The organism is Frankia sp. AvcI1 (genome assembly GCF_001420875.1).
GTDB lineage: Bacteria > Actinomycetota > Actinomycetes > Frankiales > Frankiaceae > Frankia > Frankia alni.
The window spans coordinates 1-56,961 of the sequence record NZ_LJFZ01000001.1; the positions used below are offsets into that span (position 1 = coordinate 1).

The 56,961-nt window shown below is 74.0% G+C and carries 31 protein-coding genes, 2 rRNA genes and 52 pseudogenes (1 of these 85 only partly in view); 50 read left to right on the forward strand and 35 right to left on the reverse strand.

Annotated features, from left to right (window positions below; translation table 11 throughout):
• A 23S ribosomal RNA gene (locus tag UK94_RS00005) occupies positions 1–159 on the forward strand; the annotation flags it as partial.
• Positions 160–234: 75 nt separating this feature from the next.
• A 5S ribosomal RNA gene (gene rrf / locus UK94_RS00010) occupies positions 235–351 on the forward strand.
• Between the two features lie 1,712 nt (positions 352–2,063).
• Here the strand turns inward: rrf and UK94_RS34285 are convergent.
• Positions 2,064–2,492 (reverse strand): hypothetical protein, encoded by a 429-nt coding sequence (locus UK94_RS34285; RefSeq protein WP_162246887.1) that lies wholly within the window; start codon positions 2,490–2,492, stop codon positions 2,064–2,066.
• Here UK94_RS34285 and UK94_RS00020 point away from each other — a divergent pair.
• Positions 2,481–3,392 (forward strand): tetratricopeptide repeat protein, encoded by a 912-nt coding sequence (locus UK94_RS00020; RefSeq protein WP_193790319.1) that lies wholly within the window; start codon positions 2,481–2,483, stop codon positions 3,390–3,392. The two genes, UK94_RS34285 and UK94_RS00020, sit on opposite strands and share 12 nt — an antisense overlap.
• A 188-nt stretch (positions 3,393–3,580) precedes the next feature.
• Here UK94_RS00020 and UK94_RS34900 read toward each other — a convergent pair.
• The 3 pseudogenes from UK94_RS34900 to UK94_RS34910 all read right to left on the reverse strand — a co-directional run.
• Positions 3,581–4,338 (reverse strand): annotated as a pseudogene (locus UK94_RS34900) (DUF1015 family protein); the annotation flags it as partial.
• A 1-nt stretch (position 4,339) separates the two neighbouring features.
• Positions 4,340–4,764 (reverse strand): annotated as a pseudogene (locus tag UK94_RS34905) (DUF1015 domain-containing protein); the annotation flags it as partial.
• A 1-nt stretch (position 4,765) separates the two neighbouring features.
• Positions 4,766–4,833, reverse strand: a pseudogene (locus UK94_RS34910) (hypothetical protein); the annotation flags it as partial.
• A gap of 499 nt (positions 4,834–5,332) precedes the next feature.
• Here UK94_RS34910 and UK94_RS34915 point away from each other — a divergent pair.
• The 3 genes and pseudogenes from UK94_RS34915 to UK94_RS00035 all read left to right on the forward strand — a co-directional run.
• Positions 5,333–5,503: pseudogene (locus UK94_RS34915) on the forward strand (hypothetical protein); the annotation flags it as partial.
• Between the two features lies 1 nt (position 5,504).
• Positions 5,505–5,776, forward strand: a pseudogene (locus tag UK94_RS34920) (hypothetical protein); the annotation flags it as partial.
• A 112-nt stretch (positions 5,777–5,888) separates the two neighbouring features.
• The gene (locus UK94_RS00035; protein WP_011606289.1) at positions 5,889–7,031 is read left to right on the forward strand and encodes an HAD-IIA family hydrolase; all 1,143 of its coding nucleotides are present in this window, start codon (positions 5,889–5,891) and stop codon (positions 7,029–7,031) included.
• Positions 7,032–7,070: 39 nt separating this feature from the next.
• Here the strand turns inward: UK94_RS00035 and UK94_RS34925 are convergent, their stop codons facing one another.
• The 5 genes and pseudogenes from UK94_RS34925 to UK94_RS34950 all read right to left on the reverse strand — a co-directional run.
• Positions 7,071–7,325 (reverse strand): FAD-dependent monooxygenase, encoded by a 255-nt coding sequence (locus UK94_RS34925; protein WP_268761167.1) that lies wholly within the window; start codon positions 7,323–7,325, stop codon positions 7,071–7,073.
• Between the two features lie 220 nt (positions 7,326–7,545).
• Positions 7,546–8,010, reverse strand: a pseudogene (locus tag UK94_RS34930) (FAD-dependent monooxygenase); the annotation flags it as partial.
• 44 nt (positions 8,011–8,054) lie between these two features.
• Positions 8,055–8,213 (reverse strand): annotated as a pseudogene (locus tag UK94_RS34940) (FAD-dependent monooxygenase); the annotation flags it as partial.
• 120 nt (positions 8,214–8,333) lie between these two features.
• A pseudogene (locus UK94_RS34945) lies at positions 8,334–8,544 on the reverse strand (SCP2 sterol-binding domain-containing protein); the annotation flags it as partial.
• 1 nt (position 8,545) lies between these two features.
• Positions 8,546–8,655 (reverse strand): annotated as a pseudogene (locus tag UK94_RS34950) (alkyl sulfatase); the annotation flags it as partial.
• Positions 8,656–8,888: 233 nt separating this feature from the next.
• On the opposite strand from UK94_RS34950, the gene UK94_RS00050 reads away from it, so the two are divergent.
• The 14 genes and pseudogenes from UK94_RS00050 to UK94_RS00080 all read left to right on the forward strand — a co-directional run bounded on the left by UK94_RS00050 (position 8,889) and on the right by UK94_RS00080 (position 16,828).
• Positions 8,889–9,104, forward strand: a complete 216-nt coding sequence (locus UK94_RS00050) for a hypothetical protein (protein WP_041939654.1) — start codon at positions 8,889–8,891, stop codon at positions 9,102–9,104.
• Between the two features lie 17 nt (positions 9,105–9,121).
• Positions 9,122–9,277, forward strand: a 156-nt coding sequence (locus UK94_RS34955; protein ID WP_268761168.1) for a S4 domain-containing protein, incomplete at its 3' end; no start/stop codon positions are given.
• A 1-nt stretch (position 9,278) separates the two neighbouring features.
• Positions 9,279–10,132 (forward strand): annotated as a pseudogene (locus UK94_RS00055) (SAM-dependent methyltransferase); the annotation flags it as partial.
• Positions 10,129–11,016, forward strand: a complete 888-nt coding sequence (locus tag UK94_RS00060) for an NAD kinase (protein ID WP_011606284.1) — start codon at positions 10,129–10,131, stop codon at positions 11,014–11,016. The pseudogene UK94_RS00055 and the gene UK94_RS00060, both read left to right, overlap by 4 nt.
• A gap of 182 nt (positions 11,017–11,198) precedes the next feature.
• Positions 11,199–11,835: AAA family ATPase (locus UK94_RS34960; protein WP_235485947.1), on the forward strand; the 637-nt coding region annotated here is incomplete at its 3' end.
• Position 11,836: 1 nt separating this feature from the next.
• Positions 11,837–12,953, forward strand: a pseudogene (locus UK94_RS34965) (DNA repair protein RecN); the annotation flags it as partial.
• Between the two features lie 101 nt (positions 12,954–13,054).
• Positions 13,055–14,008: an aldo/keto reductase gene (locus UK94_RS00070; protein WP_011606282.1), complete on the forward strand. Its 954-nt coding sequence runs from the start codon at positions 13,055–13,057 to the stop codon at positions 14,006–14,008.
• 325 nt (positions 14,009–14,333) lie between these two features.
• Positions 14,334–14,729: pseudogene (locus tag UK94_RS34970) on the forward strand (CTP synthase); the annotation flags it as partial.
• Between the two features lie 14 nt (positions 14,730–14,743).
• Positions 14,744–14,990 (forward strand): annotated as a pseudogene (locus UK94_RS34980) (CTP synthase); the annotation flags it as partial.
• A 1-nt stretch (position 14,991) separates the two neighbouring features.
• Positions 14,992–15,048 (forward strand): annotated as a pseudogene (locus UK94_RS34985) (hypothetical protein); the annotation flags it as partial.
• 1 nt (position 15,049) lies between these two features.
• Positions 15,050–15,294: pseudogene (locus UK94_RS34990) on the forward strand (CTP synthase); the annotation flags it as partial.
• 1 nt (position 15,295) lies between these two features.
• Positions 15,296–15,620 (forward strand): annotated as a pseudogene (locus UK94_RS34995) (CTP synthase); the annotation flags it as partial.
• 25 nt (positions 15,621–15,645) lie between these two features.
• Positions 15,646–16,208 (forward strand): annotated as a pseudogene (locus tag UK94_RS35005) (CTP synthase); the annotation flags it as partial.
• On the forward strand, positions 16,205–16,828 hold the full coding sequence (locus UK94_RS00080) for an NUDIX hydrolase (protein WP_055748207.1): 624 nt from the start codon (positions 16,205–16,207) through the stop codon (positions 16,826–16,828). The pseudogene UK94_RS35005 and the gene UK94_RS00080, both read left to right, overlap by 4 nt.
• Positions 16,829–16,843: 15 nt before the next feature.
• Here UK94_RS00080 and UK94_RS35010 read toward each other — a convergent pair.
• From UK94_RS35010 to UK94_RS00090, 4 genes and pseudogenes are all read right to left on the reverse strand, one after another.
• Positions 16,844–16,940: pseudogene (locus UK94_RS35010) on the reverse strand (PKD domain-containing protein); the annotation flags it as partial.
• A gap of 1 nt (position 16,941) precedes the next feature.
• Positions 16,942–17,054: pseudogene (locus UK94_RS35015) on the reverse strand (PKD domain-containing protein); the annotation flags it as partial.
• A 1-nt stretch (position 17,055) separates the two neighbouring features.
• A pseudogene (locus tag UK94_RS35020) lies at positions 17,056–17,351 on the reverse strand (PKD domain-containing protein); the annotation flags it as partial.
• A 523-nt stretch (positions 17,352–17,874) separates the two neighbouring features.
• Complete coding sequence (locus UK94_RS00090) at positions 17,875–18,597, reverse strand: hypothetical protein (protein ID WP_055748208.1); 723 nt, start codon at positions 18,595–18,597, stop codon at positions 17,875–17,877.
• Positions 18,598–18,753: 156 nt separating this feature from the next.
• Here UK94_RS00090 and UK94_RS00095 point away from each other — a divergent pair, with 156 nt between their 5' ends.
• Positions 18,754–19,860 (forward strand): site-specific tyrosine recombinase XerD, encoded by a 1,107-nt coding sequence (locus UK94_RS00095; RefSeq protein WP_235486131.1) that lies wholly within the window; start codon positions 18,754–18,756, stop codon positions 19,858–19,860.
• A 94-nt stretch (positions 19,861–19,954) separates the two neighbouring features.
• Here the strand turns inward: UK94_RS00095 and UK94_RS00100 are convergent, their stop codons facing one another.
• Positions 19,955–20,173, reverse strand: a complete 219-nt coding sequence (locus UK94_RS00100; protein ID WP_009742848.1) for a hypothetical protein — start codon at positions 20,171–20,173, stop codon at positions 19,955–19,957.
• Positions 20,174–20,626: 453 nt separating this feature from the next.
• Here UK94_RS00100 and npdG point away from each other — a divergent pair, with 453 nt between their 5' ends.
• From npdG to UK94_RS35030, 3 genes and pseudogenes are all read left to right on the forward strand, one after another.
• On the forward strand, positions 20,627–21,310 hold the full coding sequence (npdG, locus tag UK94_RS00105; RefSeq protein WP_011606276.1) for an NADPH-dependent F420 reductase: 684 nt from the start codon (positions 20,627–20,629) through the stop codon (positions 21,308–21,310).
• Positions 21,311–21,336: 26 nt separating this feature from the next.
• A partial coding sequence (locus tag UK94_RS00110; protein WP_235485949.1) for a helical backbone metal receptor occupies positions 21,337–22,094 on the forward strand: 758 nt, incomplete at its 3' end.
• 1 nt (position 22,095) lies between these two features.
• Positions 22,096–22,266, forward strand: a pseudogene (locus UK94_RS35030) (helical backbone metal receptor); the annotation flags it as partial.
• 129 nt (positions 22,267–22,395) lie between these two features.
• Here the strand turns inward: UK94_RS35030 and UK94_RS72455 are convergent.
• Positions 22,396–22,469 (reverse strand): hypothetical protein (locus UK94_RS72455; RefSeq protein ID WP_268761169.1); only part of this gene is annotated, 74 nt, incomplete at its 5' end.
• Between the two features lies 1 nt (position 22,470).
• A pseudogene (gene panB / locus UK94_RS00115) lies at positions 22,471–23,307 on the reverse strand (3-methyl-2-oxobutanoate hydroxymethyltransferase); the annotation flags it as partial.
• 327 nt (positions 23,308–23,634) lie between these two features.
• Between panB and UK94_RS35035 the strand changes: the two are divergent.
• The 15 genes and pseudogenes from UK94_RS35035 to UK94_RS35110 all read left to right on the forward strand — a co-directional run.
• Positions 23,635–24,268: TetR/AcrR family transcriptional regulator (locus UK94_RS35035; RefSeq protein WP_268761157.1), on the forward strand; the 634-nt coding region annotated here is incomplete at its 3' end.
• Between the two features lie 659 nt (positions 24,269–24,927).
• Positions 24,928–25,808: threonine--tRNA ligase (locus UK94_RS35040; RefSeq protein ID WP_313949430.1), on the forward strand; the 881-nt coding region annotated here is incomplete at its 3' end.
• Between the two features lies 1 nt (position 25,809).
• Positions 25,810–26,116, forward strand: a pseudogene (locus tag UK94_RS35045) (aminoacyl--tRNA ligase-related protein); the annotation flags it as partial.
• 1 nt (position 26,117) lies between these two features.
• Positions 26,118–26,334 (forward strand): annotated as a pseudogene (gene thrS, locus UK94_RS35050) (threonine--tRNA ligase); the annotation flags it as partial.
• A 1-nt stretch (position 26,335) separates the two neighbouring features.
• A pseudogene (locus tag UK94_RS35055) lies at positions 26,336–26,739 on the forward strand (aminoacyl--tRNA ligase-related protein); the annotation flags it as partial.
• Between the two features lies 1 nt (position 26,740).
• A pseudogene (locus tag UK94_RS35060) lies at positions 26,741–26,917 on the forward strand (His/Gly/Thr/Pro-type tRNA ligase C-terminal domain-containing protein); the annotation flags it as partial.
• Between the two features lie 1,059 nt (positions 26,918–27,976).
• Positions 27,977–28,277, forward strand: a 301-nt coding sequence (locus UK94_RS35065; protein WP_235485951.1) for a glutamine synthetase, incomplete at its 3' end; no start/stop codon positions are given.
• A 1-nt stretch (position 28,278) separates the two neighbouring features.
• Positions 28,279–28,417 (forward strand): annotated as a pseudogene (locus UK94_RS35070) (glutamine synthetase); the annotation flags it as partial.
• A 20-nt stretch (positions 28,418–28,437) separates the two neighbouring features.
• Positions 28,438–28,493: pseudogene (locus UK94_RS35080) on the forward strand (hypothetical protein); the annotation flags it as partial.
• A 1-nt stretch (position 28,494) separates the two neighbouring features.
• Positions 28,495–29,335: pseudogene (locus UK94_RS35085) on the forward strand (glutamine synthetase); the annotation flags it as partial.
• 10 nt (positions 29,336–29,345) lie between these two features.
• A pseudogene (locus tag UK94_RS35090) lies at positions 29,346–30,607 on the forward strand (bifunctional glutamine-synthetase adenylyltransferase/deadenyltransferase); the annotation flags it as partial.
• A gap of 1 nt (position 30,608) precedes the next feature.
• A pseudogene (locus UK94_RS35095) lies at positions 30,609–31,061 on the forward strand (putative nucleotidyltransferase substrate binding domain-containing protein); the annotation flags it as partial.
• A 1-nt stretch (position 31,062) separates the two neighbouring features.
• A pseudogene (locus UK94_RS35100) lies at positions 31,063–31,528 on the forward strand (bifunctional glutamine-synthetase adenylyltransferase/deadenyltransferase); the annotation flags it as partial.
• A gap of 1 nt (position 31,529) precedes the next feature.
• Positions 31,530–31,682: pseudogene (locus tag UK94_RS35105) on the forward strand (hypothetical protein); the annotation flags it as partial.
• Position 31,683: 1 nt separating this feature from the next.
• Positions 31,684–32,582 (forward strand): annotated as a pseudogene (locus tag UK94_RS35110) (bifunctional glutamine-synthetase adenylyltransferase/deadenyltransferase); the annotation flags it as partial.
• Positions 32,583–32,816: 234 nt separating this feature from the next.
• Here the strand turns inward: UK94_RS35110 and UK94_RS35115 are convergent.
• The 3 genes and pseudogenes from UK94_RS35115 to glnA form a co-directional block, all read right to left on the reverse strand.
• A pseudogene (locus tag UK94_RS35115) lies at positions 32,817–33,396 on the reverse strand (glutamine synthetase); the annotation flags it as partial.
• Between the two features lies 1 nt (position 33,397).
• A pseudogene (locus tag UK94_RS35120) lies at positions 33,398–33,890 on the reverse strand (glutamine synthetase beta-grasp domain-containing protein); the annotation flags it as partial.
• Positions 33,891–34,348: 458 nt separating this feature from the next.
• Entirely contained in the window at positions 34,349–35,773 is a 1,425-nt protein-coding gene (gene glnA, locus UK94_RS00150; protein WP_011606265.1) for a type I glutamate--ammonia ligase, read from the reverse strand.
• A gap of 304 nt (positions 35,774–36,077) precedes the next feature.
• Here glnA and UK94_RS35125 point away from each other — a divergent pair.
• From UK94_RS35125 to UK94_RS35135, 3 pseudogenes are all read left to right on the forward strand, one after another.
• Positions 36,078–36,218, forward strand: a pseudogene (locus tag UK94_RS35125) (RDD family protein); the annotation flags it as partial.
• 1 nt (position 36,219) lies between these two features.
• Positions 36,220–36,277, forward strand: a pseudogene (locus UK94_RS35130) (RDD family protein); the annotation flags it as partial.
• Position 36,278: 1 nt separating this feature from the next.
• A pseudogene (locus UK94_RS35135) lies at positions 36,279–36,435 on the forward strand (RDD family protein); the annotation flags it as partial.
• Between the two features lie 187 nt (positions 36,436–36,622).
• Here the strand turns inward: UK94_RS35135 and UK94_RS00160 are convergent.
• From UK94_RS00160 to UK94_RS35145, 7 genes and pseudogenes are all read right to left on the reverse strand, one after another.
• Positions 36,623–37,510, reverse strand: a complete 888-nt coding sequence (locus UK94_RS00160; protein WP_055748214.1) for a DUF4191 domain-containing protein — start codon at positions 37,508–37,510, stop codon at positions 36,623–36,625.
• Positions 37,511–37,671: 161 nt separating this feature from the next.
• Complete coding sequence (locus tag UK94_RS00165) at positions 37,672–38,034, reverse strand: hypothetical protein (protein ID WP_235485953.1); 363 nt, start codon at positions 38,032–38,034, stop codon at positions 37,672–37,674.
• 81 nt (positions 38,035–38,115) lie between these two features.
• A pseudogene (locus UK94_RS35140) lies at positions 38,116–38,301 on the reverse strand (lipoyl synthase); the annotation flags it as partial.
• Between the two features lies 1 nt (position 38,302).
• Positions 38,303–39,102 (reverse strand): annotated as a pseudogene (locus UK94_RS00170) (lipoyl synthase); the annotation flags it as partial.
• Positions 39,099–39,833: a lipoyl(octanoyl) transferase LipB gene (lipB, locus tag UK94_RS00175; protein WP_055748217.1), complete on the reverse strand. Its 735-nt coding sequence runs from the start codon at positions 39,831–39,833 to the stop codon at positions 39,099–39,101. The gene lipB and the pseudogene UK94_RS00170, both read right to left, overlap by 4 nt.
• A gap of 73 nt (positions 39,834–39,906) precedes the next feature.
• On the reverse strand, positions 39,907–40,392 hold a 486-nt coding region (locus tag UK94_RS00180; protein WP_235485955.1), incomplete at its 5' end, for a peptidase E.
• A gap of 1 nt (position 40,393) precedes the next feature.
• Positions 40,394–40,653: pseudogene (locus UK94_RS35145) on the reverse strand (peptidase E); the annotation flags it as partial.
• Between the two features lie 377 nt (positions 40,654–41,030).
• Here UK94_RS35145 and UK94_RS35150 point away from each other — a divergent pair.
• Positions 41,031–41,693, forward strand: a pseudogene (locus tag UK94_RS35150) (serine/threonine protein kinase); the annotation flags it as partial.
• A 1,397-nt stretch (positions 41,694–43,090) separates the two neighbouring features.
• On the opposite strand, the gene UK94_RS00190 reads toward UK94_RS35150, so the two are convergent.
• From UK94_RS00190 to UK94_RS35160, 6 genes and pseudogenes are all read right to left on the reverse strand, one after another.
• A partial coding sequence (locus UK94_RS00190; RefSeq protein ID WP_235485957.1) for a TIGR01777 family oxidoreductase occupies positions 43,091–43,921 on the reverse strand: 831 nt, incomplete at its 5' end.
• A gap of 1 nt (position 43,922) precedes the next feature.
• Positions 43,923–44,002, reverse strand: a pseudogene (locus tag UK94_RS35155) (NAD-dependent epimerase/dehydratase family protein); the annotation flags it as partial.
• 131 nt (positions 44,003–44,133) lie between these two features.
• A pseudogene (gene sucB / locus UK94_RS00195) lies at positions 44,134–45,576 on the reverse strand (2-oxoglutarate dehydrogenase, E2 component, dihydrolipoamide succinyltransferase); the annotation flags it as partial.
• Positions 45,577–45,722: 146 nt separating this feature from the next.
• On the reverse strand, positions 45,723–47,105 hold the full coding sequence (gene lpdA / locus UK94_RS00200; protein WP_011606255.1) for a dihydrolipoyl dehydrogenase: 1,383 nt from the start codon (positions 47,103–47,105) through the stop codon (positions 45,723–45,725).
• Positions 47,106–47,420: 315 nt separating this feature from the next.
• Positions 47,421–48,624, reverse strand: a 1,204-nt coding sequence (locus UK94_RS00205; RefSeq protein ID WP_235485959.1) for a leucyl aminopeptidase, incomplete at its 5' end; no start/stop codon positions are given.
• Between the two features lies 1 nt (position 48,625).
• A pseudogene (locus UK94_RS35160) lies at positions 48,626–48,995 on the reverse strand (M17 family peptidase N-terminal domain-containing protein); the annotation flags it as partial.
• 132 nt (positions 48,996–49,127) lie between these two features.
• Here UK94_RS35160 and UK94_RS35165 point away from each other — a divergent pair.
• From UK94_RS35165 to UK94_RS35180, 4 pseudogenes are all read left to right on the forward strand, one after another.
• Positions 49,128–49,301: pseudogene (locus UK94_RS35165) on the forward strand (glycine cleavage system protein T); the annotation flags it as partial.
• A 1-nt stretch (position 49,302) separates the two neighbouring features.
• Positions 49,303–49,684: pseudogene (locus UK94_RS35170) on the forward strand (glycine cleavage system protein T); the annotation flags it as partial.
• 1 nt (position 49,685) lies between these two features.
• A pseudogene (locus tag UK94_RS35175) lies at positions 49,686–50,002 on the forward strand (glycine cleavage system protein T); the annotation flags it as partial.
• 1 nt (position 50,003) lies between these two features.
• Positions 50,004–50,225, forward strand: a pseudogene (locus tag UK94_RS35180) (glycine cleavage T C-terminal barrel domain-containing protein); the annotation flags it as partial.
• Between the two features lie 33 nt (positions 50,226–50,258).
• Here the strand turns inward: UK94_RS35180 and UK94_RS00215 are convergent.
• On the reverse strand, positions 50,259–51,089 hold the full coding sequence (locus tag UK94_RS00215; protein ID WP_055748223.1) for an adenosylcobinamide-GDP ribazoletransferase: 831 nt from the start codon (positions 51,087–51,089) through the stop codon (positions 50,259–50,261).
• 78 nt (positions 51,090–51,167) lie between these two features.
• Positions 51,168–52,225 (reverse strand): annotated as a pseudogene (cobT, locus tag UK94_RS00220) (nicotinate-nucleotide--dimethylbenzimidazole phosphoribosyltransferase); the annotation flags it as partial.
• 293 nt (positions 52,226–52,518) lie between these two features.
• Here cobT and UK94_RS35185 point away from each other — a divergent pair.
• From UK94_RS35185 to UK94_RS35195, 3 genes and pseudogenes are all read left to right on the forward strand, one after another.
• Positions 52,519–54,005, forward strand: a 1,487-nt coding sequence (locus tag UK94_RS35185) for an NB-ARC domain-containing protein (RefSeq protein WP_235485961.1), incomplete at its 3' end; no start/stop codon positions are given.
• A gap of 124 nt (positions 54,006–54,129) precedes the next feature.
• Positions 54,130–55,908: WD40 repeat domain-containing protein (locus UK94_RS35190; protein WP_313949433.1), on the forward strand; the 1,779-nt coding region annotated here is incomplete at its 3' end.
• A gap of 21 nt (positions 55,909–55,929) precedes the next feature.
• A pseudogene (locus UK94_RS35195) lies at positions 55,930–56,546 on the forward strand (hypothetical protein); the annotation flags it as partial.
• A gap of 196 nt (positions 56,547–56,742) precedes the next feature.
• Here UK94_RS35195 and UK94_RS00230 read toward each other — a convergent pair.
• Positions 56,743–56,961, reverse strand: partial view of a bifunctional adenosylcobinamide kinase/adenosylcobinamide-phosphate guanylyltransferase gene (locus UK94_RS00230; RefSeq protein WP_055748225.1) — the 3' end only. Its footprint extends 1,215 nt past the window's final position; 219 of the gene's 1,434 nt are visible here — the last part of the coding sequence; its start codon lies beyond the right edge, outside the window — the gene reads right to left on this strand; its stop codon occupies positions 56,743–56,745.

The window sequence follows — 56,961 nt, forward strand, 5'->3', positions numbered from 1 at the left end:
CCGCTGAAAGCATCTAAGCGGGAAGCCTGCTTCGAGATGAGGTCTCCCACAGGGTAGCCTGGTAAGGCCCCCGACTAGATGATCGGGTTGATAGGCCGGAGGTGGAAGTGCGGTGACGCATGGAGCTGACCGGTACTAATAGGCCGAGGGCTTGTCTTCGAAGGTGCTACGCGTCCACTGTGCGGTTCCCAGCTGTATGGCCGGCTGGGTGCTGGTTGTATAGTTGAATAGTGTTTCGGTGGTTTTGGCGAAGGGGAAACGCCCGGTCTCATTCCGAACCCGGAAGCTAAGCTCTTCAGCGCCGATGGTACTGCATGGGGGACTGTGTGGGAGAGTAGGACGCCNCCGGACTTACACAAAGTGTGGGGTTGCCTTTCGAGGCAACCCCACACTTGTTTTTTGCGTGGGGATTCTCCCGGCGGTCGGCTGAGGCCCGATCGCTGTACTTCGATGGCCGCCGGGCGCCGCGCCGGTCGTGGTCCGGTCGGTAGGGAGTCGGCGCCGTCGCGGTGACGCGTCCGGCTGGAAGCTTCCGCGTGGGGCATACCCCGTACTGTGGACATCGCTGCGCCATCCCGCGGATCCGCGGCCGGATTCCCGTCGAGGTCTCCTCCGATGCCGCGGCTGGGCCGCGCCGGAGCAGATCGGCGGGGCCCATGCCCTGCAGGCACAGCACACATCAGATCCGCGGCCGCCGACCGCGGCGCAGGCGGGACGAAGGGGAACGGCCGGTCATGGCGAGGGAAGACACAGCGAACGAGCGTGGCGCATCGGTGCCGCACGCTTCCGACCGGCCCCAGCGGCGCGACCGGGAGCCTGGGCGGAGCGCCACCGCGTCGCGGTCGGGAGCGCCGCGTTCGGGCGCCGGCCGAGGGCAGGGCGCCGGCCGCGGCAGCTGGTCCGGCGATGCCGCCAGCGGCGCGGGCCGAGCCAGGTCCGGACAGGTCCGGCGGCTGACCGACGCCGCCCCCGGTCGAGGCGCGCGCCCGACCGGGTCAGACCGCCGTTGGGCCGACCGCGCGGAGGGCGACGGCGGTGGGCATGGTCGCCGGGACGCGCCGGCCTGGCGGCCGCGGGCTGCCGGCGACTCCGCGGGCGGTGCGGACCGAGGCGCCCGTTTCCCGCGTACCGACCGCCCGCGGGGTGACCGTCCGCAGGGTGGGCAGGATTCGGCTGGCGGCGACCGCTTCGCTCGGCGCGGGCCGGCCGAGGCGTCCTATGGTGCCGGCCGGCCCCGTGATGACCGGGCCGGCGGGGGCCGGCCGGGTGCCGGCTTTCGTGCAGGCGCGGGTAGTAACGGTGACGGACGTGCGGGCGGGGCGACGCGCGGGGGCGGCGCCGGCCGTGCGGGACAGGCCCCGGGACGGATGACGGCGGAGTCGGCATGGCGGACCCGTCGTGGCCGGCCGGGTGCCGACGACAGGACCGCCTCCGGCGGCCACCGCACCGGTGCCCCGGAGGCACGGCGCCGCCCGTTCCGGGATCCTTCGCAGGACCGCAACGACCGTCCTGACGACAGGTCCCGCGGTGGTGACGCCGCCCGTCGTGATGACGCCGGGCGCCGTGATGACACCGCCCGCAGGTACGGCGCGGCCGGTGCCTCCGGGCGCGGCCTCGACCGGCGCGGTCCGGATCAGACCCCGCCGGAGCGGGGTATGGCGCACGGGCGCGTGCAGGCCGAGCGGCCGTCGCGTTCCGAGGGCGCCGCCGGCCGCGGCGGGTGGCAGCGAAGCGAGTCCGGACAGGGACGCGGAGGGCCCGCGACCCGTTCGTGGACCGGCGGGCAGCGGCCGTCCACCGCGACCCGAACGCCGTTCGAACGGCCGCGGGTCGCCGGTGGCGAGCGGCCGCCCCGTCAGGGCCAGGACCAGCGCGATGGCCGGGAGCAGCGGCCGTGGGAGCGCGGCCGGGAGCGGATGGCACCGGACCGGGGTCCGTCGGGGCGTGACGGCCGACCCGACAGGTGGTCGGCCGGCCGGCCGGCGGGCGCGCGGCCCGCCGACGCCACTGCCGGTGACGATCGTCGTGACCCACCGACCGCGCCCCGATCAGCCGCGCCCCGATCAGCCGCGACGGACGGCGCCGAGCGACGCGAGTACCGCGAGCAGCGGCCGTGGCGCGCCGGGGCTGGCTCCGGCGCCCCCGATGCGGGTGCCCGAGGTGCAGGTGCGGGTGCAGGTGCTCGAGGCGCTGGGGCCGGCGCTCGCGGGGCGGGTGCTCGGGCCGCGGGCGGTCGTGGGGAACGCGACGGTGCGCCGGGCGCGCGGGGTACCGGTGCCCCCCGAGGCGCCGCGGCGCGCGGTGTGGGCCAGGGGCGCGGGGCCCCGCAGGGACGCGGCGGGCGACCGGGTGGACCTGGCCGTCCCGATGATCGGCGAGGGGACCGCCCGGATCGGTCGGCCCGGCCGGAGCGCACCGACGTCGGCAGCCGCCGGCCCCGGGTGCAGACCCCGCCGCTGCCCGACGAGGCCCGCGCGGACATGCTCGATCATGACGTCCGCCGCTCGCTGCGGGGTCTGCCGACGAATCTGGCGGACACCATCGCCCGGCATCTCGTCGCGACCGCGCTGCTGCTCGACGACGATCCGGCCGCGGCCCTCGCCCATGCACAGGCCGCCGCCGATCGGGTGCCCCGCCTTCCCGCCGTGCGTGAGGCGGTCGGCATCGCGGCCTACCACGCCGGCGAGTACGCCACGGCGCTCGTCGAGCTGCGGGCGGCCCGGCGGATGGACGGTTCGGGTCACAACCTGCCGTTGATGGCGGACAGTGAGCGCGGCCTCGGCCGGCCCGAGCGGGCCATCGCCTACCTGCGCGACCCGCAGGCCGACGAGCTGGACCCGGCGGCCCGCGCCGAGATGCTGATCGTGATCTCCGGAGCGCGACGCGACCTGGGCCAACCGGAGGCCGCCGTCGTCCTGCTGCGTGACCTCGCCACCGCGAAGGGTGCGCCCGCGCCGTGGGCTCCGCGGCTCTGGTACGCCTACGCCGAGGCGCTGCTGGCCGCCGGCCGTCCCGAGGAGGCGGCCCGGTGGTTCACCTCTGCCGCGGCCGTCGACGACGGTGAGACGGACGCGGCCGCTCGCGCCTACGAAATCGTCACCGGCCAGCCGATGCCCGAGGACGCGGACGCGGTCTCTGCGGAAGACGTCGACTCTGCGGAAGACGTCGACTCCGAGACGGTTGACGCCGTCGAACTGCTGGGAAGCGCGCCGACAGCCGCCGATCAGCAGGGCCTGGTGGGCCCTGTCGGTCCGGGCGACTCCTCCACCTCGGGCGCCACCGACACGGAGGAGGGAGACGCCGCCGCAGTGGTGGTGAATCCGGACGACTCTGTGGAAGCGGATTCGGCGGCGGCGGTGGAGCAGACACACGGCCCGTCACAAACCGGTTGACGCACAGACAGGTTTGACGCACAGGCCAGTTGACGCACAGGCCGGTTGGTTGCGGCGCGTTGAGCACGGTAGGGGCCCGCAGATCGTGCACAACGCACCGCAGTCGGCTTCCCAGGCCGGTTTGACGCCGGTCAGGCGTCCAACGGGCGCAGGACGAGGCCTGTGCGCGGCTTCGGGGTGAACAGCGNCGACTTGCGGGGCATGCGCTCCCCGGCCTCGGCGACCGCGGTCACGTCCGCGACGGGGGTCGGGTTGAGCAGCAGCGCGGTCCCGCCGGCGGCTGCGGCCGCGGCGATCGCGGCCGGCGCGTCGTGGTGGTAGTCGACGACGCCGACCGTGTCCGCGAGTCCCCAGACGTCCACGATGAGCCCCAGGTGGGCGACGGTGACGTCGAGCCGGCGGAAGGCGGCGGAGCGGCCGGCCGGCAGGCTGCGGGCCAGCAGGTCCGCGGCGGGCTCGGTGAGCAGGTAGGCGGAGGTGCCGTCGGTGACGACGAAGGCATGCCCGCTCTGTCCGGCCTGGGCCAGTTCGTCGAGCAGCTGATCCGGGTCGAGGCCACCCGGGCGCCCGGCGGCGGAGCCCGAGGCCGACCAGGCGGTGCCCGCCTGCTCGGTGCCTGCCTGCTCGGTGCCGGCTGGCCTGGTGTCGGCTGGCCTGGTGTCGGCTGATTCGGTGCCGGCTGGTTCGGCGGCCGCGACGTCCGGGCCGGCGAGCCGGCGGACGGTGAACGCGGCGGCGGCCCGGCGCACCGCGGCGGCGAGGTCCAGGCCGGTCACCGCCCGGTGGATGGCGTGTACCTGCGGGCCGGAGACGGTCGCGTCCACGAGGAAGGCGAGGCCGAAGTCCCACGGACCCGAACCGTCCCCGGCCGCGTGGCGCTCCGCCTGGTACTGCCGGTACGTGGCGTAGCGGTGGTGCCCGTCGGCGATGACGGCCCGCCGAGGCANCAGGTCGGCCGCCACGGCGGTGAGCACCGTCGGGTCGTCGATCGCCCAGAGCCGGTGGGTCACCCCGTCGTCGGTGGTGGTCTCGACCTGCGGGGGAGTCGCGACCAGTTCGCCGACGACCCGGCTGGTCTCGCCGCCGCCGGAGTACAGCAGGAAGATGGGCTCCAGGTTGGCGCGGGTCGCCCGGGTCAGCGCCAGCCGGTCCGAGACCGTCCCCGCCATGGTGTTCTCGTGCGGCAGGATGATCCCCGCCTCCGGGTCGGCCAGGGCGACGGCGCCGATCAGCCCCCGCTGGACGTGGCCGTCCTGTTCCTCCTCGCAGACGTAGACGGACGCCCTGTCGTCCCGGCGCAGCACCCCGCCGTCGAGCCATTCCCGCAGCGTGCGGGCGGCGCCGTCGTAGTCGTCGCCGGGCAGGATGAGCCNCACCACGTTGTGGGCGTCACGGGCCTGCAGCTGGGCGCGCTCGGCGTCGTCGATCACGTCGTAGGGCGNCGAGGTCAGCGCGGCGAGAGCCGGCCCCGAGGCGGGGAAGCGCGCCGCCCGGAACGGGACGAGCACGAGTCCCGCGGGAACGGGGACGGGATGATCGGCATGCGGCATGAGCCGCATCGTAGGACCCGCCCGGTGCCATCCGACCGATGCGGGGGGCCCGCCGGCCGGGTGGGGTGGCGCCGGCGGCCCGTAGGTGGGTGTCGCCGCGAACCGCCCGGCTCGGTCGCCGTGAGGCGCGGGGCGTGGTGTGTCCGGCCGGGACGGTGAGGTCGCGGGCCACCGGAAGTGATCATTATCCGATCCGGGGGCGTCCCGGCGGGCTTTGCGGCGACACTGGAGACNGGAGCATCACCATCCTCGCTGGTGGGAGGTGTGGTTACGAAGCGTGATTCCCGGGTCTCGGAATCACGGTTGGTGGACCTGCTGGGCGCGGCAGGGCCGACGCGGTGCGGGCGCCCGGCGGCAGCGTAGGTGTTCGTCCAGGTCGTGGAGGTGAAGATGGTCGACAAGACCGGCCGCCCGGAAGAGACTCCGGACGAGGGCGCCCCGACGGACAGCGTCCGCCCGGGGCCGGCAGGCGAGGTCTACGACTGGTACACCCGCGGGATGGCTCTGCTGGGCCACGGGGACGCCAACGCCGCGGTGCAGCTGCTCGCGCACGCCGTCGCGNCCGAGCCCGCCTCGCCGAGCGTCCGCGAGGCGCTGGGCCGCGCCCAGTTCAGCGCCGGGCAGTACGTCGCCGCCCGGGAGACCTTCGCCTGGATCGTCGACCGTCACCCTACCGACGACTACGCGCAGTTCGGCCTCGGTCTGTCCGCCCGCAAGATCGGCGACCTCCGCGCGGCCGTCGAGCACCTCGCGCTGGCGGTGGCGATGCGTCCGGACATCCGGCACTACGGGATCGCGCTGCGCGGTGCCCGCGCCGCCCTGGCCCGGGCATGACCGATCGNCTGCCGGCGACGGTCCGGCGCCACCGCCCCCCGCGGCCGGCAGGCCCGCGACCAGCGCAACCCCCGGAGAGTTCGCCGTGTCCCCAGATCTGACCGCCGGCCTGGTGGCCGAGCCCCGCGACGCGGCCGGGGCCGGCCCGCTGCGCGGCACGGACCGGCCGCTCGCCGACCTGTTCGACGTCGCCCTGATGGATCTCGACGGGGTGGTGAACCGCGGTGCGGCGGCGGTGCCGCACGCCGCGGAGGCGATCGCCGCCGCGGGCCGCCGCGGCCTGCGCACCGTCTACGTCACCAACAACGCCCTGCGCCCGCCGGCGGAGGTCGCCGATCGGCTGACCGGGTTCGGCGTGCCGGCGCGGGCCGCGGACGTGGTCACCTCCGCGCAGGCGGCGGCGCACGTCCTCGCCGAACGGCTGCCCGCCGGCGCCCGGGTGCTCCTGCTCGGCGGGCGTGGGCTGCGCCAGGCGCTCACCGAGGAGGGGCTGACCCCGGTCGACTCCGCCGAGGACGCCCCCGTGGCCGTCGTCCAGGGATTCGACCCCGACCTCACCTACGCCCGCCTGGCCGAGGCGTCCTACGCGATCCGGGCCGGAGCCTGGTGGGTCGCGAGCAACGCCGACCGGACGGTGCCGACCGAGCGTGGCATCGCCCCCGGCAACGGCGCCGTCGCCGCGTTCCTGCGCGCCGCGACCGACCAGGAGCCCCTGGTGACCGGCAAGCCGGAGGCGGCGATGCACCGCGAGTCGATGCGGCGCAGCGGCGCCCGCACCCCGGTGATCGTCGGAGACCGGCTCGACACCGACATCGAAGCCGGGACCCGGTCGTCCACGCCCACGCTGCTGGTCTTCACCGGGGTCACGACGCCGTCGGAGCTGCTCGCCGCGCCGCCGGAGCACCGCCCGACCTTCCTGGCCGCCGACCTGCGGGGCCTGCTGCGGCCCGCGCCGCCGGTGCGGGCGCTGCCGGCGGCCGGCAAGCACGCTGCCGCCTGCGGCGGATGGGTCGCCCGCGTCGAGGACGGCGAGCTGCGCTGGACGGCGGACGGTGTGGATGCGGGCGACCAGCGGGCCGAGAGGGTCGAGAAGGTCGAGAAGGACGAGAAGGACGAGGGGGACGGCCTCGACGCGCTGCGGGCCGCGTGCGCGGCGGTCTGGTCCGCCACCGACGTGGGCATCGCCGTCCACGCGATCGCGGCCGAACGGCCCCCGGGCTGCGCGGATCTGGTCGCACCCGCCGCCGCGTCCTGACCCCGGCAGCACGAGCGCGGCGGCACCGTCCGCCCTCCCTCAGTCCGGTTGGAAGAACGCCAGCATCTTCCGGCTGGCGTCCGGCGCCATCAGGATTTCCTGGGCGCGCGCGGACTGCTGGGCGGCGGCGCTGGTGCGTGCGAACATCTCGCGTTCGTATTCCCGGACGGCGGCGGGAAAGTCGTCCGGGTGCGCGGCCAGCGCGAGGCCGAGCAGGGCGCCGTCGAGCAACGCCATGTTGGCGCCCTGCCCCACCGGCGGCATCAGGTGCGCGGCATCGCCGAGCAGCGTCACGCCCGGCCTCGACGGCCAGGTCAGGCCGACCGGGAGCGTGGTGATCGACCGTGGCAGGATCGTGTCGTCGCAGGCTGCGATCAGTGCGGTGAACCGTGGGTCCCAGCCGGNGAACAGCTCGATCAGCCGCATCCGGGCGGCGGCCGGGTCGCCGAACGGAATGCCGCTGGCCGCGAACCAGTCCTCGGCGGTGTGGAAGCTGAGGTAGATGCGTACGCGNCCGTCGCCGTTCCGCTGCGCCGACAGGGACTGCCCGTTGCCGAGCACCCAGTAGTTGCCGCGCCCCACCATCGCCGCGAGATCGGGATGAGTACGGTCGATGTCGGGAATGCCGAGCTCGACGACGTTCTGGCCGGTGTGCACTGGTCGGGTGTCGGTGAGCAGCGCGCGGACCCGGGAATCCGCGCCGTCGGCGCCGACCAGCAGGTCATACGTCGCACTGCTGCCGTCGGCGAAGTACAGCACGCCATCGTCGGCGGAGGTGAAGGCGCGGCCCCAGCGCACCGCGTGTTCGGGCAGAGAGTCCAGCAGCAGGTTGCGCAGATCTACACGGTCGACCTCAGGTCGTTCGAGCGGGGCGTCGTCGGGCGTGTCCTGCTGCAACAGCAGGGTGCCGTCTGGCTCGAGAAGTCGCAGGTCCTGGCCTTCGGGACGGGCAATCGCGTGGAACTTGTCGATCAGGCCGNCCTCCCGCAGCGCCCGCTGCCCGGTCCCGGAATGCAGATCAANCATGCCGCCCTGCCCCCGCGCGCCGCGCGCTGATTCACGTTCGTACACGACGGCGTCAATACCGTTCACATACAGCACACGGGCAAGAGCCAGGCCGCCCAGGCCGGCTCCAATGACGGCGATGGTCATGGCTACCTCCGATGCACCGTATCGGTGCATGCACCGTATCGGTCCTGATCGGTGGGCGGCCGCAGCTCGGGCCGCAGGCGTTGGCCAGGATGACGCTGTGGTAGCCGTACGGGAGTCGGCGTGGGATGCGCGGTCAGAGCAGCGAGCGGNCCCTGAGCAGGTCGCGCACGCTCGCGTCCACCTTCAGCCGGCCGCTCGTCCAGGCGGACAGCACCGACAGTCGACCCTCCGTCACCGCGATCAGGTCGTCGCTGTTCACGGTCAGGGTGATCTGGGCGTCGTCGCGGTGACCCTCGCCGAGGTCGCGCAGGCAGCCGTCGCGCAGCTCGCCGGAGAAGGCGGTCCCCAGATCCGGGATGCGNCAGACGATCGTGCGGTCGGGGGTCCGAGGCGGGCGGCCCTCGGCGGCGAGCCTGTCCAGACGGTCGGCGATGCTACGGAACGCGATCTCACACTGTGACCTGTCGGCCATCGGGAGCTCCGGCCTCCTTCGGGTCGGTTCGGGGCCGCCCGTCGGCGGGGGCCCTCCCATGGTGCCTTCCGCGGGGCGGCAGGCGACGCTCGCCGGGCGCGTGGCCGGCGAAGGTGGCGGGGACGCGGGCGGCCGGGGCGCGGGCGGCCCCGCGGCGGTCATGAGATACGTCGCATGACCCATGTCGCGCGGGAGCGTCGCATCATCGACGGAAAGTGCGGGAGGCTGACAGAGTGAGCATCGAGAACCTGCCCGCCGAGATCCGCGACGCGCTCGCGCGGCTGGACACCCTCGACGTCGTGGCGACGTCGGCACATGTGGAGGTCTTCGAGGAGATGAACCGCCGACTGGCCGACGCCCTGGCCGACCTGGACGGGTCGGGCGGCGGCGCGGCAGCCGAGGTCGATCGGGCGCAGCCACGGCCGGGTCCGGTCCGGCCGGTTCGGTGAGTCGGGCAGGGGGCGTGGTGTCCCGTCGCGTACGTCTGGACAGCGAGCTCGTCCGGCGTGGCCTCGCCCGCTCGCGGGAGCAGGCCGTGGCCGCGATCAGCGCCGGCCGCGTCCTGGTCGGCGGCATCCCGGCCACGAAGGCCGCCACCGTCGTCGACGGCACCACGTCGATCNCCGTGTCCGCCGGCGATGACCCCGGCTGGGCGTCGCGCGGCGCGCACAAGCTGCTCGGCGCCTTCGCCGCCTTCGGCGTCCCCGCTTTCGACGCCGTCCCCGACGCCGTCGCCCCCGCTGACGGCATCACCGCCGCTGACGCCGTCTTCGGCCCGGACGCCCCTGACGCCGGCGCCACGCCGGCCGAGGTGGCCACGCCGGCCGAGGTGGCCACGCCGGCCGGGGTGGTTACGCCGGCCACGCCGGCCGGGGTGGTTCCGGGTGCGTCGTTGGTGGTGGCCGGGCGGCGCTGCCTCGACGTCGGCGCGTCCACCGGGGGCTTCACCGACGTGCTGCTGCGCCACGGCGCGGCGTCGGTCGTCGCGGTCGACGTCGGCTACGGCCAGCTGCTGTGGCGGCTGCGCTCGGATCCGCGGGTGCGGGTGCTCGACCGGGTCAACGCCCGCGCGCTGACCCCGGCCGAGGTCGGCGAGCCGGTCGAGCTGGTCGTCGGGGACCTGTCGTTCATCCCGCTGCGCCTGGTGCTGCCGGCGCTGCGTAGCTGCGCGGCGCCGGACGCCGACTTCGTGCTCCTGGTCAAGCCGCAGTTCGAGGTGGGGCGCGAGCGGCTCGGCGCCGGCGGCGTGGTCCGCGATCCGGCGCTGCACGCCGAGGCGGTGCGTGACGTCGCGGCCGTGGCGGGCGGGCTCGGCCTCGGCGTGCGGGGGGTGACCGCGAGCCCGCTGCCCGGCCCGGCCGGCAACGTGGAGTACCTGCTCTGGCTCGCCGCGGGCGCGCCGCCCCTCGACGACGACGCGCTCGCCCACGCGGTCGAGACCGGTCCCGCCGGAGGCCGCCCGGAGCGTCCGGCATGACCCGGGAGATCCTCGTCGTCACCCATCCACGCCGTTCGATCGTGCGGGAGAGCGCCCAGCGGGTGATCGAGGGGCTGGCCGCCGCCGGGGTGTCGCCGCGGGTGCTGCGCGACGAGGCCGAGCAGCTCGACCTGACCGGGGCGAACGTCGTCCCGCACGACGCGGACGCCGCCGTCGGGGTGGAGATGGTGCTCGTCCTCGGCGGCGACGGCAGCCTGCTGCGCGGCGCGGAGTTCGCCCGCGGCGCCGACGTGCCGCTGCTCGGCGTCAACCTCGGTCACGTCGGTTTCCTCGCCGAGGCCGAACCGGACGCGCTGGAGTCCACCATCGACCACGTCGTCCGCAAGGACTACACGGTGGAGGACCGGATGACCGTCGATGTGACCGTCCGCCGCCGCGGCGAGGTCACCTACTCCGGCTGGGCGCTCAACGAGATGTCGCTGGAGAAGGCCGAGCGGGCGCGGATGCTGGAATGCGTCCTGGAGATCGACGGCCGCCCCCTGTCCCGGTGGGGCTGCGACGGGGTGATCTGCTCGACGCCCACCGGGTCGACGGCGTACGCGTTCTCCGTCGGTGGCCCGGTGATGTGGCCGGGGGTCGAGGCGCTGCTCGTCGCCCCGATCAGCGCGCACGCGCTGTTCGCCCGGCCGCTCGTGCTCGCGCCGAGCGCGACCGTCGCCGTGGAGATCCTGGAGCCGGTGCCCGGCGTCCTCTACTGCGACGGGCGGCGCCTCGTCGAGGTGCCGCCCGAGTCGCGGGTCGAGGTCGTGCGCGGCCGGCGGCCGGTGCGCCTGGCCGTGGTGCGCCCGCTGCCGTTCACCGACCGGCTCGTCGCCAAGTTCGACCTGCCCGTGGCGGGCTGGCGGGGCCGCAACGAGCGCTGAGCGGCCGTCGGACCCGGTCGGGTGGACTCGGGCAGGTTCGGGTCCGGGTCCGGGTTCGGGTTCGGCTTCGGCTTCGGGTCCGGCTCCGGCTTCGGGTGCGGGCCGGGCCCGGTGTCGGTTGTAGACAGTTGTTGACGGTTGAGGATGTCGGCGGACCCGGTGGGGCGGCTAGAGTTCGGGGCGTGCTCGAGGAGATTCGCATCCGCGGCCTCGGGGTCATCGACGACGCTGCCCTCGATCTCGCCGCCGGCCTGACCGTGGTCAGCGGCGAGACCGGCGCCGGCAAGACGATGATTGTGCAGGGCCTGGGCCTGCTCACCGGCGGCCGGGCCGACTACGGCCTGGTCCGGCCCGGGGTGGAGCGGGCGTTCGTCGAGGGGCGCCTGCTGATCCCGCCGGACTCCGCGGTCGCCGAGCGGGTCCGCGACGTCGGCGGCGACCTCGACGACGATCCCGGCGGCGCCGTCCTCGTCGTCGGGCGGACGCTGACGTCGGAGGGCCGGTCCCGGGCGCAGGTGGCGGGCCGCTCGGTGCCGGCGAGCCTGCTCGCGGAGATCGCCGAGGATCTTATCGCCGTCCACGGCCAGTCCGAGGCGCAGCGGCTGCTGCGCCCGTCCACGCAGCGTGTGGCGCTGGACCGCTTCGCCGGCGACGCCGTCGCCGGGCCGCTGACCCGCTACGGCGTGGTCTACACGGAGCTGAACCGGGTCAGCCGGGCGCTCGCGGAGGTCACCGAACGATCCCGCGAACGCGAGCAGGAGGCGGAGCTGCTGCGGATCGGCCTGGCCGAGGTGGAGCGGGTCGAACCGGCGCCGGGGGNGGACGTCACCCTCGACGCGGAGCTGACGAAGCTCGAACACGCCGAGACGCTCGTGCGCGCCGCCCGCATGGCCCACGCGGCGCTGATCAGCGACCCCGCGTCCGGCTCCGACGACCCCGGCGCCGTCGATCTGGTCTCCGCCGCCCGCCGCGTCATCGCCGGCGACGCCGACCTCGATGCCGACCTCGCCGCGCTGGGTGCCCGGCTGACCGAGGTGAGCATGCTGCTCACCGACGTCGCCGCCGACCTCGCCTCCTACGCCGAGAGCATCGACGCCGACCCTGAACGCCTCGCCGACGCCCAGGACCGCAAGGCCGCCCTGACCGGCCTGACCCGCGCGCACGGCACCGACATCGACGGCGTGCTCGCCTGGGCCGACCAGGCCGGCCGCCGGCTGCTGGAGCTCGACGGCGCCGGCGAGAGCGCCGAGGCCCTCACGGCCCGCCGCGACGAGCTGACCGCGGAGCTCGCCCGGCTCGCCGTCACGGTCAGCGACGCCCGGCGCGCCGCCGCGGCCCGCTTCGGCGCGGCCGTCGCCGCCGAGCTCGCCGGTCTGGCGATGCCCCGCGCCCGCGTCGAGGCCGCTGTCGCCCAGCGCGACGATCCCGCCGGCCTGCCCGTCGGCGACCGGCGCCTCGCCTTCGGCCCCTCCGGCGTCGACGACGTGGAACTGCGCCTCATCCCACATCCCGGCGCCCCGCCCCGGCCGGTGCAGAAGGGCGCCTCCGGCGGCGAGCTGTCCCGGGTGATGCTCGCCATCGAGGTCGTCCTCGCCGCCGACGACGCCGGTTCCACGATGGTCTTCGACGAGGTCGACGCCGGCGTCGGCGGGCGCGCGGCCGTCGAGATCGGCCGCCGCCTGGCCCGCCTCGCCCGCACCCACCAGGTCATCTGCATCACCCACCTGCCGCAGGTCGCCGCGTTCGCCGACCGCCATCTCGTCGTCCACAAGGCCGACGACGGCTCGGTCACCCGCAGCGGCGTCATCACCCTCGACGACGCCGGCCGCGTCCGCGAACTGTCCCGGATGCTTGCCGGCCAGGAGGAGAGCACGCTGGCCCGCGGCCACGCCGAGGAACTCCTCGCCGCCGCCGCCGCCGACAAGGCCCGCCCGTAGGTCAGGGCCCGGCCGTAGCGTGCGGACTTGTCTTAGCGCGCGCTCCAACACCTAGGGTTGCCGCTGACGGCGCACGGACCCGGCGGGCAGGGAGTAGCGGCATGCACGAGGTCAACCTTGGTGGACTGAACGTCTCGGCCCAGGGGCTCGGCTGTATGGGAATGAGCGAGTGGTACGGCGCCACCGACTGGGACGAGTCGATCGCGACCATCCACCGCGCGCTCGATCTGGGCGTCACGTTTCTGGACACCGCCGACGTCTACGGGGCCGGGCACAACGAGGTGCTGGTCGGACGGGCCATCCACGACCGGCGGGACCAGGTGCAACTGGCCACCAAGTTCGGCATCGACCGCTCCGCCGGCGACGGCGCCCGGGTCGTCCGCGGGGAGCGGGCGTACGTCCAGCGGGCCTGCGACGCCTCGCTGCTGCGGCTCGGCGTGGACGTCATCGACCTGTACTACCTGCACCGGCCGCCGCAGACCGCCGAGATCGAGGAGACGGTCGGGGCGATGGGCGAACTCGTCGCGCAGGGCAAGGTGCGTTACCTCGGGCTGTCCGAGGTCGACGGCGCGCTGCTGCGGCGGGCGCACGCCGTGCACCCGATCGCGGCGGTCCAGAGCGAGTACTCGCTGTGGACGCGCGATCCCGAGACGTCCGTCCTCGACGCGCTGCGCGAGTTGAACGTGGGGCTGGTGCCCTACTCCCCGCTCGGCCGGGGCTTCCTCACCGCGACCGTCGACGGCTCCGATCTCGGTGCGCTCGACTTCCGGGCGCGCAGCCCGCGTTTCGTCGGGGCGGCCGGCGAGGCCAACCGCGCGATCGTGCAGGCGGTCGTCGACATCGCCGCCCGCAGGAACGCCGCTGCGGCCCAGGTCGCCCTCGCCTGGGTGCACGGGCAGGCCGGGCGGCTCGGCGTCCCGGTGGTGCCGATCCCCGGCACCAAGCGCCGCCGCTGGCTGGAGCAGAACGCCGCCGCCCTCGACCTCACCCTGGACGCCGACGACCTGGCGGTCCTCGACGCCCTCGACGCCCAGGTGGTCGGCGCCCGCTACTGACCTCCCATGTCCCTGGTGGAATGCCATCCGCGAGTCTGCCAACGCCGCCTTCCCGCTTATCCGGAGGGATAAACCGGACACGAAGGCCTCTGGATAAGCAGGAGTTCCCCTTACGGCGGTGGGGACCGGGGTCCCCGTGACGGGCGGAGGCGCCCCGGGCGGTGTGCCCAGGAGGATCGCCGAAGGCGATCTGACGGGACCCGCACGGCGGCCTGGAACCAGGGGTCCCCGTGAGGTGCCGAAGGCACCTCACGGGGAAGGTGTTACCGTGAAGTCCCGTGGAGGCGTCGGGTCCGGACCGGCGGCGTGACCACGGGAGTTTCACGTGGGCCAGGTGCATGTCACGAAGCACATCTTCGTCACCGGCGGGGTCGCGTCCAGTCTCGGCAAGGGACTGACCGCATCCAGCCTCGGGCGGCTTCTCAAGGCTCGCGGACTGCGGGTCACCATGCAGAAGCTCGACCCCTATCTCAACGTCGATCCCGGCACGATGAACCCGTTCCAGCACGGCGAGGTGTTCGTCACCGACGACGGGGCCGAGACCGACCTGGACATCGGGCACTACGAGCGGTTCCTCGACGTGAACCTCGACGGCAGCGCGAACGTGACGACCGGCCAGGTGTACTCGGCGGTCATCGCCCGTGAGCGCCGCGGCGACTACCTCGGCCAGACGGTGCAGGTCGTCCCGCACATCACCGACGAGATCAAGGATCGGATCCGGNGGCTCGCCGACGNCAGTGTCGACGTGGTCATCACCGAGGTCGGCGGCACCGTCGGCGACATCGAGTCGCTGCCCTACCTGGAGGCGATCCGCCAGGTGCGCCACGAGGTCGGCCGGGACAACGCGCTGACGGTGCACGTCAGTCTGGTGCCCTACCTGGCCCCGTCCGGGGAGCTGAAGACCAAGCCGACGCAGCACTCGGTGGCGGCGCTGCGCAGTATCGGCCTGCAGCCGGACGCGGTGGTCTGCCGCTCCGACCGGNCGCTGCCCGACGCGTTGAAGAAGAAGATCGCGATGATGTGCGACGTCGACGACGAGGNGGTCGTCGGGGCGCCGGACGCGAGCTCGATCTACGACATTCCCCGGGTGCTGCACCGGGAGGGCCTCGACGCCTACGTGGTACGCCGGCTGGGGTTGTCGTTCCGCGACGTCGACTGGACCGAGTGGGACACGCTGCTGCGCCGGGTGCACCATCCGACGAACACGGCGACGATCGGGATCGTCGGCAAGTACGTCGACCTGCCGGATGCCTACCTGTCGGTGACCGAGGCGCTGCGGGCCGGCGNGTTCGCCACCGACACCCGGGTCGAGCTGCGGTGGATCACCTCGGACGAGTGCTCCTCGCCGGAGGAGACGGCCGCGCTGCTCGACGGGGTCGACGGGATCATCGTGCCCGGCGGCTTCGGGATCCGGGGAATCGAGGGCAAGCTCACCGCGCTGCGGCACGCCCGGGAGAACGGCCTGCCGACGCTGGGCATCTGCCTGGGCCTGCAGTGCATGGTCATCGAGGCGGCCCGCGGGCTCGCGGGCCTGGCGGAGGCGAACTCCACCGAGTTCGTGTCCGACACCCCGCACCCCGTGATCTCCACGATGGCCGACCAGCACGAGGTCNTCGCCGGCACGAGGGACATGGGCNGCACGATGCGCCTGGGCCTGTACTCGTGCACGCTCGCCCCCGGCACGGTCGCCCGCCGCGAGTACGGGCAGCCGGAGGTCGCCGAGCGTCACCGTCATCGGTACGAGGTCAACAACGACTACCGCGACCGGCTCGCCGCCGCCGGGCTGGTCTTCTCGGGCACCTCGCCGGACGGCCGGCTGGTCGAGGTCGTGGAGCTGCCCGCCGACGTGCACCCCTACTACGTCGGAACGCAGGCGCATCCGGAGTTCCGGTCCCGGCCGACGCGGGCCCATCCGCTGTTCCGGGGGCTCGTCGCCGCGGCGATCGCACACGCCGACCGTCGCCGCGGGGTGCTGCCCGTCGACCTGCCGGCCACCGACGCCGGGGCCCACGAGGGAGCCGAGACGGCGGGCGCGGCTCACGCCGAGGGATCCGCGGACGACGTCGTGGCGCCGGCTGTCGCCGGCGCTGGGCATGCGGGTGGCGCGGGTGGCGCGTCCGGCCGGGGCGGTGGCGGCCGGCGCGGCAACGCCCGGCCGGGGGCCAGCTCCAACGGCACGGCCGCCCTGGTGTCGCCGTGACCGCCGAGGCGCACCGTTACGAGGTCACGGAGAGCACGCTGGCCTACGAGGGGCGGATCATCTCCGTCCGCCGCGACCAGGTGCGCATGCCCGAGGGCGACGTCTCCCAGCGCGACGTCGTCGTCCACCCCGGTGCGGTGGGCGTGGTCGCGCTCGACGACGGCGGCCGGGTCGTGATGGTGCACCAGTACCGCCATCCCGTCGGCGGCCCGCTGTGGGAGCTGCCCGCCGGCATCCTCGACGTGCCCGGGGAGCCGGCGTCCGTCGCCGCCGCCCGGGAGCTCGCCGAGGAGGCCGGGCTGCGCGCCGACCGGTACGACCTGCTCGTCGACGTCTGGTCCTCGCCGGGCATGACCGACGAGGCCTACCGGGTTTTCCTGGCTCGTGACCTACACGAGATCCCGGCGGCCGAGCGGTACGTGCCGCAGCACGAGGAGGCCGAGATGGGCCTGGCGCGCATCGACCTCGACGAGGCCGTCGCCCGGGTCCTGCGCGGCGAGATCACCAACGCGATGGCGGTCGTCGGCCTGCTGGCGACGGTGCGGGCACGGACGGCGGACTTCGCCGGCCTGCGCCCGCTCGACGCCCCCTGGCCCGCCCGACCGGCCCACCGCGGTTAGCCCGGCGGAGCCTGGTCAGTCGTTGTGGACCAGCACGCCGGCGGCCTCGTTGACGACGAGGCCCTGCGCGGCGGCGAGGGTCACCGGGTCCAGCGCGAACGCCTGCGCGACGNCGGGCAGGGTGAACGTTCCGTCCCAGGTCACGGTGAGGGTCACCTGGTACTGCCCCGGCCGGGCGTACTCGTGCGACACGTACGCCTCGGGGTGGTCACGCGGGGAGATCGCCNAGTCGTAGGGCCGTCCGGGTGCGTCGGGGCCGGTCCCGCCGTCGCCGAACTCCCAGCGGTAGTGGGGGATCGCGCTGATCGTGGCGACGACGGGCTCGTCGACGTTGAACGTGTACGACTCCGGCACGGGCGTGTAGAGGATCGTCGCCAGGTTCGCGAAGCTGCGCCCGGACGGCGCGATGACGATCGACGGTTTCGGCAGGAGCTTGTCTCGCAGGTAGTCGGCGAGCGCGGCCTGCACGGCCGCGACCGGCACGGCGTTGTCGGGCAGCAGGTAGTTGTTGCACCCGGCCATCNTCTGGTCGAACTGGGCGCGTTCGGCGGGGGTCATCGCCGGGTCCGGGCCGACGAGTTCGTACAGCTCGCAGACCGCGGCGGGGTCGTCCGGACAGGCCTGCCCGCAGGATGCCCGCCGCGGGACGCCCCCGTCGGCGCCGGCCGGGATCCGCTCGAGCACCCCGTCGTGGTAGCTGTACTGGTAGCCGTTGGCGGTGGCGCGGGTGTCGCAGCTGCCCCAGAGCACGCCGACGCAGGGTACGCGGGTCTCGCCGCCGGGAGCCGCCTCGGCGCGGTCGGCGGTGCGCAGCCCTGCCAGGCCCGGCAGCCCCGCGCCCGGCAGCGGGCCGCCGACACCGGCGAGCAGCCCCACCGCGACGGCGACCACCACCACCCGTGCGAGCCACCGCCGGCGGAACGGCGATCGCCGGCCGCAGTGTCCGCGCGAGCACTCAGAGTGTCCATGCGAGCACGCGGAGTGCCCGTGCGGGCCGGCGAGTGATCGCCGATCGGCGGGGGAGTCCGACGCGGCAGGCTGGATCGTCATGCCGGCCCCGGGGCGTAACGCAGGGTCTGGATGCGCCAGCCGCGCTGGGTGAGGGCGAGCACGGCCGTGGCGGCCCGGCTGGGCACGCCGGGGGCGTCGGCGGCGTGGCGCCCGGCGAGGTCGAGCAGCCCGACGGCGCCGGTGTGCAGCGTGAAGGTCACGAGGCCGACGAGCCCGGCCCGCGGCCGGGCGGACAGGTCGGTCAGGCGGTAGGCGGCGGCGTCGGCGTGCAGGCCGCGCTGCTGGAGCGATCGGGTCACCCCGACGTCCAGGGCGCACGGCTGGCAGCCGGCCAGCGCGGTCGGCGTGATCACCGCCAGCCGGCCGGCCCGGGTGGCGTCGTTGATCTCGCGGAAGTACGCCTGGACCGTGCGGGCGGCCGCGGCGGGCGTGTCGTCGGAGCCCCCGGCCACCCCGGCGGAGCCGCCCGCGGACGGATCGCCGTCGGACGGATCGCCGTCGGCCGGGCCGGCGTCCGACGGGCCGTCGGCGGAGGGAACGTCGGCGGAGGGAACGTCGGCGGGCGAGCCGGCGCCGGACGGACTGCCGGCGGACGCCGCGCCCGGGCGGGCGGGGACGGCCGCGCCGGCGGGCTCGTGGCCGTCGCCGCCGCAGCCCGCGAGCAGGCCCGCTCCCGCCAGGAGGGCAAGTGTCGTGACGGCGGTGATGACGACCCCCAGCCGCGCGGCGTAGCGTGACGATTCGGCGTCCGTCCGCACAAGTCGCCAGAATAGCCGCAGGAGCCCGGCATGTGGATAGGCGCCAACGGGGAACGGTGCGCAGGTCCTACTATCAGTTCGATGATGGGAGTCACCGACGGCGACCGGGCATTCCGGATGCGCCNCCCCGCCGCGGCGGGCGGGCCGGTCGAGGCGATGCGGCTGGGATCGCCGCCCGACGGCAGCGGGCCCGCTGCGGCCCTCGATCATCCCGTGCCCTCGCAGCGGGGCACGCCCGGGAACGTCATCGCGCGTTATCTCCATCATCTGGAGGGCGAACGGGGACTCGCCCAGAACTCCGTTCTTGCCTACCGTCGCGATCTGCGCCGCTACCTCAACCATCTGTCGGCGCAGGGCCTGTGCTCGTTGGACGCGGTCGGTGAGGCGGAGGTTGCCGGCTTCGCCGCCGCGTTGCGTCTGGGGGACGAGACCCATCCGCCGCTCGCGGCCGCATCGGTGGCGCGGATGCTCGTCGCGGTGCGCTCGCTGCACCGCTTCGCCGCAGAGGAGGGGGACGTCAGCGAGGACGTGTCCCGCCCGGTGCGACCGCCGACGCCGCCCCGCAAGCTGCCCAAGGCGCTCTCCGTCGACCAGGTGACAGCGGTGCTCGCCGCGGCCGCGGGCACCCCGCGGGCGGGGGTGGCGGGGGTGGCCGGCCGGGCCGAGGATCTCGCTGCGGCGCCGGTGGAACCCGCCGAGGCGGTCCGCCGGCTGCGCGCCACGGCGCTGCTGGAGCTGCTCTACGGGACCGGTGCGCGGATCTCCGAGGCGGTCGGGCTGGACGTCGACGATCTCGATCTGGAGGCCGCGGCGGTGCGGCTGCACGGCAAGGGCGGCCGGGACCGGATCGTGCCCCTGGGCCGGTGTGCCGTCGCCGCGATCGGGGACTACCTGCGCCTGGGCCGGCCGAGCCTCGCGGGGCCCCGGTCGGGGGCGGCGGTCTTCCTCTCCCGGCGCGGCAACCGGCTGTCCCGGCAGAGCGCGTGGACGGTGCTGCGGACCGCGGCTGACCAGGCCGGAGTCGACGGCGTCTCACCGCATGTGCTGCGGCATTCCTTCGCCACCCACCTGCTCGACGGGGGGGCGGACGTCCGGGTCGTCCAGGAGCTGCTGGGCCACGCCTCGGTCAGCACCACCCAGATCTACACCCTGGTGACGGTGGATCGGTTGCGGGAGGTGTATGCGACGTCACATCCCCGGGCGCTGGGCGCGGGTCCACCCGCGGCCGCTGGCTGGATTCCCGGGCACCCGGCCGGCGGCTGAGGGACCCGACCGGCGCCGCCACGGTCGCGCCGGCCGTGCCCCGTTCGGCGGCACGGAACTCGGGTAGTGACCGAGCGTGCCCACAACCGGCTGCTCAGGACGGGGTGTAGGGCCCCAGGCTCGGCATGCCGTTCGACGGCGCCGACGTCGGCACCCCGCCGACTCCGCCGACCGCCTGCGTGCTGCGCTCGGCGAGGGTCTCGCCCACCTTGCGTGCGATCGCCTCCATCAGGCGCAGCGCCTGCGGCAGCGACAGGTTCAGCACCACTTCGCTGTCGTTCGTCATCGCGAAGCGAACCGATACGTCCGCCATTGCTCGACCTCTCTCGCCTGATTCGGAAGATCTGCTCGATGCGTGTGGAACGGAACGGTACGGCCCATCTGGGACCAATGCACGCCCGGGGTTGCCGTGGGCGCCACCGGTATCGCCCGGTGTATGCGCTCGCTCACCTATCGTGGCGGTCCATGTGTTGTAGCTGTCAGTCACGTGCGCTGCTCCTCTGCCGGTAGCGACGTGTGTGGGCCCCGTCGGGTCCGGCCGAAGTCCCGGCCGGGTGGGGGCGGGTGAAGCAAACACGTAGCTGTCCCGTTGTTCATGCATAGTCCCTCATTGCCCCCGGCTGTCCGCGAGGGGGTGGGCTCGTGGTCGGACGTCGCGCCGGAGGGTGAACGTCCCGGTTCCCACCGTTCGGCCGAGATCCGTGGGCGGATTCACGGCCGGTCATGGATTCGCGCGGCGAACGGCCCGGTCGGGCAGGATGACAGAGTGACTTCGACTGACCGCGTCCTCCCGGACGTTCCCGCACTGACGATCGGCATCCTCGGCGGCTCGGGGCCGCAGGGCGGCGGCCTGGGCCTGCGCTTCGCCGCGGCCGGCCACCTCGTCCTGATCGGCTCCCGGTCGACCGAGCGTGGCGAGGAGGCGGCGGCCAAGCTCGCCGGCCCCGGGCGTCGCATCGAGGGCGCCGACAACGCCACCGTCGCGCAGCGTGCCGACGTCGTGATCGTCGCCGTCCCGTGGGACGGTCACCGGGAGACGCTCGAGGCGCTGCGTGAGCCGCTCGCCGGGAAGATCGTCATCGACTGCGTCAACCCGATGGGGTTCGACAAGGGCGGCGCCTTCGCGCTGGCGGTGCCCGAGGGCAGCGCCGCCCAGCAGGCCGCCGCCGTCCTGCCGGACAGCACCGTCGTCGGCGCCTTTCACCATGTGTCCGCGGTGCTGCTGGCCGACGAGTCGGTCGCGAAGATCGACACCGACATCCTCGTGCTCGGGGACGACCGGGCCGCCACCGATCTGGTCGCCGCGCTCGCCGAACGCATTCCGGGGATGCGCGGCATCTACGCCGGCAAGCTGCGCAACGCCGGCCAGGTCGAGGCGCTGACCGCGAACCTGATCTCGGTCAACCGCCGGTACAAGTCGCACGCCGGCCTGCGCATCACCGACGTCTGAGCGCCGCGCGGGCGATGGGGACGGCGATGGGGACAGGGCCCCGCCCGGGCGCATCTCACGGTGATGACCCGAGCTACGACGACCTCGGCCGCCCGGTGCGGATTCCCGCATCGGTGAGCCGGGTGGTCTCGCTGGTGCCCAGCCTGACCGAGTCGATCGCGCTCTCCGCGCCGGGCCTGCTGGTGGGGGCGACCGACTGGTGCAGCCATCCGCCGGGGCTCGAGGTGGCCCGGGTGCGCGGGACGAAGAATCCGGACGTCGACGCGATCGTCGCCCTCGCCCCGGACCTGGTCGTCGCCAACGCCGAGGAGAACCGCGAATCCGACCTCGCCGCCCTGCGTGCGGCCGGGCTCGCGGTGTGGGTCACGGCGCCGAGCACCGTCGAGGCGGCCCTGGACAGCCTCGACCGGATGCTGCGGCTGGCCTGCGGCCTGACGCGCCCCGCCTGGCTCGACGCCGCCCAGGTGGCCTGGGCCGACACGGGTACCGGCACTGACGCCGTCGCCGCCGGCCCCGTCGCCGCCGGCCCCGTCGCCGCCGGCCCCGTCGCCGCCGGCCCCGCCGTCGCAGACGCTCACACCGATGGCGGCCGCGACGGCGGCGGCGAGGGCGACGCCGCGCGCCCTGGCTCGCGCCGTCGCGCCCTGGTGCCGATCTGGCGCCGCCCGTGGATGGCGGTCGGGCGCGACACCTTCGCCGGTGACGTGCTGCGCCGCCTCGGGGTGGACAACGTGCTGGCGGACTCCCCGCAGCGCTACCCGCGGTTCGATCCGGCCGACCTCCCNCCGCACGACCTCGTCGTGCTGCCCGACGAGCCGTACGCCTTCAGCCCGACCGACGGGCCCGAAGCGTTCGCCGCCCCCGCCGTCTGCGTCCCGGGCCGCCTGCTGACCTGGTACGGACCGTCGCTGGTGGCGGCGCGTCACGAACTCGCCGCGGCGTTGGCCCGCGCCTGACCGCCCGACTCCGGCGGTTGGCGGTTGGCGGTCGGCGAATGGCGGATGGTCGGTGGATCGGTGATCGGCGGTCGGTGGCGGGACTGCGGCGTCCGCGGCCGGCCACCGACCGCCGGCGTCAGTGGGCGATCAGTAGCTGTGCTCGACCGTCGGGTACTGCCCGCCGCGCACCTCGTCGCGATAGGTGCGCACGGCGTCGCCCANCACGGTGCGCAGATCGGCGTACCGCTTCACGAACCGGGGGACGTGCCCGCCGCTCAACCCGGCCATGTCCTGCCAGACCAGTACCTGCGCGTCGCAGTCGGCGCCGGCGCCGATCCCGACCGTGGCGATGTGCAGCTCCTTGGTGACGCGGGCGGCGAGATCCGCGGGCACGACCTCCAGCACGACCGCGAACGCGCCGGCGGCCTCGATCGCCAGCGCGTCGGCGAGCAGGACCTCACCCGCCTCGTCCCGGCCCTGCACCCGGTAGCCGCCCAGGGCGTGGATGCTCTGCGGGGTCAGGCCGAGATGGCCGATCACCGGGATGCCCGCGCCGACGAGCGCGGCGACCGCCGGGGCGACCCGCGCGCCGCCCTCGAGCTTCACCGCCTGGGCGCCGCCCTCCTTGAGGAACCGGGTGGCGGTTGCCAGTGCCTGCTCCGGGCCGGCCTGGTAGGACCCGAACGGCAGGTCGGCGACGACCATCGCGTGCGGTGCGCCGCGCACCACGGCGCGCACGAGCGGGATCAGCTCGTCGACCGTGACCGGCACGGTCGTGTCATAGCCGTAGACCACGTTGGCGGCCGAGTCCCCTACCAGCAGGACGGGGATCTCGGCCTCGTCGAAGACGGTGGCGGTGGTGAAGTCGTACGCGGTGAGCATCGACCATCTCTCGCCCCGGCTCTTCGCCGCCGCCACGTCGCGGACCGTGAACCGCGACCGGCGCGGCGACCGGGTTTCGGCCGGCGCGCCGTAGAGCGTCGCCGCCGTGCCCGCGGCGTCTGCGCGCCGCGAGTGGTCGTCGGAGGTCTGGTTGCGGACAGTGCCTGACGAATCCATGAGCACTCCCTGATGCGTCCGTCCGGGCGCTGGGCGTCCCGGCGTGCTGTCCATGCTGCCACGGTCGGGCCCGCCCGCCGAGTGGGTGAAACCGGTGCGCATCGCACACCCGGGCGGAAGGGAACCGCCCGCCACGCCGCTGCCATGGCAAACGGATGCGTCTGGGCCTCCGGGCACGTATGCTGATCTTGAAATGCGGCGAGACGACGCGGTGAAGACACANGGTGAGAACACACGGCGCGACCAGGTAGCGGGTGGCCTATCCATGCGGATGCATCGNCACGGTGGTGACGGGATGGATGGCAGGGCAGAGGGAGGACGTGCCGGATGACGACCGCGGATGCGCGCCCCCCGCGTCCCCGGCGTCCGTCCGATCGCGTGCCCTCCGGGGTGAAGCCCGCGCGCTCGCCCGGCCGGCCCCGGGATCCCCGGTGCGATGAGGCGATCCTCGACGCCGCCCTGCACGAGCTGGCCACCGTCGGGTTCGCCGGCCTGTCGATGGAGGCGGTGGCGGCCGGCGCCGGTGTGGGCAAGGCCACCGTCTACCGGCGGTGGCCGACGAAGGACGCCCTCATCGTCGACGCCCTGGACACGCTGGCCGACAGCGTGGAGGCCGTCGAGACCGGCTCGCTGCGCGATGACCTCGTGGCCTGGCTCAACGCCCTGCGCCGGCACAACATCCAGTCCCTGTCCGGGCGCATCATGCCCAGGCTCGCCGCGGAGCGGTCCACCCATCCGGAGCTGTTCGCCACCTACTCACAGAAGGTGATCGAACCGTCCCGGCAGCGCGCGGCCGACCTGCTGCGCCGCGGCGTCGACGCGGGGGAGCTCGCCGCCGATGTCGACGTGGACCTGGTCGTCGACATGCTCATCGGCCCGGTCGCCTACCGCCAGTACATGAGCGGCAATCGAGAGGTGAGCGGCACGCGCATCGGCACGATCGTCGACACCGTGCTCGGTGNCATCCTGCGCCGTGACCCCGGGTTGCCGGGAACGGGCGCCGGCCCGGAGGCCGCCCCCGGGATTGACGACCCGGACGGCGGCGGTTCGCGGGGCCCGGCCCGTCCCGGCGGGCCGGCCTCGGCCGGTCCCGCGGGGACGGCTGGTCCGGGCGCGGGCGGGCGCCCGGATTCCGGCGTCTACCCGGTTGGCGGTCCGTATCCGGTCGGTGGTCCGTACCGCGTCGGCGGGAGCAGCGGCGTCGCTGGACTCAACGGCGTCGCTGGACTCAACGGCGTCGATGGCGCTGACGGTGTCGGCGGGTCCAACGGGGTCGGCGGGTCCAACAATGTCGGCGGGTCCAACAATGTCGGTGGGTCCAACGGCGTCGGCGGGTCGCGTGGCCACGGCGGGATGTACCCGACCCGGGCCGTGCGCGGCGTGGCCGGCCGGCATGGCTCCGGCGGGACGCACCGGCTGACCGGGCCGGTCGTCACCAACGAGCGCGGCGGGGCGGACTCGTCACCCTGAGTGTAAACGCCTTGGGGGCCCCACACGGGCGCGAGTAGCATCGCGGACGGGTCAGGAAGGCCCGCCGTGGGGCCGCCCGCAGGGCCGGCGACACGTCGTCGGCGCGGTGATCCCCGCGCACGTGTGTCCTATCGCAACAGGAGACTCTCGGTGTCCGACGTCCGCGTTACCGTCCAGCACGCCCAGCGTAGCGATCCGCGGGTGGTGCCGACCGGGACGACGGCCGCCGACCTGTTCGCCGACGACCGTGACGTCATCGCCGCCCTGGTGGACGGCCAGCAGCGTGATCTCGCGCATGTCCTCGACGACGGCGCCGTCGTCGAGCCCATCGCGATCGGCTCGCCGGCCGGCCGGGCCATCGTGCGGCACTCCGCCGCGCACGTCGTCGCCCAGGCCGTCCAGGACCTGTTCCCGAAGGCCCGGCTCGGCATCGGCCCGCCCATCGACAACGGTTTCTACTACGACTTCGACGTCGAGACGCCGTTCACTCCGGAGGACCTGAAGGCCATCGAGAAGAAGGCCCAGGCCATCATCAAGGCCGGCCAGCGGTTCTCCCGCCGGGTCGTCACCGAGGAGCAGGCCCGCGCCGAGCTCGCCGCCGAGCCGTACAAGATCGAGCTGATCGGGCTGAAGTCGAGCGCCGGCGAGGATGCCGAGGCCGAGGCCGATGCCGAGGCCGCCGTCGAGGTCGGCGCCGGAGAGCTGACGATCTACGACAACCTCGACGCGAAGACCGGCGAGCTGTGCTGGAAGGACCTCTGCCGGGGACCGCACGTGCCGAGCACCCGGTCGATCCCGGCGTTCGCGATCCTGCGCTCGGCGGCGGCCTACTGGCGGGGCAGCGAGAAGAACCCGCAGCTCCAGCGCATCTACGGCACCGCCTGGGAGTCCCGCGACGCCCTGAAGGCCTACCAGACGAGGCTCGCCGAGGCCGAGAAGCGTGATCACCGCCGCCTCGGCGCGGAGCTGGACCTGTTCTCCTTCCCGACCGAGATCGGCCCGGGCCTGGCCGTGTTCCACCCGAAGGGCGGNGCGATTCGCACCGCGATGGAGGACTACGCGCGGCGCCGGCACATCGAGGCCGGCTACTCGTTCGTCAACACCCCGCACATCACCAAGTCCGACCTGTACGAGATCTCCGGTCACCTGGACTGGTTCGCCGACGGCATGTACCCGCCCATGGAGCTCGACGGCGGCACCGACTACTACCTCAAGCCGATGAACTGCCCGATGCACATCCTGATCTACCGGTCGCGGGGCCGGTCGTACCGGGAGCTGCCGCTGCGGCTGTTCGAGTTCGGCACGGTCTACCGGTACGAGAAGTCCGGCGTCGTGCACGNCCTGACCCGGGTGCGCGGCCTCACCCAGGACGACGCCCACCTGTTCTGCGCCCGTGAGCAGTTGCCCGCCGAGCTCGACAGCGTGCTGAACTTCGTCCTGGGGCTCCTGCGGGACTACGGCCTGAGCGACTTCTACCTGGAGCTGTCGACCAAGCCGGAGGGCAAGGCCGTCGGCACCGACGCCGAGTGGGAGGAGGCCACCGAGCTGCTGCGCGCCNCGGCGCAGAAGCAGGACCTGGAGCTCGTCCTGGACGCCGGCGGCGGCGCGTTCTACGGCCCGAAGATCTCCGTCCAGGCCCGCGACGCCATCGGCCGGACCTGGCAGTTGTCCACCATCCAGGTCGACTTCCAGCTACCGCAGCGCTTCGACCTGGAGTACCAGGCCGCGGACGGCACCCGCCAGCGTCCCTTCATGATCCACCGGGCGTTGTTCGGGACGATCGAGCGCTTCCTCGCCATCCTGCTCGAGCACTACGCCGGGGCGCTGCCGCCGTGGTTGGCCCCGGTCCAGGCGATCGGCATCCCGATCACCGACGAGCACGTGCCCTACCTCGACGGGGTGGCCGCGAAGCTGTCCGCCCACGGTGTCCGGGTGGAGGTCGACTCCTCGGACGATCGGATGNAGAAGAAGATTCGCACGGCGCAGAAGCAGAAGGTCCCCTTCATGCTGCTCGCCGGAGACGAGGACGTCGCCAAGGGTGCGGTGTCGTTCCGATTCCGCGACGGCACCCAGCGCAACGGCGTCCCCGTCGACGATGCCGTCGCCGAGATCCTCGACGCCGTCACCCGCCGCCTCCAGGNCTGACCGCCNCCCGCACCCAGACGTGATCCCGGGTGCCCGGGGCATCACCACCAGTCTGCCTTCCGGGGTGACGTCGAATCCGTGACTTCGCCCCGGAATCGGGTGGTTACACTTATCTGGAGATGTGGGTGGTGCGCGGGGGAGACGCGGGGGACGCTGAATCCGACAAGACGCAAGCTGGCAGATCACTGGGCGAGCGTGGCCCGCGAGCGAGGCGTCGACGCCGCCGCGCTCCATGCGCAGGCACGCCAGCTCGCGGCGCTCTATGTCACGGGTTACGTCGCCGAGGCATACGCGAAGGCCCTCGCCTCGGCACGCGGGCGGCCCGTGCTGCACACGCACAACCTCATACCGCTGCTTGAAGAATGCGGGATCCACAGAAGTGATCTTCCGCTGGATCTGCGGGTATACGCCGTACAACTGGGTCTGGCGTCGGCTCGCGGACGGCAACGGGGATCATTCGCCCCGATCGCTGGTCCGGCTGTTCGATCGGGTGCTGGAGNGGGAACGCGGATGGTATCCGGCATCGCCGTACGAGCGAAGCCTTATCCGGCCCAGGGCGCTGGTGGAATCGTTGGACGACATCAGCGACCAGGAGATGGCCTCGCTGGAGGAGGAGTTCGCCGAACTCGTCCCGCTGTTCGACGCGCTGCGGGAGATCGGCCGCACGCCGTTCCCGGCCGGTGANCTCGCGGTGGACTCGGATGTGGTCAGCCTGGGGTTGGAGGTCGGCCTGTTGCACATCGACTCCGGCACGCGGGACGAGGCCGAGCGATATCGTGTCCCGGAGCTCCACCGGAAGGCGCTGCGAATGGGGCGCAAAGGCCAGGCCTGAGTGCTGTCTCCGCCCCGCCTCGTCGGCAGCATGATCCGCGGTGCGGTCGCGGATTGCGGGGTAGACCCTCCGGTAGATGGTGTGGGCAGGATGTGACGCGCTGTTGGCGGGCGGGTTGCCGGCGCGCAACAGCACGGCGGCGCAGCGGTGTCCTCGCTAGGGTCGGGTCAGGCTGACCGGGCGGCCCGTATGGTCGAGTCCCCACCTCAGCGCGGAGGCACCATGGACAAGCAGCAGGAGTTCGTTCTCCGGACGCTGGAGGAGCGGGACATCCGCTTCGTTCGGCTCTGGTTCACCGACGTGCTCGGCTACCTGAAGTCGGTGGAGATCGCGCCGGCCGAGCTCGAGGGCGCGCTCGCCGAGGGCATCGGATTCGACGGTTCCGCGATCGAGGGTTTTGCCCGGGTGCACGAGGCCGACATGCTGGCCCGGCCGGACCCCTCCACGTTCCAGGTGCTTCCGTGGCGCGGTGAGCATCCGCTGACCGCGCGGATGTTCTGTGACCTGATCATGCCGGACGGGGNGCCGGCCGCCACGGACTCACGGTGGGTGCTGCGCCGCGCCCTGGCCCGGGCGGCGGACGCGGGTTTCACCTTCTACACGCATCCCGAAATCGAGTTCTTCCTGCTCAAGGAGCCGCCGAAGCGCGGTGGCCCGATGCCGNCACCCGTCGATGAGTCGGNGTACTTCGACCTCACGCCGAACGACATCAGCCATGACTTCCGGCAGCAGGCGATCANCATGCTGGAGCGGCTGGGCATCTCGGTGGAGTTCAGCCATCACGAGGTCGCGCCCGGCCAGCAGGAGATCGATCTGCGTTACGCCGACGCCCTCACCATCGCGGACAACATCATGACCTTCCGGCAGGTCGTGAAGGAGGTGGCGCTGCGACAGGGAATCTACGCCACCTTCATGCCGAAGCCGTTCGGAGATCAGGCCGGCTCGGGCATGCACACCCACCTGAGCCTTTTCGAGGGTGACCGCAACGCCTTCCACGACCCGACCGACGAATACCAACTTTCGAAGGTCGCGAAGGCGTTCATCGCCGGTCTGCTCACGCATGCCGCGGAGATCACCGCGGTGACGAACCAGTGGGTGAACTCCTACAAGCGGCTGATCGGCGACCAGCGCCTCGGCGAGGTGCTGGAGGCGCCCGCGTACGTGTGCTGGGGCCACAACAACCGGTCGGCCCTGGTGCGGGTGCCGCTGTACAAGCTGCACAAGTCGCAGGCGACCCGGGTGGAGTTCCGGCTGCCGGACAGCGCGTGCAATCCCTATCTCACCTTCGCCCTGGTGTTGGCCGCGGGGCTACGAGGGGTGCAGGGCGGTTACGATCTGCCCGCGCCGGCGGCCGACGACGTGTGGACGCTGACCGACGTCCAGCGTCAGGAGCGGGGGATCACGGCCCTGCCGGGTTCGCTCGCCGAGGCGATCACGGTGATGGAACGCTCCTCGCTGGTGCGCGAGACCCTCGGGGACGAGCTGTTCGAGTTCTTCCTGCGGAACAAGCGGGCCGAGTGGCAGGACTACCGTCGGCAGGTGACCCCGTTCGAGATCGACCGCTACCTGCCCGTGTTGTGAGCGTCCCGCGATGCGTGTCGAACGGCCGGGGGTGTCGATCGGGTCCGGCGGACCGCCCGCGCCGCCCGCCGCGGACCATCCGCGCGGCAGCTCGGTAGTCGCCCGGCTCGCCCGGCTCGGCTTCAGCGACGTCGACCGGGTGGCGGCGACCATGGAGCGGCTCGGCCTGCTCGACGGTTCGGCGGCGCCGTCCGGCGGGGATGAGCGGGCCGGTGGACAGTCGCGGGCCGGTGGACAGTGGCAGGCCGGGTCGGGCGGGGAGGTCCGGCTCGCGGGGAACGTCGTGGTCGGCGCGCTGGCCGCGGCGGCCGACCCCGACCTGGCGCTCGCCGCGCTGGACCGGCTCGTCGACGCGCTCGGCCCGACCGACGGGCGGGGACTCGTCGCGGACCTGGCCGGGCACGCCGGGCTGCGGGAGCGGCTGTGCGCCGTGCTCGGCGCGAGCCGTGCGCTCGGCGATCACCTGGCTCGCCATCCCGCCGACTGGCAGGTGCTGCGGCCCGACGAGCTGGTCGCAGCCCCGCCCGATGCCGGCCGGATGCGGGCGGCGCTGCTGCGCGCGGTCGGCGCGAACCCCACCGATCCGGCGCCCCGCGCCGTCGACGACCGGCCGGCGACCCTCGACGCGCTGCGCGTCGCCTACCGCCGGGCGCTGCTCGTCGTCGCCGCCCGGGACCTCACCGGCGCGGTGGCGCTGGACGACGCCACCGCGGAGCTCGCCGACCTGGCCGCCTCGGCGCTCGACGCGGCGCTGGCGATCGCCCGCGCCGGCCTCGACCCGGACCTGCCCTCGGTCCGGCTCGCCGTCATCGGCATGGGCAAGTGTGGGGGCCGAGAGCTGAACTACGTCAGCGACGTCGATGTCCTGTTCGTCGCCGAGCCGGCGGCCGCCGGTGGCGCGGCGGCCGGTGGCGCGGCGGCCGGTGGTGCGGCGGCCGGTGGCGCGACGGCCGGTGGTGCGGCGGTCGGCGGGGAGGCGGCGCTGCGGACCGCGACGCGGATGGCCGAGGGGCTGGTGCGGGCGGCGGGGCTGGTGACCTCCGCGGGCGCGTTGTTCCAGGTCGACGTCGGCCTGCGGCCGGAGGGCCGCGACGGCGTCCTGGTGCGCACCCTCGACAGCCACCGCACCTACTACCGCCGCTGGGCCCGGACCTGGGAGTTCCAGGCCCTGCTCAAGGCCCGTCCGATCGCCGGTGACCTGGTGCTCGGCGCGGAGTTCTGCGCCATGGTCGCGCCGCTGGTCTGGACTGCCGCCTCCCGGCCGGACTTCGTNGCCGACGTGCGGGCGATGCGGCGCCGGGTCGAGTCGACGCTGTCGCGCGCGGAGTCGGAGCGCAACCTCAAGCTCGGCCCGGGCGGACTGCGCGACGTCGAGTTCGCCGTCCAGCTCCTGCAGCTCGTCCACGGCCGGGTGGACGCGAAGCTGCGGGAGCGCTCGACGCTCGCCGCCCTCGACGGCCTCGCTCGCGGCGGGTACGTGGGCCGGCGCGACGCCGCCGAGCTCACCGAGGCGTACCGCTTCCTGCGCAACGCCGAGCACCGGCTTCAGCTCCAGCGCCTGCGCCGGGTGCACAGCCTGCCGCGGGATCCGGGCGAGCTGCGCTGGCTCGCCCGGTCGATGGGGATGCGTACCGCCCAGGACTTCGTCGACGCCCACGCCCGGATCGTGCGCACCGTGCGCTCCCTGCACCAGAAGCTGTTCTACGCCCCGCTGCTGGAGGCGGTCNCGCGGCTGTCGACCGAGGAGATCCGGCTGTCCCACGCCGAGGCGCAGCAGTGGCTCGCCGCGCTGGGATTCGCCGCCCCGGACCGCTCACTGCGCCACATCGAGGCGTTGATCAGTGGGGTGAGCCGGACGGCCGCGATCCAGCGCCATCTGCTGCCGACGTTGCTGCCGACGCTGGCCGACGCGCCCGACCCCGACGCGGGCCTGCTGGCCTACCGCCGGGTCAGCGAGGCGCTCGGCCGCGCCCCCTGGTACCTGCGGCTGCTGCGCGACTCCGCCGGCGCCGCCGACCGGCTCGCCCGGGTCCTCGCCTCCAGCCCGTACGTCGCGGACCTGATGACGCGGGCGCCCGAGTCGGTCCGGCTGCTGCGCACCGAGGCCGACCTCGTCCCGGTGCCGCGCGAGACGCTCAGCCGAACGATGCTCGCGATCGCGCACCGCAACCCCGACTGGGAGGACGCCGTCGGNCGGGCCCGGGCGGTGCGCCGCGAGGAGCTGGTCCGGGTGGCCTGCGCGGATCTGCTCGGTCTGCTCGACGTGGCCGCGGTCGGGCGGGCCCTGGCGGACGCCGCCGCCGCCACCGTCGCCGCGACGCTGCTCGTCGCGGAGCGCAGGATCGCCNGGGGCGACCCCGCCTGCCTGCCGGCGCGGCTCTCCGTCATCGCGATGGGCCGGCTCGGCGGGGCGGAGATGTCCTACGGCAGCGACGCCGACGTCCTGTTCGTGCACGAGGCCCGACCGGGCTACTCGGCGCAGCAGGCGCAGCGGGCCGCCGCCGAGGTGATCGGGGAGCTGCACCGGCTGCTCGCCGTCTCCGGCCCGGATCCGGCGCTTCGGCTGGACTCGACGCTGCGCCCGGAGGGCCGCAGCGGCGCCCTGTCGCGCCCGCTTGACGCCTACGACGCCTACTATCGCCGCTGGTCGCAGGACTGGGAGTCGCAGGCGCTGCTGCGGGCGCGGCCGCTGGCGGGCGATCCCGAGCTCGCCTACCGGTTCTGCCGGCTCGCCGACACGGTGCGCTACCCGACGGCGCTGCCGGCGGCGTCGATCGAGGAGATCATCCGGCTGCGGGGTCGGATGCGGCGGGAGCGGATCCCCCGCGGGGTCGATCCCAGCCGCCACCTGAAGTTCGGTCCCGGCGGGCTCACCGACGTGGAATGGGCGGTGCAGCTTCTCCAGCTGCGCCACGGCCGGGAGGTCCCGTCGCTGCGCACCACCTCGACCCTCGACGGCCTGCGGGCCGCGGTGCTCGCCGGGCTGCTCGGCGAGGCGCAGGCGGGTGACCTGCAGGCGGCCTGGCTGTTGGCGTCGCGGCTGCGCAACGCGAGCACACTCGCGGGCTGGCCGCGGCCGGACGTGCTGCCTGATCGCCCGGCGGCCCTGGAGGCGACGGCGCGGGCCGCGGGCTGGCCGGCGGACGGCGCCGGTGACCTCGTCGCCGAGTACCGGCGGCTGGCGGCCCGGGCCGAGGCGGTCGTCGCGGACGTCTTCGCGCGGGAGCGGACCGCCGAGTTCGGCTGAGCGCCCGCCGCCGCCCGCCCCGGGACGCCGACAGGCCGGCCGTCCGAGGGAAGCCTCGGACGGCCGGCCTGTCGCCTGCCACCTCACGTCGCGCGGTGCGCACCGTTGCGGGAACCGGGGGATCGGGGCGCCGGCGCTCCCCCGCGCGAGCGCCCCGGCCATGACGCGATGTCTGCCCAGCCGTGTCGGCCTGCCTCGTCGGCCTGCCTCGTTGGCCTGCCTCGTCGGCCAGGCTCAGACGCTCACCTCGGCGGGCGCCGCAGTGGTCTGCGACGGCACGAACAGGGTCGGCTTGTCGCCGGCCAGGGCGCTGCAGCAGGTGTCGACGATGAGCGCGGTGACCAGGTACGGGTCCATGTTCGCGTTCGGACGACGGTCCTCCAGCCAGCCCTTCTTGGCCTTCTCGACGGCCCAGGGGATACGGACGGAGGCGCCGCGGTCCGAGGCGCCCCAGGAGTACTTGTTCCAGGGGGCGGTCTCGTGCTTGCCGGTCAGCCGGTCCTGGATGCCGTACCCGTAGTGGGTGACGTGCTCCATGACGCGCGTGCCGAGCGCCTCGCAGCACGCGACGATGGCGTCCCAGCCCTCCATCGTCTGCTTGGTGGAGAAGTTGGTGTGCGCGCCGGCACCGTTCCAGTCACCGGGGATCGGCTTCGCGGCGAAGGACACCTCGACGCCGTAGTCCTCGGCGATCCGGTGCAGCAGCCAGCGGCCCAGCCAGATCTGGTCGCCGATGGCGGGCGCCGGCAGGACGCCGATCTGGAACTCCCACTGGCCCATCATGACCTCGGCGTTGGTGCCCTCGATGGCGAGGNCGGCGTCGAGGCACGCCTGGGTGTGCCGCTCGACGATCTCGCGACCGGGCATCTTCGAGCCGCCGACACCGCAGTAGTACGGACCCTGCGGTGCGGGGTACCCGACCTCCGGCCAGCCGTACGGGCGGCCGTCCTTGAAGAAGGTGTACTCCTGCTCGATGCCGAACATCGGCGACATGTCGGCGTACTTCTCGGCGACCGCGCGGGTGGCTGCCCGGGTGTTCGTCGGGTGGGGCGTGAAGTCGGTCAGCTCGACCTCGCACAGCACCAGGATGTTGTCGCCACCCCGGATCGGGTCGGGCGTGACGAAGACGGGACGCAGCACGCAGTCCGAGTTCGATCCCGGCGCCTGGTTGGTGCTCGAGCCGTCGAAGCCCCAGATCTCCGGCTCCTTGCCCTTCTTGATGATGCGGGTCTTGCTGCGCATCAGGGGCTCCGGCTCGGTGCCGTCGATCCAGATGTATTCGGCCTGAATGAATTCGGCCTTGCTCACTCAATACTCCCCGTGGTTGGTCCTGCACGGAACGGAGCGACTTCGTGATCGGCCTGGGGGAGGCCGACCCAGGCCGCGGTGGACGGGNGGGTTNGGTCGGAGCTTCGTCGGGCCCCGTTACCGGCCCGTTCCGTGATTGTTAATTCTTCGTCTCTGGTGCGTCACGGATGGTATTGGCGGCCGGACCAGGGCATTGGTTCCCCGAGGCCGTTCGGGCGGCTGTCCCAAGGTGGTGGGCGCCAATTTTACCGCTCCCGCCCCGGCAGTACGGAGTATTTCGCCCGGGGGACGCCGGCGGCCATGCGCGAGGCCACTCCGGCCCGGCCGGAACGGGGACTGGAGAGGCGGCCGGCGGGCATCTCGGCCGGTTCTTCGCCGGTTCTCGGCCCGCGCGCGCGGTGCCCCGGCCGCGCGGCCGGGTTTCTCGACCCGGCCGGCGGCGACGGTGCTTCTGTCGGTCAGATGTCGTAGTAGAGGGTGAACTCGTACGGGTGCGGCCGGAGCCGGATGGCGTCGACCTCGTTGAGCCGCTTGTACTCCAGCCAGGTCTCGATCAGATCCGTGGTGAAGACGTCGCCCTCGCGAAGGAAGTCGTTGTCCGCCTCGAGCGCGTCCAACACCTTCTCCAGCGAGCCGGGAACCTGCGGAACCGCGGCCAGCTCGTCCGGCGGGAGCTCGTAGAGGTCCTTGTCGATCGGGTCCGGCGGGTCAATCTTGTTACGGATGCCGTCCAGGCCGGCCATGAGCATCGCGGCGAAGGCCAGATACGGGTTGCAGCTCGGATCCGGGACGCGGAACTCGACCCGCTTCGCCTTGGGCGAGTCGCCGCCGAGCGGGATGCGGCAGCATGCGGAGCGGTTGCGTGCCGAGTAGACGAGGTTGACCGGTGCCTCGTAGCCGGGGACCAGCCGGCGGTAGGAGTTCGTGGTCGGGTTGGTGAATGCCAGCAGCGCCGGCGCGTGGTGCAGCAGGCCGCCGATGTAGTAGCGCGCCGTGTCCGACAGACCACCGTAGCCGTTGGGGCTGTAGAACAGCGGCTCGCCGTCCTTCCACAGGCTGGAGTGCACGTGCATGCCCGAGCCGTTGTCCTCGAACAGGGGCTTCGGCATGAAGGTGACGGTCTTGCCCCGGCTGCGGGCGACGTTGCGGATGACGTACTTGTAGAGCATCAGGTTGTCCGCGGTCTTCAGCAGCGTGTCATAGCGGATGTCGATCTCCGCCTGGCCGGCGGTGCCGACCTCGTGGTGCTGCATCTCGACGGTGATGCCGGTCTCGTAGAGGACCCGGGTCATCTCCGAGCGAAGATCCGTGAAATGGTCGGTCGGCGGGACCGGGAAGTAGCCGCCCTTGAAACGGGGCTTGTAACCGAGGTTGCCGCCCTCTTCCTTCCGGGAGGTGTTCCAGGCGGCCTCGACCGAGTCGACCTGGTGCATCGACCCGTAGGGGTTGTAGTCATAGCGGACGTCGTCGAAGATGTAGAACTCCGCCTCGGGCCCGAAATAGGCCGTGTCGGCGATGCCCGTACCGCGCAGGTACGTCTCCGCCTTCTTGGCGATGTTCCGCGGGTCCCGGGAGTACTGCTCCTTCGTGATCGGGTCGTGGATGAAGAACGTCATCGCGAGGGTCTTGTGTTCACGGAACGGATCCACGAAGGCGGTCTGCGGGTCCGGCAGCAGCAGCATGTCGGACTCGTGGATGGCCTGGAAGCCTCGAATCGAGGACCCGTCGAACATCAGCCCGTCGGTGAACACCGACTCGGCGAAGACCTGCGTCGGAATGGTGAAGTGCTGCATGATTCCGGGCAGATCACAGAATCGTACGTCGATGAACTGCACGTCCTCGTCGCGGATATAACGGAGCACGTCCTCGGCTTTTGTGAACATACGACCTCCAGCGTCCCGTCACGCTTATCAAGCCTGTAGGTTACGGCATGTCGATGTGTCTTCGGTCATGCCCCGGCGGACCCGTGACATCACGAAGTCGTTTCGTTTATGTTACAGGAGCGCACTTTATCACCCTTGGTGAACCCTTGGGTGCAGCTCGGTGCGGCGGATAAGCTTGCGTCGTGGGACGAGCACTTGGAGGCTGGCTCGAAGGGCCTGGTCTGCCCAGGGACACGCCGCCGGGCGTCCGGCTGGGGCTGCCGGCGGAGGGCCGCGGCTCGGTCGTNGGCTTCGGGCCGCGGCNGGGCGCGTACCTCATCGACGCGGTCGTGGCGAACCTGATCGTCGGCGTGCTGTACCTGGCCGGGCTCGGCTCCGCCGGCGACGTCCGCGGCCTGGCGATCTACCTGGTGTTCCTGCTGGAGGAGTTCATCCTCGTCAGCACNGGCGGCCAGACGATCGGCATGCGGCTGTTGGGCATGCGCGTGATCCGGCTGCGTGACCNCGGCCGGCAGTCCTGGCCCTGGGTGGGGGTGCGCACCCTGCTGTTGGCCCTGCTGGTGCCCGTGTTCATCTGGGACCGCGACCAGCGCGGCCTGCATGACCGGGCGGCCGGGACCGTGGTCGTGCGCGATCCCGTCCGCGCGGACTCCGCCTCCTAGACCGGCTGGGCCCCTGGGTCGGCTGGATCTCCAGGGTTGGCCCGACCTCCAGTGCCGGCTGAACCTCCAGTGCTTGCCCGACCTCCAGTGCCGGCTGAACCTCCTGGACCGGTAGGTCCTGTTCGGCGGTTGCCTGCCCTGCCTGCTCGTCCTGGCCGTTCTTCGGTCGTCCTCGGTCGAGGGGGCGTCAGCGCAGGCGGCCGCCGCGAGGCACGTTGCGGGGGATCGGGCCCTTCGGGATCGGCAGGGCCGCGCCGCCCAGAGCGCGCAGCCGGCGGTCGAGGGCGTCCACCTCCCCGCGGCGCAGCGTCCGGCGCAGTCGCATCAGCGTGCCCTGAAGCTTCGGCAGCGGCGTCTCGCCCTCACCGGTGCCGACGATGATGTCGGTCACCGGCGTGTCGCCGACGACCTTGCGGATGCGGCGCTTCTCCGCGACGAGCAGCTCCCTCGGCCCGCGGCCGCGGCCCTCCGCGATGATGACCACTCCGGCGCGGGAGACGACCCGGTGCACCACGTCCTGGTGGCGGTTCACGCCGACGGCGGGAGTGATCCGCCAGTCGCCGCGCATCCGCTCGACCACGCCGGCGGCGGCGCCGGGCTGGCCCTCCATCTCCGCGTAGGCGGTGCGCTGGACGCGCCGGCTGAACACGTTCAGAGCGACCACGACGCCGAGCAGGATGGCGATCGGGATCCATACGTAGAGCGGCCCGACGAAGAGTCCGAGGAGGATGCCGACCGCGAGCGGAACGAAGAAGGCCGCAAGGGTGAACCAGAGCACCTGCGGATCGCGCTGGCGCGTGATCTTGAAGACCACCCGCAGCTGCGCGAGACGGGCTTTGAACCCGGTCCCCTCCGCGGCACCGCTCGCGCTGCCACGGCGGCCCGCACTGTTACCGCCGCCACTGCCGCTCGTACCGCCACTGCCGCTCGTACCGCCACTGCGGCCCGCCCCGCCGCCGCGCCCCGAGGCGCCGCCCCGGCTCCCGTCGTTCTTTCCGCCCGCTGCCGCGTTCCTGCCCGCCGCCGCGGGGGTCGACGATCCCGCGGTGTCCCTCGGCTGCTTCCTCAGTGCCATGACCGCGAGCCTACGGCCTGGCGCGTCGCCCCCGTGCGGCTGTCGCGTCCGTCGGGAAGCATCCGTCGGGAGCCATCCGCTCGGTCAGGGGGATTCGCTCGGTCAGGGGGATTCGTGCGGCCCCGGCTGGCTGTGCGCGGGATGGCCCGCCGGTCGGGCGGTCAGCTCTGGACGGCGACGATCCGCGGCAGCCCGCGCACGGCCGCGCCCAGGCGGGCGGTGGTCGCGGCGCTGCCGAGGCCGGCCAGCCGAGGGACCCGTGCGCCACTCTCGGCGCCCGGGATGCTCGCGCAGGCCTCGGGCCGGGGGACGATCGGGGCCAGCGCCACCGGGTCGACCCACCGGTAACCCGACGTGACGTGCAGATCTGCGGCCGCGCGCCAGGCGTTGCGCCGCGCGGTCTTCTGCCCGCCATGCGGCAGCACGAGCAGGGTCGCTTCCTCAAGGACGCTGAGCAGTGAACGGAGCACGATGGGAACGACCTCCCGGCACGGTCGTGGGCGCACACCTCGATGATGGGCCAGNGAGAGACCCCCCTCGTGACAAGGGGGTGACGCTACGATGGGTAGCCTAGCCCGTCGGGGGGACACCCACCAGCGTGCTCGTCACTGCGTGTGAGAGGTTTCCAGCACACTTTTGGGGAGATCGGACGCTGCGGTGTGGCCCTCGCCACGAGCCGTGATCGCCTGCTGGTAGAGCCGGCCGGCCCGGTAGGACGAGCGCACGAGCGGCCCGGACATGACCCCGGAGAAGCCCAGCTCGGCGCCGACGCGCTCCCAGTCGAGGAACTCNTCCGGCCGCACCCACCGTTCCACCGGGTGGTGACGGGGCGTGGGCCGCAGATACTGGGTGACGGTGAGTAGCTCGCAGCCGGCGGCGTGCAGATCCCGCATGGCCGCGTGGATCTCCTCGGCGGTCTCGCCGAGGCCGAGGATCAGGTTCGACTTCGTGACCAGCCCGGCCGCGCGGGCCTGACGCAGAACGTCGAGGGAGCGCTCGTAGCGGAACGCCGGCCGGATCCGCTTGAAGATCCGCGGCACCGTCTCGAGATTGTGCGCGAGCACCTCGGGGGCCGCGCCGAAGACCTCGTCGAGCTGGTCGGCGCGCCCGCCGAAGTCGGGGATCAGCACCTCCACCCCGGTACCCGCGGACAGCGCGTGGATCTGGCGGACCGTCTCGGCGTACAGCCAGGAGCCGCCGTCGGCCAGGTCGTCGCGGGCCACGCCGGTGACCGTCGCGTAGCGCAGCCCCATGGTGCGCACCGACTCCGCCACCCGCCGCGGCTCGTCCCGGTCCAGCGGGGTGGGACGGCCCGAGTCGATCTGGCAGAAGTCGCACCGCCGGGTGCAGACGTCCCCGCCGATCAGGAAGGTGGCCTCGCGGTCCTCCCAGCACTCGTAGATGTTCGGGCAGCCGGCCTCCTCGCACACCGTGTGCAGCCCGGCGGCCCGCACCAGCCCCTTGACGTCGGAGTACTCCGGGCCCGTGCGCATCCGGGTGCGGATCCACGGCGGCTTGCGCTCGATCGGCGTCTGCGCGTTGCGCGCCTCCAGGCGCAGCAGGGGGCGTCCCTCGGGGGCGACCGCGCTCATCCGACCAGCTCCATCCGCTCGGTCCCGGCCTGCGACGACGACGGCGGCTGCGGCGGCGCCGGGGGCGCGTCGGCCGGCTCGACCCGCGCGGTGACGCGATCGCCGAGGTTGCGCCCGCCGAGGTAGCGGGCAAGCACGGCCAGGGTGTGCCGCTCGACGATCGGCCGTGTCTCGGCGACGCTCACCGACCGGCCGAGCTCGGCGGACAGGCTCGTCACCCCGGCGTCGGTGATGCCGCAGGGCACGATCTGCCCGAAGGCGCGCAGGTCCGACGAACAGGTCAGCGCGAAGCCGTGGGTGGTCACCGCCTGCCGGACCCGCACGCCGATGGCGGCGACCTTGCGCAGACCGTCCGCCGTCCAGACGCCGCTGCGGCCGTCGACCCGGCGGGTGGCCAGGCCCAGCTCGGCGCAGGAGTCGATGAGGGCCTCCTCCAGGGCGCGCACGTAGGCGACGACGTCCAGCGGACGAGGCAGCTTGACGATCGGGTAGCCGACGAGCTGCCCCGGGCCGTGCCAAGTGATCTTGCCGCCGCGGTCGACGTCGACGACCTCGGTGCCGTCCAGCGGCCGTTCGAAGGGCTGCGTGCGCCGGCCGGCGGTGTAGACGCTGGGGTGCTCGACAAGGATGAGCGTGTCGTCCACCTCGTCGGCCACCCGGGCTTCGGCGAGGGAGCGTTGCATGTCCCACGCTTCGCGGTAGGGGACCACGGAAAGCCTCAGAACATCCACGTCATTCAGCGTACGCCCGCGCCACGCCGCGCCAGTGTGAGCTCGACCGGAGCTCCGGGCCCGCGAACCGGCGTCAGCCGGGGAGGTCCGCACCCGACGCGCCGGGTAGCAGCCGGGGCACGACCGGTGTCTCGACCGCGGCACCGTCCGGGCCGCGCTCGACCCGCCAGGCGTGCACACCGGGCCGGTCGGCGACGGCCTCGACCAGGTCGGTGCCGCGAAAGTGCAGCCCGACGCCGTCGTCGGTGGCCCAGCCGGCCGGCAGCGTCCCGTCGGCGACGAGGCGCTGGTACAGCGGGCGCCGGCCCGGCTCGGAGTCGTAGTGCGGCGTGTTGCTGAACGGCAGCAGCGCCAGCCCGTTCGTGACCGGCCGCAGGTCCGGGCCGAACGAGTCGGTGGTGCCGCCGACATGCCAGCACAGGGAGCCGGCCGAGACGCCGCCGAGGACGACGCCGGCCTCCCACGCCTCGCGCAGGATCTCGCCCAGCCCGTGCACCGCCCAGACCGCGAGCAGGTTCGCCACGCTGCCCCCACCGGCCCAGATCACGTCCTGCGCCAGNAGGTGCCCGCGGATGTCGGGGATGTTCGGCATGGGGAACAGCGCCAGGTGCGAGACCCGCACGTCCGGGCGGTCACGGTTGAACGCGGCGTAGCCGCGGGCGTAGGCGCCCTGGTCGTCGCCCAGCGCCGTCTGCAGCAGGCAGACCCGGGGCCGCGGGCCGGCCGCGGCCAGCTCGATCGCGTGGGTCAGGATCGGCCCGACCTTCGCGCCGTACCGGCCGTCGGGAAGGAAACCGCCGCTGGTGGCGAGGATCTGCACGACGGTCTCCCCCTGGCTCGTGGGCCGGCGGCGCTGGCCGTCCGGACCCGGTCTCGGGCGATTGTCCGCCCTCCGCGCAGCAGCGCCCCCGCGGGGGGCTCGGGCGTCGCCGCCAGGTTTCCGGCCGGGGCCGGCCGCTGCGCCGCGCGGTCCCGCCGGACGCCGGCCCGCACCCGCCGTGACCAGGCAGGTCCCGACCCGGACCGGTGGGGGAGCGGACGCCGCCGTGGGAGTGATCGTAAAAAGTTATCCACAACCGGACGAAGACCAATGCAGACCGACCCCGAATGAGCCTAGCGTCGCTACCTGTGACCTTCACCGACGATTCCGCGGACAGGCCGGCGCGNCGCGTCGGCGGGGCACCCGAGGTGCCGGGGGTGAGCGTGCGTTCCCGGCTGCGGGACGCCGGCTCCGGCGAACTCTGGGCGGGTCAGTTCGACCAGTCCGGGATCGAGTGCGTCGTGCGCCGCGTGCGTCTCGCCCCCGACCCGGTGCTGCGCTCGGCGGCGGTCGCCGCGGCCCGCGCGCTGGCCGAGCTGGCACACCCGCACCTCAACCCCCTGGTGGCGGTGCTGCCCACGGCGGAGGGGCTGGCGCTGATCACCGAGCCGGTCGTCGGCGCGATCAGTCTCGGCCGCCTGCTGGCGGTGCGCGGTGATCTGGACCCGGGCGAGGTCGTCACCGTCGGCCTGCCGGTCGCGCAGGCGTTGGCCGCCGCGCACGCCGTCGGCATCGTGCACGGCCGGCTCGAGCGGGAGGACATCCTGCTGGAGCCGAACGGGCGCCCGGTCCTGACCGGCCTCGGGGTCGCCGCGCTGGCCGACGCCGCCCGGGCCGATCCCGTTCCGCCCGAGGCGGCCTCCGCCGACGTGCACGACCTTGCCGATCTGCTGCTGGGGGCGATGCGGGAGGCGACGGGCCCGGATGCCGCCGCGGTCGCGGTGGCCGTCGCCACGGCCATGATCGACGAGCCGCATCGGCGGCCGAGCGCCGCCGAGCTCGCCGCCGCGCTCGCCCGTAGCACCACCCCCCTGCCCGTGNGGCTGCCCGGCGACGGCGAGCCGAGGACGGCCACGCGCCCCCCGGGACCCTCACCCACGGAGACCCTGCCGCGGATTCCCCCGGTGGGTCGCGGCCACGCCGCCGAAACCCGCCCGCCCGGCGCGCGGGGCACCCCGGCCGGGCCGCCGGAGCCACCCGGCTCGCCGCGCCGTCCACCTCCGTCCGCCGGCGCGCAGGGCGTGATGGAACCCGGCGGACACGGACACGGCGACGGCGACGGCGACGGCCGGCCGCGGCTGCTGGCGGGCGCCCGCCTGAACCCGGGGCCGGACGGCACCCGCGACCCGCGTGACGGGCCGGGTCCGCGGGACGACGCCGGCCAGTCCCCACCGGGCGCCCCCCCAACCGGCCGGCCGACCAGCGGCGCCACCGCCGTCGACGCGGCGGAGCTGCTCGACTCCCTGCCGCCGCTGCCGCGGCGTTCGACACCCGCCCGCCGGACGTCACGCGTCGCGGGCCGGGGTGCCGGGTCGGCCCCGGCCGACGCGGGTCAGACCGGCCCGGCGAAGGCGCCCCCGGGAGCGTCGCGGCCCACCGCCCGCCCGCCGCGGTCCGGCGCCGGCGCCGGTGCCGGTGCCGCGGGCGCGGTGGCCGGCGGATCCCGCGGGACCCGCGGCCGGACCGGTGCGTCGGGGGCGTCCGGTTCCCCGCCGGGGACGGCGGGTTCGTCGGGTCGGGCCGGCCGGGCGGGGGCCGGTCGCCGGCCCCGACGGACGGGCGCCCGGCGGCGGCGCTGGCTGCTGCCGGTCACCGCGGGGCTGGGGCTGTTCGTCGTCGTGGTGGCCGTCGTGCTGCTCATGACGAGCCCGTCGGGGGACGGTAGCGGGGACACCGCGGCCCCCGCGTCGCAGTCGGCGTCGTCGCAGCCGGCGTCGCATCCGGCGCCGTCGCAGCAGGCGTCGTCGCCCGTGGCCGGCGTGCCCGGCCGGGACCCGACCGCCTCGCCGGTGGCGAACCAGTCGCCCGAGCAGATCTGGCGTGGCGTGCTGGGCGAGCTCAACACCGCCCGCAGCCGGGCCTTCGAGCGTGCCGACGAGTCCCTGCTGGGGCAGTCCGATGCTCCGGGCAGCCCCGCCTACAACGCGGATGTCACCCTCATGCGACAGGTCGTCGCCCAGGGCGCGCACGCGTCGCCGCTGCACAGCGAGGTACTTGCGCTGCAGGTGCGCGCCGACCAGCCGGACCGTACGGTGCTGCGGGTGACCGAACGCCTGGCCGCCTACGACTACCTCGACGCCCGCGGCCAGCTTCTCGCCCACCAGCCGGAGAAGGCCCCCCAGCGCCACGATCTCGTGCTGCTGCGCACGAGCTCCGGCTGGCGGGTCTCGGAGAGCATCCCCGTCACGGGGAACTGACCGCGGCCGCCTGAGACGGCTTAGGCGCCGTCGGTGAGGATCGCCCGCAGCGCGGTGTCGATGTCGGGGTGGGTGAAGTGGAAGCCGGCCCCGGTCAGCACGGCGGGGGTCAGCCGCTGGGAGGCGAGGACGCCCTCGTCGGCGAACTCGCCGAGGGCGGCCCGCAGGGCGAGGCGGGGCACCGCGGCGAACGCCGGACGGTGCAGCGCCGACGCGAGCGCCGTGGTGAAGGCGGCGTTGGTGACGGGCTCGGGCGCGACCAGGTTCACCGGCCCGGCCAGCGCGTCGTCGGCGAGCAGCAGGCGCAGCGCGGCCACGTGGTCGGTGCGGCTGATCCAGCTCAACCACTGGCGGCCGGATCCCAGCCGCCCCCCGAGCCCCAGCCGGAACAGCGGGAGCTGGCGGCCGAGGCTGCCCCCGTGGCGGGAGAGCACGACCCCGGTCCGCAGCGTCACGACCCGGATGCCGGCCTCGTGGGCCGGCGCGGCCGCCGCCTCCCAGTCCTCGACGAGCCGGGCGAGGAACCCGGCGCCGGCGGGGGCGTTCTCGTCGAGCGGGCCGGTGTCGCCGCCCGCCGAGGTGCCGTACCAGCCGACGGCGCTGCCGGAGAGGAGCACACGCGGGGGCGGGGTGAGCGTGGCCAGGGTGCGGGCGAGCAGGTCGGTGCCGCCGATCCGGCTGTCGCGCAGCTGGCGCTTGTAGGCGTCGGTCCAGCGCCGGTCGCCGATGCCCGCGCCGGCGAGGTGGACGGCGGCGTCGGTGCCGGCGAGCGCCGACGGGTCGAGCCGACCGGTGGCGGGATCCCACTGGATCTCGCCACCGGAACGGGGTGTCCGCCGGACCAGGGCGGTNACGGTGTGGCCGTCCCCGCGCAGGGCGGGGACGAGTGCCGAACCGATCAGTCCCGAGGCCCCGGTCACCACGATGCGCATGGTGACCATCGTGGCCGGTCGCCGCCCCGGATGCGAGGCGGCGACCGGTCCGTGTCTCCTGACGGCGCCTGGCAGGCTGACGAGGCCTGCCAGGCGGGCGGAGCCTAGAGGCCGAGGTCGGCCTCGAACGNGCCCTCCTCGAGCCGCCGCTTGATGAAGGTCAGGAAGCGGGCGGCGTCGGCCCCGTCGACGATGCGGTGGTCGTAGGTCAGCGACAGGTACACCGCTGACCGGACGGCGATGATCTCGCCGAGCTCGGGGTCGTCGATGACGGCGGGCTTCTTCGTCACGATCCCCGTGCCGAGGATGCCGACCTGCGGCTGGTTGATGATCGGAGTGTCGAACAGGGCGCCCCGGCTGCCGGTGTTCGTGAGGGTGAAGGTCCCGCCGCCGAGCTCGTCCGGGGAGATCTTGTTGGCCCGGGTCCGGCTGGCCAGGTCGTCGATCTTGCGGGCGAGACCGGTGAGGTTGAGGTCACCGGCGCTGTGGATGACCGGTACGACCAGGCCGCGCTCGGAGTCCACGGCGATGCCGAGGTTCTCCTCGCCGTGGTAGGTGACCGTCCCCGCCTCGACGTCGAGGCTGGCGTTGAGCTGCGGGAACTCGCGCAGCGCCTCGCAGGTCGCCAGCGCGAAGAACGGCAGGAACGACAGCTTCAGTCCCTCGCGGGCCTGGAAGCCGGCCTTGGCCCGGTCCCGCAGCCGCGCGATGCGGGTGACGTCCACCTCGACGACGGTGGTGAGCTGGGCGCTGATCTGCAGCGACTCGACCATGCGCTTGGCGACCAGGGCGCGCAGCCGGGAGAGCTTCTCGGTGCGCCCGCGGACCGGGGCGGGGGTGGAGGTGCCCGCGCCGCTCGCCTTCGGGGCGGACGCCGCCGGGGCCGCGGTCGGCGCCGCGGGGCGGGCCGGTGCCGACGGCGCGGCCGGAGCCGCCGGGGCGGCGGCGGGCGCGGGAGCGGCCGGGGCGCCGCCGGAGCGGGCCGCCTCCTGGATGTCCTGCTTGGTGATCCGGCCGCCGGGGCCCGAGCCGTTCACGTCGGCGAGGTCGACGCCCAGCTCGGCGGCCATCTTGCGGACCAGCGGCGTGACGTAGCGACCGATCCCGCCGTCGCCGTTGGACGTGGCCACCGGGGCGGGCGCGGTCGGGGCCTGGGCGGGCACCGGGGCCGGCTCCGGCGCTCGGACCGGCGCCGGAGCGGGGGCCGGGGTGGGGGCGGGTGGGGGCGGGGGCGGGGGCGCCGCGGCGACGGGCTTGGCCGGCTCGGGCTCCGGCTCCGGCTCCGCGGCGGGGGCGGGGGCCTCGGTGGGGGCGGCCGCGGCGGAACCGCCGCCGGAGCCGTCGTCGATGACCGCGAGTTCGACGCCGACCTCGACGGTCTCGTCCTCCGCGACCTTGATGGAGCTGATGACACCGGAGGCGGGGGCAGGAATCTCGGTGTCGACCTTGTCCGTGCTGACCTCGAGGAGCGGCTCGTCGGCCTCGACGCGCTCACCCTCCTGCTTCAGCCAACGGGTGACGGTTCCCTCGGAGACACTTTCCCCGAGCCGGGGCATCGTGACAGATACAGACATGCTGGAACGACTCCTTCGTCGCATCCGGCATGCACCGCGCAAGCGGCCGGCCGGAGGCGCTCATGCTGTGGCGTGAACGTGAGTACCTGGGCGGGATCGGGCCGCGGGGCGAACCCGGTCGCGCCACCGATCCCAGGGCGATCGCCCTAGCCGTGGACGTGAAGGGGCTTGCCGGCCAGCGCCAGGTGCGCCTCGCCGAGAGCCTCGGACAGAGTGGGATGGGGGTGGATCAGCTGGGCGACCTCGGCGGGGAACGCCTCCCAGTTCGTGATGAGCTGGGCCTCGGCGATGAGCTCGCCGACGCGGTCGCCGACCATGTGGACGCCGACCACCGGACCGTCGGGGACGGCGACCAGCGTCACGGCACCGGCGGTCTTGAGGATCTGCGACTTGCCGTTGCCCGCCAGGTTGTAGGTGACGGTGCTGATCTCGCCGAAGCGCTCCCTGGCGGCCGCGGCGGTCAGCCCGACCGACGCAACCTCGGGGTGGGAGTAGGTGACCCGCGGGACGTTGTCGTAGTCGACCGGCACCGGGTTGAGCCCGGCGAGCTGCTCGGCGACGAAGATGCCCTCCGCGAATCCCACGTGAGCGAGCTGCAGGCCCGGCCGCAGGTCGCCGAGCGCGGACACGGTGGGGACGTTCGTGCGCAGGAAACGGTCGACCAGGACGTAACCGCGGTCGGTCGCGATGCCGACCTCCTCGTAGCCGAGGCCGGCCGAGACCGGTCCGCGGCCCACCGCGACGAGCAGCAGCTCGGCGTCGATGGTGGTGCCGCTCTCCAGCGACACGGTGACCCCGTGGTCGGTCGTCTTCACGCCGGCGAAGCGGGCGCCGAGGTGCTGGGCGATGCCCCGCTTGCGGAAGGCGCGCTCCAGCAGCTTGGAGCTGGACTCGTCCTCGAGCGGCACCAGGTGCGGCAACGCCTCGACGATCGTCACCTCGGCGCCGTAGGAGCGCCAGACCGAGGCGAACTCGCAGCCGATGGCGCCGGCCCCGAGGACCACGGCGGACGCCGGCACGTGGTCGAGCGTCAGGGCGTCGTCGCTGGTGATGACCCGGTCGTGGTCGATGTCCAGACCGGGCAGGGACTTCGAGTACGAGCCGGTGGCGAGCAGGACGTGCCGGCCGGAGATCACCCGGTCGCCGACCGCGACGGACGTCGGCGAGACGAGCCGGCCGAATCCCTCGACCACCTCGATGCCGCGTGACTTGATCAGGCCGGTCAGCCCCTTGAACAGGCCGGCGATGACCGAGTCCTTGTAGGAGTTGACCTTCGCCATGTCGATGCCGTCGAAGGTGGAGCGGATCCCGAAGGATTCGCTCTCATTGATGTTGTCGACGATCTCCGCCGAATGCAGCAGCGCCTTGGTCGGGATGCAGCCTCGGTGCAGGCAGGTGCCGCCGAGCTTGTCCTTCTCGATCAGAACGACGCTCAGGTCGAGTTCCGCGGCGCGCAGCGCGGCGGCGTATCCGCCGCTGCCGCCGCCGAGGATGACCAGGTCGACGGGACCGGCCGCTGAATCCGCCACGCCAGAGGTCCCTTCTCGTTGACTTCTATGGTTGTGCCGGTGATGCCGGGAGTGTGACCCGTACCCACCGGTGTCGCGTGCCCGCGATGCCGGTGAAACGGCCGGCCGCGCCGGCGGCGATCGGTGCCGGGCAGGGCCGGGAACGCCGGCATCGACGTGCCCTTCGGGCCGGCGTTTCAGGCCACGACTCGCCACACCACGTCGGTCCGAGCCCAGTCTTTCACGCCGTGGGCCCCCTTCCGCTCGGATGGGTGAGTGTGCTGCATCGCGCGAGGTGCAGTCGCAATCGCCGCTCTGCCGCACCCTCCCGCTCGGTCAGCCGGCGGTCGTGGGGCCGTCGGCCGCCGGCGAGCCGGCGCGGCTCTCGGCGAGCTGGATGAGCGTGCGAACGATCACGCCGGTGCCGCCCTTGGGCGTGTGCCCGTAGGGCTGGCCGCCGTTCCACGACGGACCGGCGATGTCGATGTGCGCCCAGCTCGCCTCGTCGGGCACGAAGTGGGCGAGGAAGTGCGCCGCGACCAGCATCCCGCCGTCCCGGCTGCCGCCGGGCGGGACGTTGGCGATGTCGGCGACCAGGGAGTCCAGCCCCTTGCGCAGCTCCGGCGGCAGCGGCATCGGCCAGACGCTCTCCCCGGTCGCGGCGGCGGCCGTCGTGACCGCTTCGACGGCGCCGTCGCGGCCCATCACCCCGCTGGTGCGCTGGCCCAGCGAGACGATCTGGGCGCCGGTCAGCGTCGCGATGTCCACGATCAGGTCCGGTGCCTCCTCGGCTGCCCGCACGAGGGCGTCGGCGAGGACGAGCCGGCCCTCGGCGTCCGTGTTGAGCACCTCGACCCGGGTTCCACCGCGCAGCGTCAGCACATCCGAGGGTCGGATCGCCTCGCCCGACGGCATGTTCTCCGCGCAGGGCAGCCAGCCGGTCACCGTGACCGGCAGGCGCAGGCGCGCCACGGCGACGACCGTGGCGAGGACGGCGGCCGCGCCGGCCATGTCCGTCTTCATCCACTCCATCGCCGTCGGGGGCTTCAGCGACAGGCCGCCGGAGTCGAAGGTGATGCCCTTGCCGACCAGTGCGAGCGCCGGTGAATCGCCGCCGCCACGCCACTCGAGGCGGATCAGCCGGGGCGGGTTGGCGGAGCCCTGCCCGACCCCGATGATCCCGCCGAAGCCGCCCTCGGCCAGCGCCACCTCGTCGAGAACCTCGACGGTGACGCCGGCGGCGGTCGCCTTCTCGACGGCGACGTCGGCGAGCAGGGCGGGCGAGAGGTGACTCGGCGGGGTGTTCACCAGGTCGCGGACCAGCACGACCGACTCGGCGACGACCACGGCGCGGTCGATCTCCTGCTGCGCGAGCGCCTGGGACCCCTCGTCCACGAGGAGCGTCAGCGTGCCGACGGGGGTGGGCCGCCCCTTCGCCGAGGTGGTGCGCAGGCGGTCGAAGGAGTAGGTGCCGAGCAGCGCACCCTCCGCCACCGCCCGCAGCGACTCCGCGGTGATCGCGCCGGGCGCGGCGGCCAGGNCCAGTGCCACGGATCCGGTCCCGGCCAGCGTCCGCACCGCCGTGCCCGCGGCGCGGCGCAGGACCTCCGCGTCCAGCGAGGCGTCCAGAGGGGCGGACGGGGTGGTCGGGGACGCCAGCGGGCCGAGTCCGACCGCGAGGACGGTCGCCGCCGGCAGCGCCCCCAGGGTCGCGAAGTGCACGGTCTCGCCGGCCTTCCCGGTCGCGCCCAGGGAGGTGAGCACCGCGGCGAGCCGGCCGCCGAGCGCCGCGTCCAGCTCGGCGGCGCCGCCGGCCACCACGAGGCCGTCCTCGCCGATCGCGGTGCCGATCACCACCGCATCCGCGTCGAGATCGGCTAGGGCTGCTGAGCTGGGCGCGATGCTGGTCATGCGGTGAGCGTATTGAACGACAAGCCCGGTCGACGCCCCCCGGTGCCGTGACCCGGGTGCCGTGACCCGGCCGGTGCCGAGCCCCCGCCGGTCGTTCCGGTCCGGATCGCGGCGACTACTAGGCTGTTCGCCATGGCAGACCTGCGTCGATCTCCCTTGTACGGCCGTCATGTCGATCTCGGCGCGAAGATGGCCGGCTTCGGAGGCTGGGAGATGCCGATCGAGTACGCCGGGCGCGGAGTACTCGCCGAGCATCAGGCGGTTCGGGGCGCGGTCGGAATCTTCGACGTCAGCCATCTCGGCAAGNCCGAGGTGACCGGCGCGGGCGCCGCGGAGTTCGTCAATGCCTGCCTGAGCAACGACCTGGGTCGTATCGCCCCGGGACAGGCTCAGTACACGTTGTGCTGCAACGACGAAGGCGGGGTCGTCGACGACCTGATCGCCTATCTCTTCTCCGGCGAGCGGGTCCTGCTCGTGCCCAACGCCGCGAACAACGCCGAGGTCGTCGCCCGCCTCGCCGCGGCCGCCCCCGCGGGTGTGTCCGTCACCGACCGGCACACCGGGTTCGGGGTGCTCGCGGTGCAGGGCCCCGCGGCCCCGACCCTGGTGGCGGCCCTCGGTCTGCCCACCGACGGGGCGTACATGAGCTTCGTCGAGGCGGCGTGGAAGGGCCGGCCGGTGATCGTCTGNCGGTCCGGCTACACCGGCGAGCGCGGCTACGAGCTGCTGCCCCGGTGGGACGACACGCCCGCGCTGTGGGACGCGCTGTTCGCCGCGGGGGAGGGCCTCGGCGCGTCGCCGGTCGGTCTCGGCGCCCGCGACACCCTGCGCACGGAGATGGGTTACCCGCTGCACGGCCAGGACCTCTCGCCGACGATCACGCCGGTGCAGGCCCGGTCCGGGTGGGCGGTCGGCTGGGGCAAGGAGCGGTTCTGGGGCCGGGAGGCGCTGCTCGCCGAGCGGGCCGCCGGGCCCGCGCGCCTGCTGTGGGGGCTGGCGTCGACAGGNCGGGCGATTCCCCGGCCGCACATGCCCGTGACCGCGGCGGACGGCGCGCCGGTCGGCGAGGTCACCAGCGGCACCTTCTCCCCGACGCTGCGCCAGGGCATCGGCCTGGCACTGCTCGACCGCGGCGTCGCCGAGGGCGACACCGTGAACGTCGACGTCCGCGGCCGCCCGGCCCCGATGACGGTCGTCCGACCCCCTTTCGTCCCGTCCTCACCCCGGTAGCTCGGTGGCGACCGCCGGTCGCCGCCGGGATCGCTAGTGCCCCAGGAGCCGCAGGGCGGGGGTCGGTAGCGTCATCGCCATGACGATCAGGGTCACCATGGTGGTGAGCTCGATGATCGCGCCGAGCATGTCACCGGTCAGGCCGCCGAAGCGGCTGGTCAGATAGCGGCGCAGGGCCGCAGCGAAGGCGGTTCCGAGGCAGACCGCGACGACGGCGCGCACGGCCCGGCCGACGTCCCCGCCGTCGAAGTCGAGGCGGCCGGCCAGCGCCGCCACCGCGCAGACGCCGACGAGGGCCAGCACCGCGTCCCGGGTGCGGACCGTGCCGGCCACGAGCGCGCCGAGACCGTCCGGATGGGCGGGCGGGGTGTGCCCGGTGCAGGCGAGGGTCGCGGCGAGCCGGCCGGTCATGACGGCGACGAGGATCGAGACCGTGCCGCGGTGCACGGTGATGGCGGCGCTGAGCGCCACGACCTGCAGCAGCACGACGAACACGACGCTGATGACGCCGAAGGCACCGATCGTCGACTCACGCATGATCTCCAGGGCGCGGTCCCGCCCCCGCACTCGCCGCGCGCCGAGGCCGTCGCCGAGATCGGCCAGGCCGTCGAGGTGCAGGCCCCGGCTGGCGAGCGCGAGGACGGCGATGCCGACCGCGGCGGGCAGCAGGCTCTGGTTGCGGTGGCCGGGCGTCCCGGTCGTGACCCGCAGGGCGACCACGACCACGGCGGTGAGCAGGCCGAGGACCAGGCCCACCAGGGGGGCGAGCGCCATGGCCCGGCCGGCCAGGCGTCGGTCCAGCCGCTCCGGTCCCCGCAGCGGGAACGCTGTGAGCAGCGTGAACGCGGTTCTCGCCGCCACCATCACGTGACGTCGACCGCCGTGGCGTCGGTGGCGTCGACACCGTCGACGGCCTCGGACTTCCCGCTCACACCGGCCTGNTCGAACGTCGCCATCTCCGCCAGGGTCGCCTGCGCGGCGCGGACCAGCGGCACCGCGAGCAGGGCTCCGGTGCCCTCGCCCAGGCGCAGCCCGGCGTCGATCAGCGGCGTCAGCCCGAGCGCGCCGAGCGCGATCGCCTGCGCCGGCTCGGGGGAGCGGGTGCCCGCCACCCACCACTGCCGGGCGCCCGGCGCGACGCGTTCGGCCGCCAGCGCCGCGGCGCAGACGATCACACCGTCGAGGACGACCGGGGTGCGCCGCACGGCGGCCTGCACCAGCAGGCCGGCGAGCGCCAGCAGGTCTGCCCCGCCGACGACCCGCAGCAGGGACAGCGCGTTGCCGGCGAACGGCCGCCCGCGCCGCATGGCATCCCGGATCGCGGCCGTCTTCACCATCCAGCGGCGGTCGTCGATGCCCGTGCCCCGCCCGACCACCTCGATGGGCTCGCGATCGGCCAGCAGCGCGACGATGGTCGCCGCGGGGGTCGTGTTCCCGATCCCCATCTCGCCGGGGACGAGCAGGTCCGCACCGGCGTCGATCTCCTCGTCCGCGATGAGCCGGCCCACGGCGAACGCCCGCTCGGCCTCGGCCACGCTCAACGCGTCCGTCCGGTCGATCCGCCCGCTTGAGCGCCGCACCCGGTAGCGGTCGGGCGGCGCGGTGCCGTCGACCCCGCCCACGGTGGTGGGCCGTGGGCTGTCCACGGCGACGTCGACGACCCGCACGCCGGCCCCGACCTGGCGGGCGAGGACGTTGACCGCCGCCCCGCCGGCGGCGAAGTTCGCCACCATCTGGGCCGTCACGTCGCTGGGAAACGCGGACACGCCGATCTCGGCGATGCCGTGGTCGCCCGCGACCACGATCGCCCGGACGCGCTCGAAGGGCCGCGGGGGACAGGTTCCCTGCACCCCGGCGAGCCAGATCGACAGCTCCTCGAGCCGGCCGAGCGCGCCGGGCGGCTTGGTCAGCTCGCCCTGCCGGCGCCGGGCCGCCGCCATCGCGTCGCTGTCCAGCACCGGGACGACGGGAACGACGCCGCTAGCGTCATGGGAATCCACGAGGTCCTTACTACCTGATCGGTCTCGAGGAGCCGGCACCCCGTCTCCACTACGGCAGGCCACGCGGCGACGGCCGGGCGGCGGCCGGGCGGCGCGGCGGCGGCGGCCGGGNGGCGCGGCGGAGCGGACAGCGCGGCGGAGCGGACAGCGCGGCGGGCGGCGGATGCGAACAGCGGAGTCGATCGGATACGTTGCGAGATGTGGCGTTCCCGGTTGATCCGTTCCCGGAACGTGTTCGGGTACCCGGCTCGGGGTCGGCCGGCGGTGGGCTGCCGGTCCAGCGCGAACGGCGGGTGTTCCTGAGCCATACCGCGGAGCTGCGCCGGTTCCCACGGGAGCGGTCGTTCGTCGCCGCCGCCGAGCGGGCCGTCGCGTTGGCGGGCGACCGGGTGATCGACATGGAGTACTTCGGTGCCCGGGACGCAGATCCCGCCGACTTCTGCGTGCGGACGGTCCTTTCCTCCGACGTCTACCTGGGACTCATCGGATTTCGGTACGGCTCGCTGGTGACCAACCAGCCCGAGACGTCCTACACCGAGCTGGAGTTCGACACGGCCACCCGGGCCGGGATGCCCCGCCTGGTGTTCCTGCTGGACTATCTCGCCGAGGTTCCCTTCGGTGAGTTCGTCGACGAGGACCACGCGGAACGCCAGAAGGCGTTCCGTGGCCGGCTGCGCGAGTCCGGCATCATCACAGCCGACTTTCGCAGCGCCGGCGATCTGGAGACGGCCGTCCTCGACGCCCTGGTGAAGCTGCGGGAGAGCCAACGGCGCGTGGTCCGCACGGGCGGTACCGGGCTGGATCCGGCCGGCGGCGTCGCGGGCATCCCGGGCGGGGGCGGTCGGCGCAGGCCGTGGATGCTCCCCGGCGACCGGGACGACTCCGTGCCCCGCCCCGCGCTTACCGCGGCCGTGCTCGCCGAGGTGCTCGCGAGCGCGGCGGGCGGGGCCCGTCTTGTCGCTGTCCGTGAGCCCGTCGTGCTGCACGGCACCGGCGGGATGGGGAAGACCACGCTGACCCGCGCGGTTTGCCGGCAGGCGGAGATCGCCGAGACGTTCGGCGGCGGGCTACTCTGGGTCACGATCGGGGAGACACTGGACGGCGCCCGGCTCGCGGAACGGATCAACGATCTCAGCGAGGCGCTCAGCGGCGTCCGGCCGACCCTCGCCGATCCGGAGCAGGCCGGCTTCCATCTCGGGACGCTGCTCGGTGACGAGTCCCGGCTGCTGGTCGTCGACGACGTGTGGAACCCCACCCAGTTGCAGCCGTTTCTGCTGGGCGGGGCGGGCACCGTCCGACTCGTCACCACCCGGCTGCGTGACCTCGTGCCCCGGGCGCGGATGATCGAGATCCAGGCAATGCTCCCCGCCGAGGCCATGACGCTGCTGCTGCGCGACCTCGGCACGCAGGCGCCGGAGGCGGCCGAACGGCTGCTGGGGGTGACCGGACGCTGGCCGGTGCTGGTGCGCCTGGTCAACCGCGCGCTCGTGCGGCATGTCCGCGACGGCATGAGCCTGCCCCGGGCCGCCGAGCGGGTGCTGCGCCGGATGCGCCGGCGCGGTCCGACCGGGCTCGACGTCACCCGCGCGGCGCAGCGATCCGAGGCCGTCGAGGCCACGCTGGCGGCCAGCCTCGGCCTGCTGACCGGGCACCGCCTGGAGCGCTACCTGGAACTCGCGGTCTTCCCCGAGGACGTCGAGATCCCGCGCCGGGTGCTCGACGCCTACTGGGGGACCACCGGCGATCTCGATCCGGACGAGGTCGACGACCTCTGCCAGGANCTGGCGGATCTTTCCCTGGTCGTCGCCTACCGCAGGTCGCCGCCCTCGCTGCTGCTGCAGGACGTGCTGCGCACCTACCTGCGGGCCCGGGTCGGCGAGGAGCGGCTGCGCGAGTTCGAGGCCGTGCTCTGCGACGCGCTGCGCGACACCTTCCTGCCCGCCCCGGCCGCGGCGCCGGCCTCGGTCCCGGCCTCGGCGCCGGGGGCGTCGGGCGCGCCCTGGTGGCTGCTGCCGGAGTCCGCCGACTACGCGTGGACCCACCTCGTCGGCCATCTCGTCGGCGCGGGCCGGACGGCCGAGGTCGCCGCGCTGGTCGGGGATCTGCGCTGGACGCTGGCCAAGCTGCAACGCCCGCAGCTCGGCCCGGTCGCCGTCCAGGCCGACCTCGCCCTGGCGGCGACCGTCCTGCCGGACGATCCGGTACTCGCCGCCCTGCGCCGCGCGATCCTGCGCAACGCCCACCTGCTGGCCCCGACCGACCCGCCGGCCTCCCTCGGCGCGGTCCTGCTCAGCCGCCTCGACGGCAGCCCCGAACTCGACGACGCCCGGTCCGCCCTCGCGCCCCACGTCGCCCTGCCCCGGCTGACCAACCGGTGGTCGCGTCCGGACCAGCCGCATCCGGCCCTGCGGCGCACGTTCGGCGGCCATCGTCGCTGGGTCGACGGGCTCGCCGTCGCCCCCGACGGGCGGATGTTGGCCTCCGCGGGTCGGGACGGCACCGTGCGGCTGTGGGAGGTGCCGGACGGGCGGGGCCAGGCGGTGCTGACGGGCCACGACGGCGAGGTGCTCGGCTGCGCGTTCGCGCCGGACGGCCGCACGGTCGCCTCTGCCGGGGCGGACGGCACGGTGCGGACCTGGGCGGTGCCGCGGGTGTGGGACGACGGATCCGCGGTGTGGACGGGCGGGTTGCCGGCGGACGGGTCATCAGCGGGCGGGTCGTCGGCGGACAGGTCGTCGGCGGACAGGTTGCCGGTGGGCGGGTCGTGGCCGGGCGGGCCAGGGGAGCCCGATCCGGCGGTACCCCCGCGCCGGGCGGCCCCGTCACAGGTGCGACGCGGGCACGTCGGGAGCGTCACCGCCTGTGCGTTCGGCCCGGACGGTGACGTCGTCCTCTCGGTCGGCGAGGACGGGAGCCTGCGCTGGTGGGATGCGCGCGGCGCGGCCTGCCTGCTCGCGGTCACCGTCGCCGACGTACCGCTGCGCTGCTGCGTCCCGGCCCCGGACGGGGGCTGGATCGCTGTCGCCGGGGAGGACGGTGTGATCCGCATCGTCGACCCGTCGACCGGGGCGCCGACGATGACCCTCACCGGCCATCGCGGGCCCGTCCTGGCGCTGGTCGTCGCGCCGGACCGGAGCTGGCTGGGATCGTCGGGGCAGGACGGCACGTTCCGTCGATGGTCGATGCCCGCGGGCCACCGGATCGGAATGCTCCGGGAGGCCTCGGGGGCGATCCGTGGCGCCGCGGTCGGCCCGGACAGCCGGCTGGTGGCGACCACGAGCCGGGATGACGTGATCCGGCTGTGGGACGTGTCGGCGGACGGTCACCGGGCCGATCTGTCGGGGGCGGTGGGCAGCCGCACCTGCGTTCTCTCACCGGACGGGACCTGGGCGGCCGCCGCGGACCGGTACGGCGTGATCCGGGTGTGGGCCACCGACGTCGACCTGCCGAAACCGTCCGCCGGCGGCCGGGATGAGCCGATGAAGGGCTGCGCCGTCGTGGACTCCCGCGAGCCGGGCGTCGCGCCGCGGGTCGTCGCCTACTCCGACGACGGCACCGCCGCCGCCTGGGACCTGGCGACCGGCGAGCGCACCGGCACCGCCATCGCCGGCGCTGTGGAGATGGCCCGCGGCGCCGAGGTGAGTCCCGACGGAGCCTGGGTGCTCGTGCCCGAGACGCTCACCNCCCTGCGTCGGTGGGATCCGGTGACGGGCGCCGTCGCGGCGACGCTGACGGCCGACGCCGAGATCACCTGCTTCGCCCTCGACCCCACCGGCACCTGGGCGGTCGCCACCTGCATGGACGGGACGCTTCGGCGGTGGGACATCGCGAGCGGACACCCGTCGCCGACGGCGTCGCAGGTGGGGAGGGCGTCACCGGTGGGGACGGCGTCCACGGGGCATCCGGACGGCCCGCCGGGTGTGCCGGCCGGGACGGCGCACCGGGGGGCCGCACTGGCCTGCGCCATCAGCCCGGACGGCCGCTGGGTGGCCTCGGGCGGGCGGGATCGCGGCGTGCGGCTGTGGGAGGCGGCGACCCTCCGGCTGCGCCGGGAGTTCACCGGGCACACCGGCGAGATCCTCGGCGTCGCCTTCTCGCCCGGAGGCGAGCTGCTGGTCACCGCCGCGTCGGACCACACGGCGCGGGTATGGCGTGTCGACGACGGCGCCCCGGTTGTGACGCTGACCGGGCACGTGCACACCGTCCGGGCGGCGCGGTTCTCGCCGGACGGGGCCTGGTTGGCCACCGCAGGTGGCGACGGCGCGCTGCGGATCTGGGACGCGGCGACCTGGCGCTGCGTCGCCATGATGCGCTTCGACGGNGGCGCCCGCGCCTGCACGTGGCTCCCGCCCGCCCTCGGCCGCGGCCTCGTCATGGCCGGCTCGGCCGGACTGTTCCGCTACGACCTCGACCTCGACGGGTGAGACTCGCGGACGGATCCGCCGGCGTGCCGGCGTGCCGGCGTGCCGGCGTGCCCCGACGCCAGCGCGCGACTTGTCTGTAGGGGTGGCCTGTGATCAGGCTTTGGGTCGAAGCCGGATCGCGGTGCCCGCCACGACCTGCCAGACCTCGTCGGAGGCGGCGGCGAGCTCGGCGTTGAGGCGGCCGAGCGCGTCGCGGAACCGGCGACCGTCGGCCGTCGCCGGCACCACTCCGGAGCCGACCTCGTCGGTCACCGCCACGACGCGGCGCGCGGTGTGCCGCCACGCCTCGACCAGCTCGCCCGCCCGCCTCGC

Excerpts from the sequence above, each read along its gene's own strand:
- UK94_RS00100 (WP_009742848.1), bottom strand. The coding sequence starts at position 20,173 with ATGGCGGACGTATCGGTTCGCTTCGCGATGACGAACGACAGCGAAGTG.
- UK94_RS00020 (WP_193790319.1), top strand. The coding sequence starts at position 2,481 with ATGCTCGATCATGACGTCCGCCGCTCGCTGCGGGGTCTGCCGACGAAT.
- glnA (WP_011606265.1), bottom strand. The coding sequence starts at position 35,773 with ATGTTCACAAAAGCCGAGGACGTGCTCCGTTATATCCGCGACGAGGAC.
- UK94_RS00160 (WP_055748214.1), bottom strand. The coding sequence starts at position 37,510 with ATGGCACTGAGGAAGCAGCCGAGGGACACCGCGGGATCGTCGACCCCC.
- UK94_RS00215 (WP_055748223.1), bottom strand. The coding sequence starts at position 51,089 with ATGGTGGCGGCGAGAACCGCGTTCACGCTGCTCACAGCGTTCCCGCTG.
- UK94_RS00070 (WP_011606282.1), top strand. The coding sequence starts at position 13,055 with ATGCACGAGGTCAACCTTGGTGGACTGAACGTCTCGGCCCAGGGGCTC.
- UK94_RS00095 (WP_235486131.1), top strand. The coding sequence starts at position 18,754 with ATGCGGCTGGGATCGCCGCCCGACGGCAGCGGGCCCGCTGCGGCCCTC.
- UK94_RS34285 (WP_162246887.1), bottom strand. The coding sequence starts at position 2,492 with ATGATCGAGCATGTCCGCGCGGGCCTCGTCGGGCAGCGGCGGGGTCTG.
- UK94_RS00060 (WP_011606284.1), top strand. The coding sequence starts at position 10,129 with ATGACCCGGGAGATCCTCGTCGTCACCCATCCACGCCGTTCGATCGTG.